Consider the following 48101-nt stretch of genomic DNA (forward strand, 5'->3'; position numbering starts at 1 on the left):
AACGTGCGTGACTATCATTTCACTAAGCATCACGATGGAATCTGGAGACCCACAAGGTGAATAAACCCAATTGGCAGCAGACTGCCGGCGTGTTGATGCTGACCGCCATGCTGGGCGGTTGCGCCAGCTTCGGCGAGGAAAACAACCCGGCCACACCGCTGACGGCCAGCCAGCTGCAGCTGGACCCTGCCCGTGCGGGCAGCCAGGTGCAGGCCGGCTGGTGGCAACAACTGGCCGACCCGCAGCTGGACCAGCTCATCCGCACCGCGTTGCAACAATCTCCCAGCCTGAAAGTGGCGGATGCCCGCCTGCGTGAGGCACGCAGTGCCATCGGCATGGCCCAAAGCAAGGACGGCCTGCAAGTGGCCGCCAATGCCAGCGTCGACCGCGAACGCTACTCGCTGTACGGCCTGCTGCCCGCCCCCATCGGCGGCAACTACTATGACGTTTACACCCTGTCGCTGGGTGCCAGCTGGGAAATCGACTTCTGGGGCAAGAACCGCGCCGCGGTACAGGCCGCCATTGGCAATCAGCAGGCGGTGGCGCTGGAAGCCCAGCAAGCGCGCCTGACCCTGACCCAGGCGGTGATTGCGCAATACACCGAGCTGCAACGCATTACGGCCCAGGCCAGGCTGCTCAAGGCCCGCCAGCAACTGGCACAAAGCCAGCTGGCGCTGACCCGAGCCCGCGTCAACGCCGGCCTGTTGCCGGGCGACAGCCTGCGTCAGGCAGAAATCCGCCTCAAGCAGCTGAGTCAGCAGGACAGCGCACTGGCCGACCAGGCCGACCACGCCCGTCATGCACTGGCAGCCTTGAGCGGCCAGCCGCCGCATGCCCTGGATGGCTTGCAGCCACCGGCATTGAAACCGGCTCCTGCCATGCCCGATGCCGCCCTGACACTGGACATGCTCAGCCAGCGGCCGGACATCGTGGCCCAGCGCGCCCGCGTGGAAGCGATGAATGCGTCGGTCAAGGCAGCCAAAGCCGAGTTCTACCCCAATGTGTCGCTGTCGGCCTTCATCGGCCAGTCGGCACTGGAAACGGGTGACCTGTTCAAGGCCGGTTCCAAGGTGGTGGGCATCACGCCGGCCATTCACCTGCCTATCTTCACTGCCGGTGCCTTGCAGGCCAATCTGGCCTCCACCCGCGCCCGTTACGACATGGCGGTGGAAAACTACAACCAGACCGTACTGTTTGCCCTGCGCGATGCCGCCGACAGCCTGTCCACCTGGCAAAAAACCGCCAGCCAGCTGTCTGACGCCCACCAGGCCACCCAGCTGAGCCGCAAGGCATCCGACAGCACCGTGCTGCGCTTCAAGGCCGGGCTGGTGGACAAGCTGGCGGTGCTGCAAGCCGAAGAGGCCGACCTGAACCAGCAAGGCGGCAAGATCGACGCCACGGCCGCCAACCGCATGGCCTGGGCCAATCTGAACACTGCACTGGGCGGGGGCTTCGCCACCAGTGAAACCACCCAACAAGCCCGCTAAGGACACCCATCATGGATAAGCAGATCGAGACGGCGAAAAGCCGCAAACGCAACCTTTTTGTTGCCACCGGCCTGATTGCCGCGCTGGCCATCGGCTACGGTGTTTATTGGGGTCTGGTGCTCAGCCATCAGGAAAGCACTGACGACGCCTATGTGGCCGGTCACATGGTGCAGCTGACCCCGGAAGTGGCAGGCACCGTGGTGAAAATCAGCGCCGAAGACACCGACCGCGTCAACAGCGGCCAGACCGTGGTGGCGTTTGACAACAGCGATGCCAAGCTGGCGTTTGAACGTGCCCGTAACGAATTTGTGCAAACCGTGCGCGAAACCCGCCAGCTGATGACCAGCACCCAGCAGCTGGCCGCCCAGGTGGCACAGCGTGAAGCCGAGCTGGGCCGCGCCCAGTCCGACCTCAAGCGCCGTGAAACCCTGGCGGGTACCGATGCCATGTCGGCCGAAGAACTGGGCCACGCCCGTGATGCGGTGAAAACCGCCCAGGCTGCGCTGGACGCCGCCCGCGAGCAGGCCAAGGCCACCAATGCACTGGTGGGCAAGGATGTGCTGGCCAAGCAACCCAATGTGCAACGCGCAGCCAGCAAGCTGAAGGAAGCCTGGCTGGCGCTGCAACGTACCGAGGTCAAGGCACCGGTAACCGGCTATGTAGCCCGCCGTAATGTGCAGGTAGGCCAGCGTGTGGCCACCGGCACACCGCTGATGGTGGTGGTGCCGCTGGACAGCGTATGGGTGGATGCCAACTTCAAGGAAGTACAGCTGGCCAAAATCCGCATTGGTCAGGACGTGGAACTGACTGCCGATGTGTACGGCAGCAAGGTGAGCTATCACGGCAAGGTGCAAGGCCTGTCGGCCGGTACTGGCAGCGCCTTCTCGCTGTTGCCGGCACAGAACGCCACCGGCAACTGGATCAAGGTGGTACAGCGTGTGCCGGTACGCATCCAGCTGGACCCGAAGCAGCTGAAGGAACACCCGCTGCGCGTCGGCCTGTCGGTGGATGCCGTGGTCGATACCAGCAAGCAGGATGGTCCGACGCTGGCGCAAAGCGCACGTGACAACCCGGTGCAGGAAACCCGTGCCCTCACCCCGGACCTGAAACAGGCAGACGATCTGGTCGCCAGCCTGCTGGCCGCCAACGCCCAGTAATTCCCGGCCAAGCAGTAGCGGTGACTGTCATGCCGCTGCTGCTGCCGTCTTGAGGACTTTCCCTGATGAATCATCCACCACTGACCGGCTCGCGCCTGGTGTGGATCACGCTGGCGCTGTCGATGTCGGTGTTCATGCAAGTGCTGGACACCACCATTGCCAACGTCGCGTTGCCCACCATTTCCGGCAATCTGGGCGCGGCCACCAGCCAGGGCACCTGGGTCATTACCTCGTTCGGCGTGGCCAACGCCATTGCCGTTCCGCTAACCGGCTGGCTGGCCAAGCAGATTGGCGAAGTGAAGTTGTTCACCATTTCCACCTTGCTGTTCGTGCTCACCTCCTGGATGTGCGGCATGGCCAACAGCCTGGAAATGCTCATCCTGTTCCGCGTGCTGCAAGGCGCGGTGGCCGGACCGATGATTCCGCTGTCACAAAGCCTGCTGATGGCCTGCTATCCACCAGCCAAGAAGGGGCTGGCGCTGGCGCTATGGGCAATGACGGTGATTGTGGCCCCGGTATTCGGCCCGATTCTGGGCGGGGTGATCAGCGACAACTGGCACTGGGGCTGGATTTTCTTCATCAACGTGCCGGTGGGGCTGGCAGCCGCCTTCATCAGCTGGAAAATCCTCAAAGAGCGCGAAAGCGACATCATCAACCTGCCCATCGACAAGCTGGGCCTGGCCTTGCTGGTGGTAGGCGTGGGTGCGCTGCAGATGATGCTGGACCGCGGCAAAGAGCTGGACTGGTTCAACTCCACCGAAATCGTGGTGCTGGCCATTGTCTCGGCCGTTTCGCTGATCTATCTGGTGATCTGGGAGCTGGGTGAACAACACCCGATTGTCGACCTCACCCTGTTTGCCAAACGCAATTTCACCGTGGGCACCGTGGCCATCAGCCTGGGCTTCATGCTGTATTTCGGTGCGGTGGTGCTGCTGCCCTTGATGCTGCAAACCCAGATGGGCTATACCGCCACCTGGGCAGGCCTCGCGGCCGCGCCCATCGGCATCCTGCCGGTATTCCTGTCGCCCATCATCGGCAAGAATGCACACCGGCTGGACATGCGCTGGCTGGTCACCATCAGCTTCAGCGTCTATGCCGCCTGCTTTTTCTGGCGCAGCACTTTCAACCCGGAAATGGACTTTGCCTACGTGGTGTGGCCGCAGTTCATCCAGGGCATCGGCGTGGCCTGCTTCTTCATGCCGCTGACCACCATCACCTTGTCCGGCCTGCGCCCGAACCAGATTGCCAGCGCCTCCAGCCTGTCCAACTTCCTGCGCATTCTGGCCGGCAGTATCGGTACCTCCATCACCACCACGCTGTGGGACCGACGCGAAGCCCTGCACCACGCCCAGCTCACCCAGCATGTGACGCTGTACGATCAGGCAAGCCTACTGTGGTTCCGCCTGCTGGAGAGCACCGGCATGTCCACCAGCCAGCAACAGGCCTACACCGCCATGCAGATTACCCGTCAGGGCTCTCTGATTGGTGTGAACGAGGTGTTCTGGCTGTTCGGCATCATGTTTGTCGCGCTGATTGCGCTGGTATGGTTTGCCCGGCCACCGTTCACCTCCAGCGGTGCGGCCGACAGCGGCGCGCATTGAAAGCCGCTAACAAACCCTGCTGCTGCGGGAGTGAGTCAATAATCTGAAGCCCGCGCCAGCGGGCTTTTTCTTGTATTCGCGGCTGACCGGCTAATCCACCCGGCAGCGCAATTTCCCCTCGGCATTGTTGGTGCACAGCCGGATATTGCCGTCCTGATCCAGCACCAGCACTTCCGGCCCCAGCCACAGGTAATCCGGCTTGGGGACAGCACGGAGCTGGAAGCTGTCGGCACGAGCATTGCCGTCCTGCGCGCCGAATGCCAGCTGGTAATGCGTGGTTTCGCTGACCGGCAATGGCGGCCAATGGCCCGAACCCTGCGTGTAACGACCATGCTGGCTGCGCCATTGCGCCATGAAATGGCTGGCCCGCAACAAAGCCACCCGGGCCTCGGCCTGCCGCACCTTCACCACATGGCCGCGCATCAGCGGGACCGCCAGCCCCAACAGTAGCGATAGCAAGGCCAGTGCCATCAATAGCTCGATCAGGCTGAAACCCCGTTTGCGCCGACTCATGGCAGTAGCCGCCACGACAGTCGCCGCCACGGACGCTCCTGCCTGCCCGCTGGCTCCAGGAGGACATGGCTTTGCAGCGTGACCACGCTGCCGGCCTGTTTTCCCCAGCCACGCGCGGTGACGCGGAATAACAGCCCGCGGCCATCCGGGGCGGGGTAATGCGGGTCAAGCAACTCGATCAGATAGTGCGGATCGGCCCAATACCATGGCCCGGGTGCCACGGCCGGGCAGTAATGGCCACTGGATACCGGTTGCAATACCACGCGCCGGGCAGCGCCACAGGGATGAAGCAGTTCCACGCCGGCGGTATCGCGCTGTTGCCACGGTGCCGGATATGCCTGACCGGCCAGCGCAGCGGACAAGCACAAACCCTGCTGCCAGGGTGGAGGATTGCGCGGCTGGCGGCAAGTCAGGGTAAAGGGAGAAGTCGGCCCATTCAGTTCCACCGCCGGCATTGCGCCCAGCCGTGCCAGCTGCGGCAGACCGGGCAAGGCCGCCTCCCCCGCTTGCAAGGCAGTTTCTGCCAGACGGAAGGCCAGCTGTGCATCATCCAGATTGCTGCCTATGCGCTGTTCATCACGCAACAAGCGCCCGACGCCGAGTGTGACAACGGTCAGCAGCATCAGCCATAACAAGGCCGTCAGCAGCACCACTCCACGCTGCTTCAGCTGGTTCCGGCTCAACATGCGGCCCCCATGCGGCTGGCCAGCTGCATCTGGTATGCGGGCAAGCTGCCACCTTGCATGGTCAGTTGCACTGTCCACCACCAGTATCGCAACCCGTCGGTACAGTCAGTTACTGGCCTCGCCTACACTGTCAGGCCGGCAAGGTCATCGCTCAGGCGCTGTGGCGGGGCATGGTCCTGCTGCCACCACAGACTGCCGGGTGATTGCCATTGATAACGCAACTGACGCAGGGGCTGTAGTTCCAGCGACAGCAGGTGATGGAATTTCAGGTTTTGCCACACCGGGTGATGTGGCGACAAACGCAGCCATACTGTCTCGCCCTCGGTTTCCAGCCAGGCTTGCTCCCCCAGCACCAGCCGGTCGATATGGTGGCAACTGCTCAGCAGCAAAACCTGTTCTGGCTCCCAAGACGGTGGCGTTTGCAACAGGCGCAGCGCTGGCCTGCCTTCCCCGGTGCTAACCGGCATGACAGCCACTCCCGCATCGGCATAGCGCAGCGCCAGGCTGCCATTCTCTGGCAGTGGCATGGCAGGCTCCTGCCCGGCAGGCCACTGGGCCGGACCGGCGCAGCCAAAACTCCCGGCCATGCGGATGTCCCGCCCCAGCTGCTGCAAGACAAAGCGGGCTTCCTGCTGGGCATCCAGCTGGTTCAGCGCAAAACGCTGGCTATGCAAGCTTTCTTGCAGCACCGGCAACAGTAAGGCGCATAACAGCAGGCCCAGCGTCATGCTTAGCAGCAGCTCCAGCAAGGAAAACCCGCGCATGACGCTCACAGGGGCTAATCCACGGGCAACTGCCAGCTAAGCCCGGAGGAAAGAGCTACATGCAGCCACAATTGCGCGGGGGCAGCACAGTCCGCAGCCGCAACGGGAAGCCCGCCGGGTTCACGGCACGTCAGATCGAACAAGGGGGTTTGATCCGGCCACATGGTTTGAACCGTGTATTGCAAGGCCTCCGTGGCAACCGCCTCCAATGGCCCGCCCTTGCCTTGCCGGACGGTTTCCAGCTGTCGTGCCTCGGCCAGATTGCTGGCAGCCAGCAGCAGACGGCTGGCGGCATCGCTGCCCCGCACCTGCTGCAGGCTGTTGGCCACCATGGCGGATAGCGGCAGCAAGGCGAAGGACAGGATGAACAAGGTCAGCAACACTTCCAGCAAGCTGAATCCAGCAGGCTTTCCGCGCAATTCAGACACAGCAGCCCTCCTCACGGCACCACTGCGCCCGTCCGCCTGCTTGCAATTGCAAGCGGTGGCACTGCCCCTGGCTGGTGCGCAATTCGAAATACGGCAGCTGGCCTGCCATCAGCCTGCCGGCCGGCGAGAATGCAAAGGCATGCTGGCTGGCACGTACCTGAATGCTGCTGGCGGAGAACAGCGCATGGTGCAAGCGCTCGCCGCTGTCGTAGCGGCCATTGGCCTGTTCCGGGCTATCGGCAAACACCAGCACGCCCTCGCTCCAGTCCTGCCAGCTGGTCTTGCGCTCCGGCTGGCAGCCCTGGATGTCCAGGTTGACCTTGCTGTTGAGCGCGCACACCCATACCGGGCGATTGGCACGAATGGCCTCGCTGCGCGCCAGTAACAGGCTGGCATGCAGTAACTGGCTGCGGGCCTGCAATTGCAGACGAGCCATCACGCCCTGCATGGCCGGTAGTCCCTGGGTCAGCAGAATCATGCTGACCACCATCACCACCAGCATTTCAAACAGGGTAAAACCAGCATGCGGGCAATCACGCGGCTTGGCTTGCAACATGGAGCGACCTCCGGGCAATGGATGGAGTAATCGCCGCGACGGCGGGATGTCACCGTCCGCACCAGTGCTGCAGGGTCGGAACATCCATGGTGACCATGGATTGCTACGGCAGGCTACCGCCTGCAACGTAGGCCTGCAGCAGTACAAATAAATGCAAACTGCATTACATCTCATTCTAATTTTTTACTATCAAAAAATTCTTTTTAAATAATATAAATGCAAAAATTAGAAAACTACCGACAAGTATAAAAAATGAGATACTACTCATAAAATCGTACACATTTACCGAATAGCGCTTACCAAAAAACAACCCCGCAAATAAACTACTGCACGCTATTATCTGTGGAAATTTTATTATGTAAAACGCACGTGCAATAGAGATCGAAAAAATCATAAAAACTTGCGAGAACCAAAACAGCAAAACAGGAATTCTCACCAGATACACTTCATTATAATTTAATGAAAATTTGTATAAAAATTTCAGTAAAGATGGCAAGAAAAAGTAAATTAAAATTAATATAAATAAAAAATAAAACAAAGCCAACCACAGGCAATTTTTAAAATCAAATCTAGCGCCTTTGCTAATAAATATCGAACCAGCATGAGCAATACCAACCATAGGCAGCATTAACATAAAGATCAAACTAGTCAAAACTGCATATACGTTGGCTGAAAAAACCCCAAACGACCCAACAGCAATTATTATCAAAGAGAATGCATATTTCTGAACAGCAACACCAACTGACAGAGAGCCTCCTTTCTTGACCATTTCTACAATATCATTACAATTAATTGCCACCTTATTAAACACAAAGGAGGCTCTACAAAAAAATCCCAACAAAGAAAAAACAACAACATCTATTACAATAAAAGTTATAGACACAGAAAATAAAACACCTACATCAAACTGAAAAATAAGCGCAAAAATTAATGGCTGAACCAAATTAACTACCAAGTATATCCGAGCAGGTATGTGATATTCCCCTATACTCTCAAGATAAAAAGTCAAAAATGCCATAACACCCAAAAATGGGAATACAAGACATGCTATAATTATAGGATAGAAAAATCTAGTATCATTGAACGTAAAAAACGCCAATAGTATTGCGATAGCACTCAAGAAAAAACCAAGCAAACTAGCTAATTGCCAACCTTTATTAAATAGCAATCCAATGACTTGAGATTCTGACTCAGCAATACAATTCTGAAAATACACCATCGACACACTTGCAATCGACGAAAAAATTGCAAAAAATGAGAGAAAAACGTTGAGATCACCTATTTCTTTCCCACTCATATATCCTAAAATACAAAATATAAGCACAACACCCATCTGCCCCGAAGCACGTGACAAAAAAATGTTTAGCGATGTTTTAATAGCTACTTTCATTGGAAGACTTGATATATGTATTCACCAAATTCTTCATGGTGCAGATATTGAGTTATCTGAAATGTATCCTTAAGATTATTCTCATCATTTATACCACGCATCCCAAAATACGGATAGTGATGGAAATAATATCCAAATATGTTTATGCAGTCTTTATGATATCGTCTCGTATCGAGTATATGATGATGCCATATTTCATCAATCTCGATTGATGGCGGAATCACTCTATACTCAGAAATATATTTCTTATTAAGTATTAAAAAATTTTTATAGTAATACACAGCCTCATTCGCTTCCTCCACACTCCAACGCCTAGCTACATTCGGATCATCTTGTGTTATTTTATTTATAATCTCCGACAAATCCATCTGCTCAATATACTCGATCGCACGATCCAGACTTACAGTGAAATGCTCTGGCGGAATATCCATACTGTGAGGCAAGGTTGACATTATAATTTGTATCTGCGCTTTTGTTATCATTAAGCAATCTCCAATATTTATAAAAAGTGACCCAGCATAGCCGGGCCACCTTAATTCATCAACAATTTACAAGTTTATGCCCAGCCCCCACCACCTTGGCAGTGGCTGCTAACGGCTAGTTTACGATCTTTCTTCGGAGCTTGCTTTTCCATTTTACTCTCCTAAATTTATATTAAAGAATGCCTAATGCAGGCACGAAAACATTAACTCTAACTGTTGATCTTTCAAAACCGTACAAAATGCATATTGACGCATGAAAATTCAACCATCTGTCAAACATTCCAATAGCACGGTGCTTTTAACTTTTAATACAATCACTCACAACCCATGCAAAACAGAAATTTATTTAAATTACAATATGCCACTTTGACAGCCAGATTATTTTTATAACCGATAAAAATGGCCCTTCCGGAACTTCCCGGAAGGGCCATCGAATTAGGTTGCGCATAACGCTTGACAATGATTATTACACTACAAGCCACCTTTCAGTGCGCGGCTTCCCAGCTATTGCCCGCGCCCACTTCCGCCAGCAGCGGCACTTTGAGTTGCGCCACACCGGCCATGATTTGCGGCAGCTGCTGTTTCACCAGTTCCAGCTCGGTATCCGGCACTTCCAGCACCAGTTCATCGTGCACCTGCATGATCAGCAGGCTAGACAGCTTTTGTGCATCCAGCCAGTTTTGTACGGCGATCATCGCCAGCTTGATCAGGTCGGCGGCGGTGCCTTGCATCGGTGCATTGATGGCGGCACGTTCGGCACCGGCACGGCGGGCCGGGTTGGACAGCTTGATTTCCGGCAGATACAGGCGACGGCCGAATACGGTTTCCACATAGCCCTGTTCGCGCGCGGTTTCGCGGGTGCGCTGCATGTAGTCGGCCACACCGGGGTAGCGCATGAAGTAGCGGTCGATGTATTGCTGGGCAGCACTGCGTTCGATGTCCAGCTGGGCCGCCAGGCCAAAGGCACTCATGCCGTAGATCAGGCCGAAGTTGATGGCCTTGGCTGCGCGGCGCTGATCGCTCGTCACCTGCTCCAGTGTCACGCCGAATACCTCGGCAGCCGTGGCCTTGTGAATGTCCTCGCCACTGGCAAAGGCGGCCAGCATGCCTTCGTCGTCGGACAGATGCGCCATGATGCGCAGCTCGATCTGCGAATAGTCGGCACTGACAATGCTGTGGCCCGGCTTGGCGATGAAGGCCTCGCGCACTCGGCGACCTTCGGCGGTACGCACCGGGATGTTTTGCAGGTTTGGGTCCGAGCTGGCCAGGCGCCCGGTAATGGCTACTGCCTGCGAATAATTGGTATGCACCCGGCCGGTGTCCGGGTTGATCAGCGTGGGCAGTTTGTCGGTATAGGTGGACTTGAGCTTGGTCAGGCTGCGGTATTGCAGGATGCATTTGGGCAGCGGGTAATCCAGCGCCAGCGCTTCCAGTACCGATTCGTCGGTGGAGAAGCCACCGGACGGGGTTTTCTTGATGCCCTTGGTGGGAATGCCCAGCTTGCCGAACAGGATTTCCTGCAACTGCTTGGGCGAATTCAGATTGAAGGGCTGGCCGGCCAGTTCATAGGCCTGGCTTTCCAGTTGCAGCATTTGCGTGCCCAGCTGATGGCTTTGCGCCGCCAGCTGGTCGCGGTCGATCAGCACGCCGTTACGCTCCATGCGGAACAGCACTTCGGCCACCGGCAATTCGATGTCGCGGTAGATTTTGCCAAGTTTGTCGGTCAGTTGCGGGGCAAAGTACTGGTTCAGCCGCAGGGTGATGTCGGCATCTTCCGCCGCGTAATTGGCGGCAATCTCGATATCCACTTCGCCAAAACCGATCTGCTTGGCCCCTTTGCCGCAGATGTCTTCATAGCTGACCGTGGTTTCGCCCAGATGGCGTGCGGCCAGGTCGTCCATATTGTGGCGCTGGTGGCTTTCCAGCACATAGGAGGCCAGCATGGAGTCGTCCACCACACCGGCCAGGATAATGCCGTGGTTGGCAAACACGTGGCGGTCGTATTTCAGGTTCTGACCGCATTTGGGCTTGCTGGCGTCCTGCAGCCAGGGTTTGAGCCTGGCCAGTACTTCATCCAGCGCCAGTTGCTGCGGCGCACCGGCATAGTGATGACCCAGCGGCAGGTAGGCGGCCTCACCAGCTTGCAGGGCGAAGCTGATGCCGACAATGCGCGCCTGCATCTGGTCGAGGCTGGTGGTTTCGGTGTCCAGCGACACCAGCGCACCGCTACCCAGCTTGTCCAGCCAGCCTTGCAGCGCGGCCTCGTCCAGAATGGTGTGGTAATGGCGGGAGATGGCGCTGGCAGGCGAGGCAACCGGTGCCGGTGCGGCATCGGCCATGGCAAACATATCGTCAGTCTGGCCAACACTGGCCGCAGGCGCATCGACCGAGGCCGGGCTGCTGACCGGCGCATCTTCGCCTTCGGTCACTTCGCGGTAGAAGGTACGGAAACCGTGGTCCTTGAACAACTCGGCCAGGCGCGGACGGTCTTTCACACCGTGTTGCAGGCTGTTGAGGCCGTAGGGCATGTCCTGCTGCAAATCCACATCACACTTGATGGTGATCAGCTCATGGCCGCGCGGCAGCCAGTCCAGCGCAGCGCGCAGGTTTTCGCCCACCTTGCCGCCCACCTTGTCGGCATTGGCGATGATGTTGTCCAGCGTGCCGTATTCTTCCAGCCACTTGACCGCAGTTTTGGGGCCGCACTTGTCCACGCCGGGGACGTTGTCCACCTTGTCGCCTATCAGGGTGAGGTAGTCGATGATGCGTTCCGGCGGCACGCCGAACTTCTCTTTCACCCCGGCCTGGTCCAGGTTTTCATTGGTCATGGTGTTCACCAGCGACACCATGGGCGTCACCAGCTGGGCCATGTCCTTGTCGCCGGTGGAGATGATCACCTTGAAGCCGGCTGCCTCGCCCATCTTTGCCAGCGTACCGATGACATCGTCGGCTTCCACCCCCTCCACCATCAGCATCGGCCAGCCCGAAGCTTGCACCACCTCGTGCACCGGCTTAATCTGTGCGGCCAGCTCTTCCGGCATGGAAGGCCGGTTGGCCTTGTATTCCGGATACAGCTCATCGCGGAAAGTCTTGCCTTTAGCGTCGAAAACGCAGGCGCTATAATCGAACTGCACCTCTTTCTCCAGGCGGCGCAGCATGTTGACCATGCCGTATACCGCACCGGTGGGCCGGCCATCCGGAGAACGCAAATCGGGCATCGCATGGAAGGCGCGATACAGGTAAGAAGAGCCGTCGATCAATAACAATGTTTTCATAGAAAAGGGGGCAAATGATGAGCTTGTCCGATAAATTGCCGCAGACCAGTGATCGTTACGACAAGATGCAGCGCTTCCGCTCGCGCGAGGCGTGGCATGTGATGAAGATCATGTCGGAGTTTGTCGACTCCGCCGAAGAACTGCAAGGTATCACCCCGGCAGTCAGCATCTTCGGCAGCGCCCGTACCCCGCGTGACCACCGCTATTATAAGCTGACCGAAGAGGTTGCCCGTCTTCTTTCTGATTCCGGCTTTTCTGTCATTTCCGGCGGTGGCCCCGGCATCATGGAAGCCGCCAACAAGGGCGCGTTTTATGGCAAAAGCCCGTCGGTGGCGCTGAATATCGTACTGCCGCACGAACAGAAGCCCAACGAATACCAGGACCTGTCCGTCAAGTTCAATCACTTCTTCAGCCGCAAGGTAATGTTCGTCAAACACGCCATTGCCTATGTGGTGATGCCGGGCGGCTTTGGCACGCTGGACGAGATGTTCGAGGCGCTGACGCTGATCCAGACCGGCAAGAGCCGCAAGATCCCCATCATCCTGTGCTGCAGCGATTTCTGGATCGGTCTGATCGACTGGGTGAAAAATCATCTGGTAAAAGAAGGTATGATCAACCCGGAGGACGTGGACCTGATCCAGCTGATCGACGAACCCGGCCAGATTGTGGAAACCATCTTCAAGCACTACGAAACCCGCGGCTTCGAGGCCTTGCCGGAAGAACGCGAAAAACTGCTCAACCTATAACACCTTCACCAAGGACCCATCCACATGCGCCGCTCTCTCGCCCTGCTGGCCTTGCTGCCCCTGTCCGCAGCCTGGGCCGAAACACCGCCGGCACCCGCCACGGTACCGCCCCCGCCCACCATCTCGCAGGATGCTGCCGGGGTGGCAGAGCCGGAAGTGCGCATCATCCAGCGTGGTGATGAAAAGATCGAGGAATACCGCCTCAACGGCCAGCTCTACATGGTGAAGGTGACGCCGTCCATCGGCTTCCCCTATTACCTGATGGATGAAGAGGGCAACGGCAACATGAAGCAGGTGGACCCGAATCGCCGCATCAATATCCCGCAATGGGTTCTCAAGCGCTTCTGAGGAACAGGAATGTCGGTTTACACCACCGTCAGCGATGACATGATGCAAGGCTGGCTGAGCCGCTATGCGCTCGGCCAGCTGGTCGAACTCAAAGGCATTGCCGCTGGCGTCACCAATACCAATTACTTTGTCACCACCACCCATGGCCGTTACGTTCTCACCATCTTTGAAACCCTGAAGCTGGAAGAACTGCCCTACTACCTGACCCTGATGAGCCACCTGGCCCGTCACGGCGTGGCCTGTCCGGCCCCGGTGGCAGACAATACCGACCAGTTTGCCTCGCTGCTGGCCGGCAAGCCGGCCTGTCTGGTGAGCTGCCTGTCCGGTGCCGACATCAGCCAGCCCAATGCAGCACAGTGTCACGCCGTGGGCGAGATGCTGGCGCAAATGCATGTGGCCAGTGCCACCTTCCCGCGCAAGATGCGCAACCCGCGCGGCCCGCGCTGGTGGAGCGACACCGCTGCGTCCATGTATCCCTACATGGACGCAGCCGATGCGGCCAGCCTGCGCGAAGAAGTGCAATTCCAGGACAGCCACCGCTTTGATCACCTGCCCAGCGGCGTGATTCACGCCGATCTGTTCAAGGACAATGTGCTGATGGACGGCGACAAGATCGCCGGTTTCATCGACTTCTACTACGCCTGCAACGACATCCTGCTGTACGACGTGGCAATTGCACTGAATGACTGGACCCGTCTGGAAGACGGCAGCATAGATGCACAACTGGCAGCCGCCTTCCTGGCAGGCTACCAGTCGGTCCGCACCCTGACGGCGGAAGAAAAACAGGCCTGGCCGGTGATGCTGCGTGCCGCAGCACTGCGTTTCTGGACTTCGCGCCTGCTGGACCTGTACCAGCCGATGGATGGCGAACTGACCTACACCAAGGACCCCAAGGTGTTCCAGCGTCTGGTGGAAGCCCATCGCCAGCGCAGCGATTTCTGGCTGTAAGCCGGCACTGCCACACCCATCACAGGCTGCCTTGTGCAGCCTGTTTTTGATTCAGCCCTGATTGAATACCGTCATGCCGCGCGTCTGCCCCTTGTCCTTGTGGGTGATGCGGTACAAGGTGCGATGCAAGGTGGGCAGCGGTGCCAGCACCGCGACAATCTGCCCGCTGTCCAGCAACTCCTGCACCACGTGCAAGGACAGGCAGCTCACCCCCAGCCCGGCGGCCACCGCCCGTTTGATGGCTTCCGAGTGCCCCATGTCCATTACCTCGCCAAAGCTGCCCACATGCGGCAACAGCAAGCGCTCCACTTCTTCGCGGGTACCGGAGCCGCGTTCGCGCAATACCCACTGTGTTTCTGCCAGTTGCGCCAGGCTGACCGCACCCTGCGCCAGCGGGTGATTGGTGGCGGCAAACACCAGCAGGGTGTCGTCCTGCCAGGGTTCCACCACGATATCCGGGTGATGACACGGCCCTTCGATAAAGCCCATATCCACCTTGAACCCGGCCACAGCATCGACAATATCCGCAGTATTGGCCACCATCAGCTCGACCCGGGCTTCAGGATGCTGCTGGCGGAAACGGGCGATCTGCTGCGGCAGCAGATAATTCCCAATGGTGGTACTGGCCCCCAGCCGCAGATGCATGGCAGCATGGTCATCAAACAGGTGCTGCATGTCCTGCGCTGCATCCAGCATGGTACGGGCGCGTGGCAGCAGCAGCCGGCCATGCTCGTTCAGCAGCAGCCTGCGACCGATGCGGTCGAACAGGGCCACGCCCAGGCCCGCCTCCAGCGCCGCCAGCGCCTGACTGGCGGCGGATTGCGTCAGCGCAATTGCCGCCGCCGCCGCCGTGACCGTACCTGCTTCGGCAATGGCGACAAACACTTCCAGTTCACGCAGGCTCAAACGTAATGCCATGGCAGCTTTCCTTGCCGGGCCAGCAGGCACAAGGTGCCGTTGGCCGTTATATATTAATAATTCTAATTATTTTCAGAAATTTTATCCGTTTTTCAACTTCATTGCTGGCGCGTATGGTGAGGACATCAGGGCAAGTGCCCCTCACCGGAACACCATCATGACTTCCCTTGCACAAAAACTACCCGGCCTGTCGCTGGTGCTGCTGCTGGCCTTGCTGGCCCAGTTTGCCGCGGGCTTGCCGCTGTTCAGTCAACTGGGACTGTCCGCCCTCACCATCGCCATTGTCGGCGGCATGCTGCTGGGCAATACGCTGTATCCGCGCCTGGCCACACATGGCCACCATGGCGTCACCTTTGCCAAGGGGCAGATCCTGCGGCTGGGCATCATCCTGTTCGGCTTCAAGCTGACGTTTCAGGACATTGCCGCCGTCGGCATCAGTGGCATCCTGATTGATGCCTGTGTGTTGAGTTCCACCTTTGCGCTGGCTTACTGGCTGGGGCGGCGCAAGCTGGGGCTGGATGAGCAAAGCGTCATCCTGATTGGCGCGGGCAGTTCGATTTGCGGTGCTGCCGCCATTCTGGCCACCGAGCCGGTGGTGAAAGCCCATGCCGAAAAAGTGGCAGTGGCAGTGGCTACCGTGGTGGTGTTCGGTACGCTAGCCATGTTTCTCTACCCGCTGCTGTTTTCGCTGACCCAGGCTTTGGGTGTGTCCGAATTTGCCTACGGTGTGTTTACCGGCTCCACCGTGCACGAGGTAGCCCAGGCGGTAGCGGCCGGGCGGGCTGTGAGCGAGCAGGCAGCCAATAGTGCCGTGATTACCAAGATGATCCGGGTGATGATGCTGGCTCCCTTCCTGTTGTTGCTGTCGGCCTGGCTGGGCCGCCGTCATCAGTCCGGCAGCACCGAGGCACGGCGCATCACCATTCCGTGGTTTGCGCTGGGTTTTCTCGCCATGGCCGGTTTCAACTCGCTGCACTGGCTGCCACAAGCCTGGGTAGCGCGGTTGATTGCGCTGGATAATCTGCTGCTGGCCATGGCCATGGGCGCGCTGGGTCTCACCACCCACTTTTCCGCCATCCGCCGCGCCGGAACCAAACCCATGCTGCTGGCCAGCGCGCTGTTTGGCTGGCTACTGTTTGGTGGCACGCTGATCAACAGTGGCATCAGCTATCTGCTACACCAGCTGTGAAACACGGCATGCAATAAAAAACCGCCCGGAACCGGGCGGTTTTTCTATGGCTGACGGGTAATCAGCACGGGCACTTTTTCATCGACTTGCCGCCGTAACGCTCGGACTGGCAGTGGGCGAAAAAGTCCTCGCGGCTCATCACCGGCGCGTTGGGGCTGAATCGGCGGCGACTGGCAACGTATTTATCGTAGTCCTTCACCCCCACCATCAGCCGCGCCGCTTCGGTCAGCTGACGCAACCACTCAGACATTGGCTTCTCCCTGACGGTAAGCCGCCGGCACTTCCTTGGTGGTGACCCACTTCACGGCCAGCGCCTTGCGGATGACATTGACGGAGAACACCAGCATGGCCACCACCACGGCAATGAACATGGCGGTCAGCGTGGCATCCACATAATCATTGAAGATGATCTGGTGCATCTGTGCCAGGTTTTTCGCCGGAGCCAGCGACTCCCCCTTGGCCGCAGCCGCGGAGAACTTGTCGGCATGGGCGAGGAAGCTGATCTTGGGGCTGCTGTGGAACAGCTTCTGCCAGCCGGCAACCAGGGTGACAATCAGCAGCCACAGGGTAGGCACGGCAGTCACCCACACATAGCGCAGCTTCTGCATCTTGATCAGCACCACGGTGGCCAGGATCAGCGCAATGCCGGCCAGCATCTGGTTGGCAATGCCGAACAGCGGCCACAAGGTGTTGATGCCGCCCAGCGGATCCACCACGCCCTGATACAGGAAGTAGCCCCAGCCGGCCACGGCCAGGCCGGTGGCCACCAGGTTGGCACCCCAGGATTCGGTATTGGCCATCGGCTTGATGAAGATGCCCAGCAAATCCTGGATCATGAAGCGCAGCACGCGGGTACCGGCGTCGATGGTGGTGAGGATGAACAGCGCTTCAAACAGGATGGCAAAGTGATACCAGAAGGCCATCATGGTCTTGCCGCCGATCACGCCGGACAGGATGTGCGCCATGCCCACCGCCAGGGTGGGAGCGCCACCGGCACGGGACAGGATGGTGGCTTCGCCCACGTCCTTGGCCATTTGCGTCAGCACATCCGGGGTGATGACAAAGCCCCAGCCGGAAATCACCTGCGCCGCATCCACCGCCGTCTTGCCGATAACGGCGGCCGGGCTGTTCATGGCGAAGTACACGCCCGGGTCCAGCACGCAGGCGGCAATCAGCGCCATGATGGCGACAAAGCTTTCCATCAGCATGGCACCGTAGCCGATGGCGCGGGCGTGGGTTTCGTTCTCGATCAGCTTGGGCGTAGTGCCGGAAGCCACCAGCGCATGGAAGCCGGAAACCGCACCGCAAGCGATGGTGATGAACAGGAAGGGGAACAGGTTGCCGGCGAATACCGGGCCAGTGCCGTCAATGAACTTGGTGAGCGCCGGCATGTGCAGGTTGGGTGCCACCACCAGGATGCCGATGGCCAGGCCAACAATGGTGCCGATCTTGAGGAAGGTGGACAGGTAGTCACGCGGTGCCAGCAGCAGCCATACCGGAAGTACCGAGGCAATGAAGCCGTAGCCGATCAGGATCCACGCCAGCGTGGTGCCCTGGAAGGTGAACAGCGGTGCCAGCGTCGGGCTGTGTGCCACATCGCCACCGTAGACAATGGCCAGCATCAGCAGGATGAAGCCGATGACTGAAATCTCACCGATCTTGCCCGGACGGATGAAGCGGGTATACACCCCCATGAACAGGGCAATCGGAATGGTGCAGGCAATGGTGAAGGTGCCCCACGGGCTGCCGGCCAGGGCCTTGACCACCACCAGCGCCAGTACCGCCAGCAGGATGATCATGATCATCAGGATGCCGATGGAGGCAATCACGCCGGGAATGGGGCCCAGCTCCAGGCGGATGATTTCACCCAGCGACTTGCCGTCACGGCGCATGGACAGGAACAGCACCAGGAAGTCCTGTACCGCACCGGCCAGCATCACGCCAACCAGAATCCACAAAGTCCCCGGCAGATAACCCATCTGCGCGGCCAGCACCGGGCCCACCAGCGGACCGGCACCGGCAATGGCAGCAAAGTGGTGGCCGAACACCACCCATTTGTTGGTCGGCACGTAGTCCAGGCCGTCATTATGCTTCTCGGCCGGGGTCAGACGGCGCGGGTCCAGCTCCAGCACCTTGTCGGCAATGAAACGGCTGTAGAAACGATAAGCGATGGAGTACACCGACACGGCAGCCACCACCAGCCAGATGGCATTGACCGGCTCTCCCCGGTTCAATGCCACCACGGCAAAGGCGATGGCGCCCGCCAGGGCGACGGCAATCCAGATTGCCCATTCCTTTAAGCGTTGCATGTGATTTTCTCTGTCCTTGAATTAATCTTGGGCATGCCCGCAGGCCTGCCTGAATGCGCAGAAAACGCGTGTTTCATTCTGTTCGCATGGAATCGGAATTACAAGCCATCTGCCAGTGCGGGGATACATAGTGATACTATTTGTGGATTGTTTATTGCAGATCGCGCATGGCACCGCACATTCTCATCATTGAAGATGACATCCACCTGTCACAACTGATCGCCGCCTACCTGACCAAGCATGGTTATCAGGTGAGCCAGCACGGTCGTGGCGATACCGCCGCCGATGTCATCCTGGACACCCGCCCCGACCTGGTCATTCTGGACGTCATGCTGCCCGGCAAGGAAGGCTTTGATGTCTGCCGCGAAGTGCGGCTGCGCTATCACGGCCGGATTCTCATCATGACCGCGCGCGATGAAGACGTGGACGAAATCCTGGGGCTGGAACTGGGCGCCGACGACTACCTGGCCAAGCCGGTAGAGCCGCGCCGCCTGCTGGCACGGGTACGCGCGCTGCTGCGCCGTGGTGTGGCAGAAGAAGACAACGTGGAAACCGGCGACAACGACGAACTGGTTTTCGGCCAGTTCAACATCAGCCAGGGCACCCGTGCCGCCTATCTGAGCGGCGAGGAAATGGAGCTGACCACGGCGGAATTCGACCTGCTGTGGCTGCTGGCCAGCCATGCCGGACAGGTATTGTCGCGCGACGACATCATGAATGAATTGCGCGGCATCGGTTTTGACGGGCTGGACCGCTCCATTGACGCCCGCATATCCCGGCTACGCAAAAAACTGGGCGACAGCCCGGATTCGCCCACCCGCATCAAGACCGTACGCGGCAAGGGCTATCTGTTCTCGCGCAGCGACTGGGAATGATCCACCTCCCCCGCCTGCGGCCCGACCGCAAGAACCGCAGCGCCAAACCGTCGCTGGCCACCCTGTTTGCCCGCTATTTCATCATTGCCATGGCGGCAGAGCTGGCCATCATCATCGGTTTTGCCTTCATGCTGGGCAAGCTGTACCAGAATAGCGACAGTGAAAACGCCCGGCGCATGCTGGACGGCCCGGCATCGCTGCTGGTGCAGGAACTGCAACGCGTGCCGGTGGCGGCGCGCGAACATGCGCTGCCGCAACTCACCCGCCACTTCAGTTATCCGGTCAAGCTGATCAGCAGCCTGCCTGCCGACCTGGACCCGGAAAGCAAACAGAACTTTGCCACCGGCAAAACCTATCTGGATTTCGACAACAACCTGCTCTACATCCCGCTGCCGGACGACAAGCGCATGTTGCTGCTAGGCCCGCTGGATGCCACCCCCAACAGCAACGACAGTGGCTGGATTACCGAGGACATCGAGGTATTGCTGCTGTGGATCGTGTTCACCGGCAGCACGCTGGGCCTGTTGATGTACTTCTATCTGCGGCCGATGTGGCGCGACCTGGTATCGGTACGCGATGCCGCCGAGCTGTTTGCCAATGGCGACTTTCACGTGCGCACCCCGCAAGCCCATAGTCGCCTGTTTGCCCCGCTGTCCACCGCCCTCAACAGCATGGCCGCCCGGCTGGAACGGCTACTGGAAATGCATCAGGCCATGAGCCACGCCGTGGCGCATGAAATCCGCACCCCCATTGCCCGCTTGCGCTTTGGCCTGACCATGCTGGAAGAAGAGGACGACGAAGACGAGCGTCGCCGCTACAGCGACGGCATGGAACGCGACATGCAGGAACTGGAAGAGCTGATTACCGCCAGCATGGAATACGCCAAGCTCAACCGGGGCGAAGCCATACTGCAACGCGAGCAGGTGGATCTGTACGAATGGTTTGACGACCTGATTGACCTGGTCCAGCCGCTCAAGCCGGCGGGCATCCGCCTCACCATGGACTGCGCACGCGGCGAGGCGGCCTTTGACCGCAAGCTGATTTACGTCGCCAGCCGCAACCTGCTGCTGAACGCCTTCAAATATGCCCAGCACCAGGTGCACCTGATCGTGGAACGTCAGGGCACCATGCTGGAAATCCAGGTGGATGATGACGGTCATGGCATTCCAGAAGCCGACCGGGAACGCATTTTCGAACCCTTCCGCCGCCTGGACCGCAGCCGCGACCGCGCCACCGGCGGTTATGGCCTGGGCCTGTCCTATGTCCGTCTGATTGCCGAACACCATGGCGGTAGCGCCTTTGCCGGCACCAGCCCCCTGGGCGGTGCCCGTCTCACCCTGCGCATTGCCCTGAGCTAGGCCACACAGGTCACAGCTTGTCACAAAGCCGTGACACGAAGGCGACAGACCCGCGCTCTGCCCTCCTGCATACTCCAGACTGTTAATTTTTGTGTATGTGGAATTGCCATGCGCTCTACCCGACCTGCGGCCCTGCTGATCCACGGCCTTGGTGGCACTGTTTATGATCTGGGCTCGCTGGGCCGTACCCTGGAAGACGTCGGCATCGTCACCCATGCCCCGCTGTTGCCCGGCCACGGCACTGAACCGGAAGAGCTGCTGGATATCCGCTGGACCGACTGGATAGAAAGCATGCGCGCCGAATACCGCGCGCTGAAGCAACGCCATGGCGTGGTGCATCTGGCTGGCGTATGCCTGGGTGCACTGGTGGCACTGGAAGTGGCGCGGCTGGAAAACCATCAGGACAAACTGGCACTGTATGCGCCACCGCTGTTTCTGGATGGCTGGAGCCTGCCACGACTGACCTGGCTGCGTCCCCTGGGTTACATCCTGCCCGGCATGGCACGCCGCATGCGCATTCCGGAAGCCGAACCGTTCGGCATCAAGAACCCGCGCATCCGCAAGCTGATCCAGCAGCGTTTTGAGCGTGGCGAGCGTTTTCACTACCCCTATGTGCCATTGGCCTGCATCCGCGAAGTGGACAAGCTGCGCCGGCAACTGCTGCCGCGCCTGGGACAGATCACCTGCCCGACACTGATTGTGCATGCCGACGAAGACGACATCACCAGCCCGCGCTCGGCACACCATCTGCAAAAACATCTGGGTGGGCCGGTCGACTTCATGCCGCTGTCCGACAGCTATCACATGATTCTGGTGGATAACGAACGTATGGCCGTGCTGGCGCGCAGCGTGGACTTCTTCCAGTCCAGGCCTGCCAGCCGTCCTGCGGTCAGCAGCAGCCCGCAAGAAAACTGGCAAGGCAGCCCTGTCACGGCCTGATTGCCACATCTTTAGTGCGGGCCGCCACGTCAATGCGTGGCGGCCCGTTTTGCATTTCCGGGCGGCAAAGTTCCCTTGCTTCATGTTTTGCAACACACTCGGCCGCATTGTCATTCACCGTCACCAAGCAGGCACAACCCGGGCACACAGCCAAGACGCTAGCCGCACAGTGCCCATGCGGGCTTCTGTCACACTGTCGTCCATGCTTCAGCCTTGCCACGGACACCCCCGAGCCCGTGACGCGCTTTTGCTTTGTATCTGTAAGGCCTGGCAACAGGCCTGTACTCCTCTGTCCTTTGTGTGACGATGTGCGACCCGCCCTTACCGGCGGGTTCTTTTTTTGTCCGTCTCCCGGCCCCAGGCCGCTGCAGCCGCAGGAATCCCCCTGCTACAATGCCAGCCACACCACCATCCAGGATATTGCAATGAGTCATCCCCACGCCAACGAGGTGAAAGCCTTTTTGCTGCAACTGCAAGACCATATCTGTGCCGCGCTGGAACAGGCCGATGGTCAGGGCCGTTTTGTCGAGGACGCCTGGCAGCGTCCGGCGGGTGGTGGCGGGCGCAGCCGGGTGCTGAGCAAAGGCGCGGTATTCGAGCAGGCCGGGGTGAATTTTTCGCATGTCAGCGGCGATGCACTACCGGCGTCGGCAACCGCCCATCGCCCGGAACTGGCTGGCCGCCGCTTTGAAGCCATGGGCGTGTCGCTGGTCATCCACCCGGAAAACCCGCACGTGCCCACCAGCCATGCCAATGTGCGCTTTTTCATTGCCGAAAAGGACGGCGCCGAGCCGGTATGGTGGTTTGGTGGTGGCTTTGACCTCACACCCTTCTATCCGGTGGAAGAAGACGTGATCCACTGGCACACCGTGGCGCGCGATCTGTGCCAGCCCTTTGGTGCCAATGTGTATGCCGATTACAAGAAATGGTGCGACGAATACTTTTTCCTCAAGCACCGCAACGAAGCCCGTGGCGTGGGCGGGCTGTTTTTTGACGACCTGAACGCCTGGGGCTTCGAACGCAGCTTTGCCTTCATGCAGGCGGTAGGTCAGGGCTTTGTCGAGGCTTATGTCCCCATCGTGGACAAGCGCAAGGCCTCCCCATGGACCGATGCACAGCGCCAGTTCCAGCTGTATCGCCGTGGCCGCTATGTGGAATTCAACCTGGTATGGGACCGTGGCACGCTGTTTGGCCTGCAAACCGGAGGCCGCACCGAATCCATCCTGATGTCCATGCCGCCACTGGTGCGCTGGGAATACGGTTACCAGCCGGAACCCGGCAGTGCAGAAGCCGCACTGTACGAGCGCTTCCTGCCCGCCCGCGACTGGGTGTAGTTCAGTTGCCTGACGCCGCCGGGCCTTGCCAGTGCAGGCAGACCCGGTTGCGCCCTTCCTGTTTGGCCCGGTACATGGCGTCGTCGGCGCGCTTGAGTACATCATTGGCATGGCGGTCATCCGGCAACACCACGGCACAGCCCATGCTGGCGGTGACCGGCTCCGGCAGGCCCAGCTTGCCCCAGTGCAAGCGTTCCAGCTGCAAGCGCAAGCGCACCGCCGCCTTCATCGCGTCCGGCAGGTCTGTAGCCGGCAACACCAGCACAAACTCCTCGCCACCCAGCCGGGCCACGCGGTCTTCATTACGCAGCAGCCGCAGCGCCAGCCTTACCAGCACCTTCAGTACCGTATCGCCCACGGCGTGGCCGTGACTGTCGTTAACCTTCTTGAAGTGGTCCAGATCCACCATCACCAGCGCAAACACCGTGCCTTGCGTCTGGTAGTCCTGATACAGCTGTGCCAGCAAGGACTGGAATGCACGATGGTTGAGCGCCCCGGTCAGGGCATCATGTTCGGACAGGCGGCGTAATTCACGATTGAACTGCCAGGTACGTGTCAGCAACAGCAAGGCCAGCCACAACAGCACGGCCGCCACCACACCCGGTGCGCAGCCACGGGCCACTTCCAGTGCCAGCCAGTAATTGGGCAGGTACTGCAGCACCCGCATGCCGGAGTCGCCCAGCGCATACACCCGCACATGGGCGGTCGGGCTGGCGGCGTACGTTGGCATCACCGGCAGCAACTGCAGGTTTTCCTGTGGCAGAGGGTGATCATCGCTGGTGGCCACCACCTGGTTCTGCCGATTTAGCAGGTACAGGCTGCCTGCCGGGGCATCCAGCTTGCGCAGCAACTGGTTGAGGGTATTGAGCCCCACATCCATGCACAGCACACCCCGGAACTGCCCCGCCACCCATAGCGGCTGGCTGATGGTCAGCATCGGGCCCTTGCCGGCCTGGTCGATATACACCGGGGTGATCACCCGCTGGCCGCGCGGGTTGACTGCCGGTTCTGCCAGCCGCCAGAACTGGCCCTGCGGGGTGTTGGCGCTGTAGTGATAGGACGTTGCCGGGGTGAAGGGATAGAGATAAATGAACTGGCGGGCGGAGACATAGTAAACCCAGTCCACACCGTGTTCGCCCAGATGCTGATAAGCCATCTGCATCATCGGTGTCAGGCCCAGCACCACGGCCATTTCATGCCGGGCAGCCGCATCCAGCGCAGCTGCCTGTCCCAGGCCGGTGAGATTTCCCGGCTGCAGGCCGGACGCCAGGGTGGGCCGGGCATCCAGCGCATAAAAGCCCTGCCCCGGTGCATTGCGCAGCCAGAACAGCACGGCCTGCTGATCCTGCCCGCCATCGCTTTGCTTCAATTCGCTGACGGCATCGGCGTGGATGATGTCGATGAACCCATCAATGCCGTCAAAATGTTGCTCCAGGCTGCTGACCGCCCGATGGGCATACTGGTTGGCAAGACTGAGCGCGCGGCTGTAGGCAAACCAGCCATTGGAGAGCAGTAACAGCACAATCAGCAGCAACAAGCCGCTACGAAATGCTGACTGATGATCCAGTACCGTCTCGCCCAACCACATCCTGCGCATCTTGCCCACCCGCCCGCTTTGCCTCTGCCTGCATCACACCGTACTTTCGATATGTTGACAAGTAATTGCGGTTAATGGGTACGCGGGCGCAACAGGCTGTGCCGTCTGGTTGGGTTCCACATGCAAAACGGGCCAGCAAGGCCCGTTTCATCGGCTGCTGACAAAGTGATTTGGTGCGATTGCACCGGACCTGGCAAAGCCGGGCCTTTCGATGAAGTGGCTGATTCCGCAGCCTCCCATCGACTCCCTATCCCCCCGCCCTTTCCCGGAAAGGGAGCCTCGCTTTCTTTGCAGAACGCGAGACAGGTATGGCCAATAATCAGAAAACGGGCCATCAAGGCCCGTTTTTTCATATCCGTACAGGGAAAATCAGATGGCCAATTTGGCAATCGCTTCCTTGGCGGCATGGATGGCGGTAGCACGCTTGTCTTCACCCATATTCACGGCTTCGGCGCGGATGAAGGCAATGTCGGTAATACCCAGGAAACCCAGTACGGTACGCAGGTAGTCTTCCTGGAAGTCCATCAGCTGGCCTTGCTCGGTGGAGTACACACCACCACGGCTGGATACGATCACCACTTTCTTGCCACCTGCCAGGCCTTCAGGGCCATTGGCACCGTACTTGAAGGTACGGCCGGCTGCGGCTACACGGTCGATCCAGCTCTTCAGCTGGGACGGGATGGAGAAGTTGTACATCGGCGCGCCAATCACCAGTACGTCGGTAGCCAGGAATTCTTCAATCAGCGCATTGCTCAGCGCGCTTTCGCTACGCTGGGTTTCCGTCCAGTCGGCTTCGGCGGTGAAGTTTGCACCAATGATTTCACCGGACAGGTGAGCAATGGGCTGGGCAGCCAGGTCGCGGTAGCTGGTTTGAACATCGGCGTGCTTGGCACGGACGGCTTCCACCACGGCAGCAGTCAGCTGACGGGAAACGGAGTTCTGACCGAGGATGCTGGAATCGAGATGCAACAGTTTCATGGCGGGTTTCCTTGTAAGCAGAGTTGGTGACGGAATAGTAGTTTTTGCTACCAATCATGACTAGACTGCTCAAATCGGAAACATTGTTCCACCCATAGGACAATAAAATGCAAGACCTGAACGACCTGCTGTACTTTGCCAAGGTGGTGGAGCACGGTGGATTCATGGCTGCCAGCCGCATGCTGGGGATTCCCAAGTCGCGGCTGTCACGCCGGGTGGCCGAACTGGAAGAGCGGCTGGGCGTACGGCTTTTGCAACGCACCACACGGCGCCTGGCGCTTACCGAGGTGGGCAGCAGCTATTACCAGCACTGCCAGGCCATGCTGGCCGAGGCCGAGGCCGCCGATGAAGCCATTGCCCGCATCAGCGCCGAACCGCGCGGCCTGGTGCGGGTGAGCTGCCCTGAACTGCTGGCCAAGACCTTGCTGGCACCGTCACTGCCGCGTTTCATGCAGCGTTATCCACAGGTGCGCATTGCACTGGAAGCCACCAACCGGCGGGTGGACCTGATAGAAGACAATATCGACGTGGCACTACGCGTGCGTAACAGCATCGATAACAGCGCCAACCTGGTGGTGCGGCAACTGGCGGTCAGCCAGGTGATTCTGGTGGCCAGCCCCGACTTCATGCGCGCCCACCCCATGCCACGCACCCCGGCAGATCTGGCCGGCCTGCCCGCCCTCACCATGAGCCGTGCCGATGGCCGCGGGCAGTGGCAGTTGCTGGATCAGGCCGGTCACAGCTACAGCCTGCAAATTGATCAGCCCAGGCTGATGACCGATGATTTGCTGGTTTTGCTGGAAGCGGCGATAGCCGGGCTGGGCGTGGCCGCCTTGCCGGTGATGGTATGCGACGAGGCCATCCAGCAGGGCCGCCTGCTGCGCCTGCTGCCGGAATTCGACAGCCCCTGGGGCATTCTGCATGCCGCATTCACTACCCGGCGCGGCCTGTCACCGGCCATCCGGGCCTTTATCGACTTTCTGGTAGCCGAACTGATTCCGCCCGGCCATCCGTCCTACTTGCCGCCCGGCTGACTGGCCACCTGCTGACGCAGGAAGTCCTGTAACTGGGCGGCGGTTTGCGGGCGGGCAAAATGGTAGCCCTGTGCCTGCTCGCAGCCCATGGCTTGCAGCATGTCGGCGATCTGGGCGGTTTCCACGCCTTCGGCCAGGGTATGCAACTGCAGCTTGTGCGCCATGTCGATGATGGCGCACACAATGTTGGCATCGTCCGGGTCGTCCGGCAGATTACGGACAAAGGATTGGTCAATCTTCAGGGTATTGACCGCCAGGCGCTTCAGATAGGCCAGGCTGGAATACCCGGTGCCGAAATCGTCGATGGCCAGCCGCACGCCCAGTTGCCCCAGGCGATGCAAGGTGGTTACCACCGACTCGGTCTGCTGCAGCAGCGAGGTTTCGGTCAGCTCCAGCTCCAGCAAATGCGCAGGCAGGCCGCTGTCGCGCAAGGCAGCGGCCACCGCCTGCTCCAGATTGCCACGCTTGAACTGCACTGCGGACAGATTCACCGCCACGCCCACCGGGCTGGGATAGCAGTGCTGCCATTGCACCGCTTGCCGACAGGCTTCCTGCAGCACCCACTCGCCCAAAGGCACGATCAGCCCGCTGCTTTCCGCCATGGGAATGAAGCGCCCCGGCGGAATCAGCTGCTCGCCATCCTGCCAGCGCACCAGCGCCTCCACACCAATGATGCGCCCGTCCACCAGGCTGACCTGTGGCTGGTAATGCAGCACGAACTGGCCGGTTTCCAGCGCCCGCATGAATCGGCCGCGCAGACGCAAGGCCTCTTCCGCCTCCACCTGCATGTCGGCATCAAACAAGCGACAGGTATTCCGCCCCGCATCCTTGGCGTGATACATGGCGGTGTCGGCCTTCTTCATCAGGGTGGTGAAGTCCTGCCCATCCACCGGATAGAGCGACACGCCAATCGATGCCGAGCTGGACAGCTGATGCCCGGTCAGCAGGTATGGCTGCTCCAGCGCCCGCAGCAAGCGGCTGATCATCGGTAACAGCTTGTCGATGCTGTCGATGTCAGGCAGCAGGAGCAGGAATTCGTCGCCACCCAGCCGGCAGGCGGTATCGTGTTCGCGCAGCAAGGTACGCAAACGCTGCGCCACCGCTTGCAGCATTTCATCCCCGACATCATGCCCCAGTGAATCGTTGATGGTCTTGAAGCCGTCCAGGTCCATGAACAACATGGCCAGCATGGTGCCGTGGCGTTCGGTCAGACTGAGCAGTTGCCGGAAGCGGTCCTCCGCCAGAATGCGGTTGGGCAGGCCGGTCAGCGCATCGTGATGGGCCAGAAAGGCAATCTGCTCCTGTTGCCGCTTATGGGCGCCAATATCCTGAAACAGCAAGACCGTCCCGATATCACGCCCGTCCTTGACCAGCGGATAGGCATCGTAGCGCACCGGCAGCAGGCTCTGGTCGGCCCGGGTGAAGAGTGCATCGTCGGCATGGGCGCTGCGCCCCTGACGCAAGGCCTGGTGAATGGTACTCGCCCCATCAGGCAAAGGCTGGCGGTCCGGGCCATGGGTATGCACCAGCGGCAACAACTGCTGCCCCAGCAAGGCAGCTTCAGTTGCATGACCCAGCAACCGGCAAGCCGCCGGGTTGGCAAACATGCAGCGTCCGTCCTGATCCAGCCCGCAAATGCCATCGCCCACAGCATTGAGCAATAACTGGAAGCGATCCTCGCTGGCCTGCAGATTGGCCGAGGTATCCTGCTGCCGCACTTCGGACTGCTGCAGGCGGTACAGCAGCACGCCCAGTACCAGCAACACCAGCAAACTGACCACCACCGTACCCAGCAAGGTGGCATGCCATTGCGCCAGAAAATCCATGCTGGCAATGCCTGCACCCAGATAGAAAGGAAACTCCCCTACCCGCTTGAAAGCATAGACCCGGTCCACCTCGTCGATGCTGGAGGAATAGCGCAGCAAGCCGCTTTGCTCACCACTGGCAACGTGCTGGAACATCTGGTTGGTTTGCAGGCTCTGGTTGACGCTGTCCTTCACCGCAGGCATGCGCAGCACCAGTCGGCCGTCATCGCTGCGACGGAAGGTAAGCACCCCGTGCGGGCCAAGGTTGATGGCGGCAAACAGCTTCTGGAAATAGGCAATGTCCAGCGGTGCCATGGCAATGCCGGCAAATTCACCCTGTGGACTGCGCATGGGCACAGCCATGTACAACTGGCGGGTACGATTGAGGCGTCCGATTGTCACTTCGGAAAAAAACAGCGGTATCTGGGGATTCTGGCGCAAGGCAAGGTAGTAACTGCGGTCCCGCACCGAGGCATTGGGCAAGGCATAGTCGGAGGCATACAACACATTGCCCTGGGCGTCGATCAGGCGCAGCCCGACAATTTCGGGAAAGTGGCTGGCACGCAAGGCCAGCTCTCTTTGCATGGCAGTGGCGTGTTCATTGCGCACTGCCAATGACATGACGGCCGGGTTGGTGGTACGCGCCAGTTCTTCCAGCGTGGCCTGGCTGCGACGCAAGGTGGCCTCCAGCCGGGCTTCCAGCGCTTCCACCACATTGCGCGCATTCACCTCGGCCTGACGCTGCTTTTCCTGGTAGGCCACCCCCAACAGGAAAGCAATCAGGGCCGCCGTGCCCAGAAACAGCAGCAGGAAGAACACAATGAACATGCGTTGCGCGCGCTGCTTCATGGGAGAAATGCTTGTTTGTAAGCGACAGCTACCATGGTAGCAAAGCTGGCCTTATTGACATAATTTTCTGCCAATTTGATCGAAGCCAACCAAACGGTACTGCGCATTTTCTGCGCATCACTATTGAAAAAGCCATGCCTGCTACGACATAGCCAAGATCATGCAGGGCAGGCCTGGCCGAACATGTCACGCCAACTGCGTCACCATGCCCTGCCCCTTTCATGCCTGCGGGCTGCCAGCCCGATGGCCATTCCGATGCACTCTCGCACAAAGGAGTTTCCCGTGAACGCAAGCTGGATCGACATTCCCACCAAGGACGGCAAGCAATTTGGCGGTTATCTGTCACTCCCCCCCACCGGCACCGGGCCGGGTATCGTGCTGGTGCAGGAAATCTGGGGCGTCAACGAGCATATCCGCGCCGTGGCCGACCTGTACGCGCTGGCAGGTTACGTGGTGCTGGCCCCCGATGTGTTCTGGCGGCTGAAACCGCGCGTGGATCTGGACTACGATGCCGCCGGTACCCAGCAGGCGTTTGGCTACTACCAGCAAGTGGACACCGCCCAGGCTGCAGCCGATGTGGCCGCTGCGGTTGGCCTGCTGCGCCAGCGTCCGGAAGTGACTGGCAAAGTGGCGACGCTGGGCTTCTGCCTGGGTGGCCAACTGGCCTTCCGCGCCGCCGCACTCAGCCAGGCGGATGCCGCAGTGTGCTTCTACGGTGGTGGCATTGACCAGCATCTGGAACTGGCCGGCCAAATCACCCAGCCCATCCTGTTCCATTACGCCGGCAACGACGAACACATTGCACAAACCGCCGTCAGCGCCGTGAAGACTGCGTTTGCCGGCAAGGACAATGCGGTGTTCTTTGACTACCCGGGTGTGGGCCATGGCTTCAACTGCTGGGGCCGCAGTGCCGTGTTCAACCAATCTGCCGCCGCGCTGGCCACTGGCCGCAGCCTGCAATTCCTGGCCGAGCATCTGTAATTCCTTCCGCTTTGAGCAGGTCACCGTCGTGACCTGCCCTGCCCCAAGTCGGGTAGTTCAGTCCAGCCAGGGATGGGCCGCCAGCCAGCGGCCCAATTCGTTATCGTTGGCGCATTGCAGCTTGCTGAAGATATTGGCGCGATGGGTTTCCACCGAGCGATGTCCGCAGGGCGGCACCAGCACCCGGGCAATTTCCTTGTTGGGCTGTCCCAGCCCCACCAGACGCGCCACCTCGCGCTCACGCGGGGTCAACTCGGCCCATTGTCGCAGCGCTTGGGCGCGGGCGCGGGCCAGGGCGATGGCGGCGGGCAGCTTGTCCAGCAATTGCTGGGTATCCGGCTTTTCCACCCAGTCAAACGCACCACGCCGGACGGCTTCCAGTGCGGTGGGTATATCGCCGTGGGCCGACAGAAAAAGTGTCACCAGCGGGCTGTGCGCAGCCAGCAGACTATCAAACACCGACAGGCCGCTGATACCGCCCAGCCGCAAATCCAGAATCACGCAGCCTGGCTGACGCAGGTTGACGGCACTGAGAAAGGCTTCGCCGGAATCAAAAGCCTGTACCGCCAGCCCCTGTGACAGCAACAGCAGCAACAGGGAACGACGCAGGGCTTCGTCATCATCGACAACAAACAGGGTGAGCGGCATTTCTTTCATGATGCAAGCGGTAGGGTAAAGGTAAAGGCGGCCCCGCCGGTGGGGCTGTTTTCCACGCTGATGCGGCCACCGTGGGCTTCGATGATGGTACGGCAAATATTCAGGCCCAGGCCCAGGCCGTCGGGTTTGGAAGTAAAAAACGGGGCAAAAATCTGCTCGATCTGATCTGCCGGAATACCCGGTCCGCTATCGGCCACGGTGACGCTGACTCCTTGCTCCTGCTGCCAGCAAAGCAGCTTGATGCGACGGCTGCCCGGCGGCTGCGCCTGCATGGCGTGCAGTGCATTGTGGATCAGATTCATCAGCACCTGCTCCAGCAGCACGCTGTCCCCGCGCACCGGCGGCAGGCCGTCTTCCAGTTGCAGCTGTAGTTGCACATGATGGCGCTGCAATTCGGGCTTGAGCAGGTTGACCGCATGGTGGATGACATCCGCCGGGGCGAGGTTTTCATACTGGGCGCGTTGCGGGTTGATGAACACCCGCACTCGCTTGACGATTTCACTGGCCCGTTGCGACTGGGCAATGATGTCGTTCAGCGTTTCGGCCAGCAGGCTGCCCTCCCCCCTATCGGCCAGCGCCCGGGCGGCCAGGGCGAAATTGGACAGTGCCATCAGCGGCTGATTCAGCTCGTGCGCCAGCGTGGAAGCCATTTCGCCCACACTGGCCAGCCGCGCGCTGCGCTCCAGTTGCAATTCCTGATCGCGCTGGCGCGCCTCCGCCTGTTTCTGCGCGGTGATATCCACCACCGAACTCATCCAGCCCCGGTGCACGCCACGGGCATCCACCAGCGCGGCGGTGTAAATCATGGTGATCACGTCATGTCCATCCTTGTGCCGGATGCGCGACTCATAGCCATGCGGCACCACCCGGCCCTGCAGCACGTCCTGGCTCACCCTTGCCTGTTTTTCCAGATCATCCGGATGCCAGTACGGATAGGGCGGCAGGCAGCCCAGCAATTCTTGCGCGCTATAGCCCACCATGGCGCAGAACGCCGGATTGACGTAAATGATGCGGCCTTGCGGGTCGCGCGCACGCATGCCCACCAGCAGCGAATCTTCCATGGCCTTGCGAAAGGTATGGGCTTCTTCCAGGTCTCGGGTGCGTTCTTCCACCCGGCGTTCCAGTTCCAGCCGGGCGCTGCGCTGCTCGACAAAGCGTTTTTCCCGCAAGCGCCAGTACAGGCTGGCCAGCAATAGCAGCGCCAGCAGCAAGGTGCTCAAGGCCAGCGCCAGTTGCCGTGCCTGGGTGACTTCCTTCATGTCGGAGGTAACGGTCAGCGTCCAGCCCAGTTCCGGCAACGGCGTATCCAGTGCCAGCAAGGAACGATGCAGCCCCTGCACCGTGGTTTGCAGGCCGTAGGCGGCCGAATCCGGCAGGGGCTTTACCTGCCAGGGCAGCACGGCAAACTGGCTGCGGCTGCCGTACTGGCGATGGCTGCTGATCCAGGCGGCATCGGCAGCACTCAGCTGCTGGCGGGCCTGGAACAGCCATTCGGGCTGCGAGCTGAGAAACACCACGCCACGGCTGTCGCGCAGCAGGACCGGGTCGATGCCACGTCGCCATGCCGCCTGCAAAGGCTCCAGGCTGATCTTGACCACCGCCACCCCCATGATGCCTGCCGGGCCGCGCACCGGCTCGGCAATGAACAGGCCGGACTGCCCGGTGGTCAGCCCCAGCCCGTAAAACAGGCCGCGCTGCCCCTGCAGGGCGGTTTCAAAATACGGGCGCTGGCGGTAGGACTCGCCGACAAAGCTGGAGGGCTGGTTCCAGTTGCTGGACGACAAGGTGAGGCCATTGCGGTCCACCAGAAACAAGGCCGCGGCACCAGTGGTGGACTGCAAGTCGGCAAAGTAATGGTTCACCCGCAAACGCAACGCGGTGTCCTGCGGTGTTTGCAACAGGGCCAGTACATCCGGATGGCGTGCAGCGGCATAGGGTAGGAAATCGTGTTTTTCCACCAGCCCGCGCAAACCCAGTACATGAGCAGCCGCGGCCTGGCGCAAGGCGGCGGTGCGGGTGGCCAGCTCGTGGCGTTCCGCCCAGTTGGCGCTCAGCACAATCAGGCCGATGGCAGCCATGGTCAGCCCCAGCCAGCGCCAATAGCGGGCGTGAGTTGTGCTGGAGCGGGGACTGGGCATGGCATCTCCTTGGCCGGGGAAGCTCCGACCATAGCAGCCTAGCTGCCGGACGGAAACACTCCTCCGTAGTTTTACGGAGACGATCAGGGCAAAGTTGCGGATGCCGACTACCGCCCTGCTGCGCATAGTAGACGGCGACAAGCGGGAAACCCATTCATAACCCGTCACACCAGAGGAGACAGTCACCATGTCCAGCGCCACAGCCACTGCGGCTACTCACGAACGGATATCCGGCAAGCGCCTGCATGCCATCATTGTCGGCTCGGCCGGCAACCTGGTGGAATGGTTCGATTTCTATTGCTATTCCGCCTTTGCCCTGTATTTTGCCAATGCCTTCTTCCCCGCCCAGGACCCCACCGCCCAGCTGATGTCCACCGCCGGCATTTTCGCCCTCGGCTTTTTCATCCGCCCCATCGGCGGCATGCTGTTCGGCCACATCGGCGACCGGCTGGGACGCAAGACCGCGCTGATGGCGTCGGTGCTGCTGATGTGCTTTGGCTCGCTGCTGATTGCCTGTGCCCCCACCTATGCCACCGCCGGTATCCTGTCGCCCTGCATCCTGCTGCTGGCGCGCCTGCTGCAAGGCCTGAGCCTGGGTGGTGAATACGGTGCCAGCGCCACCTATCTGTCGGAAATGGCTGACTCCAAGCACCGCGGCTTCTACAGCAGCTTCCAGTACGTCACCCTGATTGGCGGCCAACTGCTGGCCCTGATCCTGCTGCTGGTCTTGCAGAAATTCCTGCTCAGCGCCGAAGAACTGCGTGCCTGGGGCTGGCGCATTCCGTTTTTTGTCGGCGCGGCGCTGGCAGTGCTGGCCCTGCGCATGCGCCACAATCTGCCGGAAACCCAGTCGTTTGAAGCGGCACGCAAATCCGCCAAGGCCATGGGCGGCCTCAGGCAACTGGCGCAGCACCCCAGAGAAGTGCTGCTGGTAGTAGGCCTCACCATGGGTGGCACGCTGGCCTTCTATGTGTACACCACCTATATGCAGAAATTCCTGCGCCTCTCGGTAGGCCTGACCGACATGCAAACCACTGCAGTTTCTGCCGCATCGCTGCTGTTTGCCATGTGCTTGCAACCGATTTACGGCGCGCTGTCCGACCGCATTGGCCGCAAACCCTTGCTGATCGGCTTTGCCCTGCTGGGCACCCTGTTCACCGTGCCGCTGCTCACCGCCATCCGTCACGCCAGTGGTCCGTGGGAAGCGTTTGGCCTGATTGCCTGCGCCTGGATCATCGTCTCCGGCTATACCTCGATCAACGCCCTGGTAAAGGCCGAGCTGTTCCCGGCCAGCATCCGCGCCACCGGCGTGGGCGTGCCTTACGCCTTTGCCGTGTCGGTTTTTGGCGGCACGGCGGAATACCTGGCCTTGTGGTTCAAGTCCATCCAGCTGGAAAGCGGCTTTTACTGGTACACCACTGCGGTGATTGCCTGCACCCTGCTGGTTTGCTGGTTCATGCGTGACACCCGCAAAGGTTCGCTGATTGATGCCGAGGCAAGGCACTGAACTGGATATCTTTCCTGCATGAAAAAAGCCCTACTGCCTGAATGCAGTACGGCTTTTTTTGTTCTGGCCAAAAATCAAACCATGCCCGACAGCCAACCCTTACACGGACAGGCTGCAAGCTGCTGTCATTGAGACGACGGTGCAATCACCCCGGACAAGCGTAATCGTCGGCGCATGCCAGCCATCCATACAAATCAGTTATGCTGTCGGTCTATGAATCATCACGGGGAACGCCATGCCAGATACCGCTTTACTGATCGTCGACATGCAATGCGGTGTGGTGGCCGCAGAACCAGCTGCCGTTCGGCTGGAGCAGGTGCTTGGTAGTCTGAAACTGGCCATTGCCAAAGCGCGGGAGCGTGGTTTCCCGGTGATTTTTGTCCAGCATGAAGAAGCCGGGCTGGAACGTGACAGCGCTGCCTGGCAGCTGCACCCTGCCCTGCCCGCCACGGCCGCCGACCATTTCATCTACAAACGGCATGGCGACAGCTTTTGTGATACCCCGCTGGCCGCCCTGCTGGAGAACCTGGGCGTCAGCAAACTGTGGCTGGGCGGCTGTGCCACCGACTTCTGCGTGGATAGCACCTTGCGCAATGCTGTTTCGCGTGGCTTTCAGGTAACGATGATTGCGGATGCGCATACCACGCTGAGTGCCTTTGCATTGAGCGGTGAACAGGTGATCGACCACTTCAATGCAGTGTGGAATGCCACCAACGCCACCCCGCAGCCCTTGCTGGTTCAGCCTGCTGCCGCACTATAGCCCGGCACTACCGTAGCCTTAAGCTGACAGCGCTGCAAACGGACATTCAAGCTGCCCTGCTCCGTGCTGCAGTGCCAGAAGGGCCTGCGGCTTCACCGGTGCGTATATGGCCATCAGCATCAATCATCAGGATGGATTTTGCCGGTAGCGGATTGGCCGAAAACAGCCGGGAATATTTGGCGATCACCTTGTCCAGCTCACCCTGGCTGCCCGCTGCGGCATATTCCTGCTGGAATGCCTGACTGTCATCCAGCAGGTTCTTGAATTCGCCCAAGGCGTAAACCGTGCTCAGCTCGCGCCCGATACCCGGGTTATCAGTCAAGGCTTGCTTAAGCTGGGCCGCATAGGGGTAATCGGCAGGAAACTGTGGCTGGCCGTTACTATCGTACTGGATGCTGGCTGGTGCAGCCGGAATGCCGTTGGCGGAGAGAAACGCCGGGAATTTCTGGTTGATGTCCTGAGTCAGGGCATCGATATTTCGCTGTGATGGCAGCATCAAAGGGGGAAGTTCGCCGTTCCCCCCTTGCGGTTTTGGCGAAAAATACGATTCCAGATTCAGTGCCACCTCCCCCTTGTCGGTATCCATTTTGATGCCGGCACCTGAAGCTGCGCTCGCCTCCGCGGCCAGACGCTCACGTGCCGCAGATGAAATGCTGATGACATCGGCAAGATTTGCCGTCCGGGCGGCAGTATTGTCAGCTTGGTTCTGCGTGGCGGCAATGGACTTGTATACCCCGGAAACATTGCCAGCACGTGGCAGGCTTGGGATGAGCATGGTGTGCCCCCTGGAATGAAGTGGCAACAACCATGCAAACAGCATGCCAATGCGATCTGCTGGCCAAATGTCATCAACAGCTTCAGAAGGGTCTGATCCACACCCGGCTTGCCTGCATGTCAATGTTTTCAAGCCTTGTTTACCCCGGCACAGACACACGTGATGTCACATGACATGTTTCGTCAGGCGACAACGCTGCAGTGCGGGAGCCACCCACGCCACGCCACAGCCACTACGGGTACAAGCTGCCGCCGCGCTCTGGGTCTATGGGCAGACGCAGCAAACAGCCAGGTGGGCAAGCTGGCCTGTGCACTATTCCCAACAAAGAACAATTATCAGCCTCTTTAAACACTAAGTCAGGATAATTCTATACATAAAGGGTCTATTATAAACAAATCATAAATTATGGCCGATAATTACTCTGCCAACCCAATGTATGCGACTTCCATGCTGGCTGCTGATGCTGCTGATATTCCAGGTTTGTCATGCCACCCCGCTACGGCTGGTGACCTTCGACTATCCACCCTATGTCACAGAGGGTGATCTGGGCCCCGAAGGCCTGGCCACCAGCATAGTGAGCGAAGTCTTTGCCCGGATCGGCAAACATGCACAGATCAAACTCTATCCGATGAACCGTGCGCTCAATCTGGTCAGCCACCGCCAGGTGGATGGTTTGTTCCCGCTAAAAAAGACCCCGGAGCGGGAATTGACCATGGTTTATCCCCATCAACCCCTGCTTATCCAGGACTATGTATTTTTCGTCCGCAAAAACTCGCCATGGAAGTTCAACGGCCAACTGGCATCCATTGCTGGCGCACGCATTGGCATCACCCGCAATGTGTTCTATAGCCCTCGTCTGGACCAGGCATTAAAAGCAGGGCTATTTGCTGCAGTGGATAGCACGGATAGCCATGAATCGAATTTGCGCAAGTTACTGGCCGGCCGGGTGGACATCGTGCCTTGCAGCCGCACAGTAGCACTGCAACTGCTACAAACAATGCCCGGTGGAAGTAATGCAGTACAAACCGGACCTAGCATTGAAAAGGTAGCCAGCTACCTGGTGTTCACTCCCGGCCCAGATGCCACCAAGCTAGCCGCCCTCTTCGACCAGACCATGACCCGCATGACCAAGGACGGAAGCCTGAACCGACTGATTACGAATGATCTGCGCAGACAACAGCAAGCACCCATGCGCATTCACTAGCAAGACATGCGGGGCTTTACTGCAGGTCAACTCCGGGTGTGCCTGCGTGGACTCCAACGTTTCGTACTACTGAATAGCATGTAACACCGCGCCGCTTCGGCCGAAAAGCACTTACTCCACATCAACTCACCCCCAGTGACTCAGCACACCCGTTAACCGGAAAAGTAAAAGGGGCCAACGGCCTCTTTTACTTGATCAGACTGCGACGAACTTTATTCGGTTTAGTGATCGGACAGAATAAAGTCTGTCATGACAATAAATCGTAAGACCATGATTTTATTACATTAAAACAGCGTAACTGAACCGTCCCTAGCTTGTCAGATACCTAGATGGCTGCTTCCTAACGCTTGCCCCAGCGCTGATCCGATATCGACCAGACAAAAAAAGCCAACCGGTGACGGTTGGCTTTTTCTTTTGCAGATCAAGGATCTACGGGAATCCGGTGTGGAGCGGGCGATGGGAGTCAAACACGTAGGCCAGCTTCTACATCAATGGAAGTGCTTTGACATCAAATACCAGAGCACACAATAAGCTTCTTCGCGCAGCAAGATGAGCAACTCTTTGTTTATATCAATTCGATAGTTACTTAAAAGAAGAGTGCTGCCGAAGTCACTACCGAAATAGTACTTACGCTGATCCTCTCAACAACCTCGCTTCAGCCAGAGTGACATAGAGGATAAGTTGCCCTCCATCCTGCATACAGGAGTAAACAAATGTTCATCATTGCAGCCCCACTGGCTTATCTTGTGTTCGCATTCATGTCAGTTGGTATTGGCCATGATCTTGCCGTGCCTGCAGATCAATCCAGCCAGCAAGCCAATGCCTCTATCAAAAACAGCAACTTGCTTGCCATCCAGGCTGATGGAAGCCAATGAGCCGGGCTGAAAGCTGAATCATCCCTGCACTGGCAGCCTTTACATTCACAGAGCTGTCAGCGCTAATCCGGTACTACGACTCGCATTGGACGCGTTCCGATCTTGGCTCCGGTCACTTCATCCACCGCAATTGCTTGAATTTCAGTCCCCGTTTCTGCATCAAAGAACTGCGTCAGCTTGCCACCACCCCGGTATTTGCGTCCCCACGCCCCGATCATGAACAACACCGGTAAAAAATCCCGACCTGCATCGGTCAACAGGTATTCCTCACGCGGCGGGTGCTCCGAGTAGCGCCGTTTTTCCAGCAGTCCTTCCTCAGTCAGTGTCGCCAAACGGCGGGTCAGCATGGTGGGCGCAATACCCATGCTCTTACGGAATTGGTCGAAACGGGTCAGCCCTGCATGAGCATCACGCAGGATCAAAATGCTCCAGGCATCGCCGGCAACGCTCAGGCTGCGGGAGATCGGACAAGGGTTCGCACAACTATTTTCTGTGTCCATACTATTTTGATAGTGACTTATCGGGAAATTGGTAGTATTGTTCGTATCAGTTTGATACTAACACTTCATGGACTGGCAATCCACCCGTCAGGAGAACTCTTTGATGAGCACGAACAATACAGGCACTTCATCGGCCTCCAAGACCGTTGCGCAGCAACATGCTATGCAGCCGGTACGCAAAGCGAAATGGCAGGACGTCGCAACCCGTACCATTAACGTTGGCGCGGTGTCTTTTGCCTATCGCGATCTGGGCCCCGATTCCGGTGTGCCGGTTATTTTTCTGCATCACCTGATGGCAGTACTGGACGATTGGGACCCACGTGTTATCGATGGCATCGCCACCAAGCGTCGCGTCATCGCATTTGACAACCGCGGGGTGGGTGCCTCTACGGGGCGTGTACCCGAGACGGTGGAAGCAATGGGGCGTGATGCCATTGCCTTTATCCGTGCCATGGGGTTCACACAGGTGGATTTACTCGGCTTCTCCTTGGGCGGTGGCGTTGCCCAAATGGTGGCATTGCAAGCACCGGATCTGGTGCGGCGGATCGTGCTGGCTGGTACCGGGCCGCGTGGTGGTGGCGGTATTGAAAAAGTGACCAAAGTGGCCGTTCTGGCCTACATCAAGGCGGCGTTGACCTGGAGCGATGCCAGACATTTTCTGTTCTTTCCCCGTACCACTGAAGGAAAGCGTGCTGCGCGGGATTACTTCACCGCCCTGAAAATGCGGACGACCAACCGCGACAAGGGCATTTCCCTGCAAGCCAGACTTGCCCAATTGAAAGCCATCAAGACTGCCGGGCTGAGTGCGCCAGACGATCTCTCCGTGATCACACAGCCGGTTTTTGTCGCCAATGGTGATCGAGACCTGATGGTGGACAGCAGCCATTCCGCAGACATGGCGCGCCGCTTGCCCAATGCACAACTGACGATTTATCCCGACTCAGGTCACGGCGGCGTGTTCCAGCACTACCGGACGTTTGTGCCCGCCGTGTTGGACTTTCTTGCGGATTGAACTGAGCCGGTTGAGCAGACAAGACAAAAATGAAGAACCAAGGATGGAAGTTGAAAACCATGAAAGCACTCACCTTCAAGCGTTATGGCAAGTCGCCAGAAATCGGCATTACCGAAGTGCCCCGGCCAGCACTCAAACCGGATGAACTGCTGGTGCAGGTTCACGCCGCCGGGCTTAACCCGATCGACAATATGATTCCGACCGGGATGTTCAAGCCGGTCCTGCATTTCAAGCTACCCGGCGTAATGGGGAGTGACCTGGCCGGTGTCGTGACCGAAGTGGGTAGCAATGTGACGCGCTTCAAACCGGGCGATGCCGTGTTTGCCAGCATTTTCGACCTGGGCACCGGGGCGATTGCTGAATATGCCGTCGTGCCGGAGCGTGCAGCTGCACTGAAACCTGAAAATCTGGACTTTGTGCAAGCCGCTTCCATTCCGATGGTGGCGCTCACCTCGTGGCAAGCGCTGAAAGAGCGGGCCAATCTGCAGGCGGGCCAGAAGGTCTTCATCCCGGCCGGGTCCGGCGGGATAGGCACGTTTGCCATCCAGCTGGCCAAGCACCTGGGCGCAAAGGTTGGCACCACAACCAGTACGGGCAATGTTGACCTGGTGCGCAGCCTGGGGGCTGATGAGGTTGTCGACTACAAAAAGCAGGAATTTGAAACCGTGCTGCGTGACTACGATGCCGTGCTGGGCACAACGCGCGGTGATTCCATTGAAAAGTCGCTTTCCATTCTCAAACCGGGAAGTCGTATCGTCTCGCTCGTTGGCCCGCTGGACGCGGCATTTGCCCGCAGCAAACGCTTGAATTTTGTGCTGCGCTTCGTGTTCGGCTTGATGAGCCGCAAGATCATGCGCCTGGCCAAGCAGCGGGACGTCTCTTATTCCTTTCTGTTCGTCCATCCGGATGGCAATCAACTCGCCGCCATCAGCAAGCTACTGGAAACAGAGCAGATCAAGCCGGTAATCGACAAGGTATTTCCGTTCAATCAAGCCAAAAATGCACTTGAATACCTGGCCCTGGGGCGATCCAAGGGCAAGGTCGTGGTCAAGATGTAAGGCGCGCGGTACTTCCCCTTTCCACCAAATCAACTGATCCAGAGCAAACCCATGACTACACTGCCGACCGTTTTCATTACCGGTGCCTCCAGCGGCATTGGTGCCACCTATGCCGAGCGCTTTGCACGTCGCGGCCACAATCTCATTATTGTTGCGCGTGACAAATCGCGCCTGGAGGCCTTGGCCACGCGCCTGCGCGCCGAGCACCAGGTATCTGTCGAGGTACTGCAAGCCGACCTGACCAACACGGCAGAACTGTCCGCACTGGAAACGCGGCTGCGTGACGACGCAGATATTGGCATCTTGATCAATAACGCAGGCATGCCGCAAGCCGGTGGATTCCTGCAGCAGTCCGCCGAGGCGATTGATCGTCAGATCACGCTCAATACCACCGCATTGACACGGCTTGCTGCCGCGATTGCGCCGCGCCTCGCGCAATCCGGCACCGGTGCCATCGTCAATATTGGCTCGGTGGTGGGTTTCGCGCCGGAATTCGGCATGTCGATTTATGGCGCGACCAAAGCTTTCGTTCTGTATTTGTCGCAGGGCTTGAGTCTGGAGCTGTCACCCAAGGGCGTTTACGTACAAGCGGTACTGCCAGCCGCCACCCGCACCGAAATCTGGCAGCACGCCGGCATTGACGTCAACACCTTCCCGGAGGTGATGGAGGTAGGTGAACTGGTTGATGCCGCGCTGGTTGGCTTCGACCGTCGCGAGCTGGTGACGATTCCCCCCTTGCATGTTGCCGAGCGCTGGGATGCGCTGGATGGGGCGCGTCAAGCGCTGATGTCAGACATTCGGCAAGCCCATGCCGCTGAACGCTATCAGCAACAGCACTGAGCCATTTACCGCATCCATCGGAATGTGAATCCAACACCAAGGTCATTGAAATGTCGAATATCTTGTTTAGTCCTACCCAGCTTGGCAGCCTGCCGCTGAAAAATCGCATCGTGATGGCACCGCTGACCCGAAGCCGCGCCATCGCAAATCTGCCCAATGACTTGATGGCGGAATATTACAGCCAACGGGCGGGCGCAGGACTGATCATTACCGAGGGGACATCCCCATCGCCAAATGGCCTGGGTTATCCGCGCATTCCCGGACTGTTCAATGCAGAGCAAGTACAGGGCTGGCAACGGGTGACTGAGCGCGTGCATCAGGCCGGGAGCAGGATTTTTGTGCAATTGATGCATACCGGCCGTGTTAGCCATCCTGCCAACATGCCGGATGGTGCCCGCGTCCTGGCACCGTCACCGATTGCTGTTCCTGGCGAAACGTGGACGGATACGGCTGGTATGCAACCGCATCCGGTGCCGCATGAAATGAATGAAGCGGACATTGCCCAGAGCATTGCCGAATATGCCGAGTCGGCCAAACTGGCCTTGCAGGCTGGTTTCGATGGGGTCGAGCTGCATGCCGCCAATGGCTATCTGATCGACCAGTTTCTTAATACCGCCTCCAATCAGCGCCATGATCGCTGGGGTGGTTCGGTTGAAAACCGCATCCGCTTTGCGGTGGAAGTGGCCAGAGTCACCGTTTCTGCCATTGGTTCCAAACGTGTGGGCATGCGCATCTCGCCGTATGGTGTTTTCAATGCCCAAGTACCGGATACAGAAATGGATACGCTGTATCTGCGCTTGATTGATGAGTTGAATACCCTTGGCCTGCTGTATATCCATGTGGTCGATCACAGCGCAATGGGCGCTCCAGAAGTCAGCCCCGAATTGAAAGCCAGAATACGTAGCGCATTTAACGGGCAGTACATTCTTTCTGGTGGCTACGATGCCGCACGTGCCGCGACCGATCTCAATGCAAACCGTGGCGACCTTGTCGCATTTGGTCGTCCGTTCATCTCGAACCCTGACCTCGTAAGCAAGCTGCAGACCGGGCAGCCATTGGCAGAGCCGGATTTCGCTACCTTCTACACGCCTGGTGAAAAGGGCTACACCGACTATTGACCTAAGCCTCAGCCCGCTTGTGCTTGCGGTCACACCCTGATGGCCTGCGCAACCCGGGCAGATGCTCAAGCAAATTCAAGGAGGGAAACATGCCACTGGTGCGTATCGACATCAAAAAGAACCCTGATGCGACCTTTGCCCAAAAACTGGGCCAGGTGGTTTACGCGTCGATGAAGCAGGCGATCAATGTTCCAGACAAGGACAACTTTCAGGTCCTGACAGAGCACGACGACAATCATTTTGTCTACGACCCCGACTATCTCGGAATCCAGCGGACTGATGGCGTGGTGTTTATCCAGATCACGCTGAATGAAGGACGCTCGACAGAACAGAAAAAGCTGCTCTATCAGACGATTGCGGAGGGGCTCAATGAAGAAGCCGGTGTCCGGCTGGAGGATGTCTTCATCAGTCTGGTCGAGGTCAAAAAAGAAAACTGGTCATTCGGCAGTGGCCTTGCCCAGTACGCAAACTGATGCGCTCGGCACCATCCGCTGATTCAGCACACGAATACTTCCATTAACGGAGCAAAGCATGAAATACACCATTTTTGGCAACACTGGCTTGCGGGTATCGCAAGTGGCTTTGGGTACCGGCAACTTTGGCACTGGCTGGGGCTATGGCGCCGACCCGGACGTTGCCGCAGACATATTTAACGCCTATGCCGAGGCGGGTGGTAATTTTATTGATGCCGCAGACATTTATCAGTTCGGCCAGGCGGAAGCGCTGCTCGGAGACCTCTTGAAAGGACGACGTGAAGATTTTGTTCTGGCAACGAAGTTTACCAACGGCGCGGAACCTGATGCCAACCGGCTTGTAACCGGTAATAGCCGCAAGGCAATGATTGCTTCGGTAGAAGCCAGCCTTAAACGGCTCAAGACGGATCGAATCGACATCTACTGGGCACACCATCCTGACGGCATCACACCCATTGAAGAAATCGTTCGCGGTTTTGAAGATCTGGCACGTGCCGGCAAGATTCTGTACGCAGGTCTGTCGAATTTTCCAGCCTGGCGGCTTTCCCGAGCAGTCACCTACGCAGAATTAACGCATGCAGTTCCCATTGCCGCAGCCCAGTTTGAACACAGCCTGGTACACCGCGAGCCAGAAGCTGATCTGTTCCCTGCATCACTTGCCTTAGGCCTGGGTATCGTCACCTGGTCACCACTGGGGGGCGGCATGCTCACCGGCAAGTATCGACAGGGGGAAAAGGGACGGGCTGAAGGTTTTGGCGGGCGTGTTTTTCAAGCAGAAAACTCAAGCCAGCGCACGCAGATTCTTGACACGGTCCTGGCGATTGCCGCTGAGCTGGGGGTGAGTGCCAGTCAGGTTGCCATTGCCTGGGCAGGGACACACGGTTCCGTACCCATTATCGGGCCGCGTTCGCAAACCCAGCTCAAGGACAACCTTGAAGCGCTGTCTCTGACGCTTTCGGCAGAACAGATTCAACGTCTTGATACCGTTAGTAGTCTGGGTGCATCCATGGCTAGCCGAAAATCGATTGCCTGGCATGATGATCACCAAACTACCCCGGTAGCGTAAGCAGTACGATCTCCCTGCTTTGAGCGCCGTGCTTAAGCGGCATGACCCCTCCATTGCTTGCTACATTGACGGCTGCTTTCATATGAAAAGCAGCTATTTTTTCTATGGACAATCAAAGTCCGCTTTGGCCGACAAACAGTCTCATCGATCCTTGCCCTTGCACATCTTCAAAACCAGCAATCTCAAACGGAAAGAGGCCCTAGCGGGCCTCTTTGTTTAGCACTACCGGCAAAATCGTTCATGCCATCGTCGTGACAGACTTTATTCTTTTAGATCAGTTTAGTCAGAAGCCTGCCCGGTGATTACTCCACCGTGACGGATTTTGCCAGGTTGCGCGGCTTGTCCACGTCGGTGCCGCGGGCCAGGGCTACATGGTAAGCCAGCATTTGTACCGGGATGGTGTGCACAATGGCGGACAGCACGCCGACATGGCGCGGTGTGCGGATGACATGCACGCCGTCCGACTCGCTGAAATGGCTGTCCAGATCGGCAAACACGAACAGCTCGCCACCACGGGCGCGCACTTCCTGCATATTGGATTTCACCTTTTCCAGCAGTGCGTCGTTAGGAGCAATCACCACCACCGGCATGCTTTCATCCACCAGCGCCAGCGGACCGTGTTTCAGCTCGCCAGCCGGGTAGGCTTCGGCGTGGATGTAGGAGATTTCCTTGAGCTTGAGCGCACCTTCCAGCGCAATCGGGTAGTGCAGGCCACGGCCGAGGAACAGGGCGTTTTGCTTGGCAGCAAACTTGTCGGACCAGGCCTTGATCTGCGGCTCCAGATTGAGCGCATGCTGTACCGAACCCGGCAGCTGGCGCAGTGCTTCCTGATAATCGTGCTCGGCTTGTGCATCCACGCGGCCGCGCAGCTTGCCCAGCGTTACCGCCAGGGCAAACAGGCCAACCAGCTGGGTGGTGAAGGCCTTGGTGGAGGCCACGCCGATTTCGGCACCGGCGCGGGTGTAGAACACCAGCTCGCTGGCGCGCGGAATGGCGGATTCACGCACATTGCAGATGGACAGGGCCATGCTGTGGCCCAGTTCCTTGGCGTATTTCAGCGCTTCCATGGTGTCCAGGGTTTCGCCGGACTGGGAGATAGTCACCACAAGGTGTTTGGGGTTGGCAAAGGCGTCGCGGTAGCGGTATTCGCTGGCGATTTCCACATCGCAGCTGATGCCGGCAATGCTTTCGATCCAGTATTTGGCGGTCAGACCGGCGTAGTAGCTGGTGCCGCAGGCCAGAATCTTCACGCCTTCCACTTGCGGCAGCAGTTCGGCCGCGCGGGCACCGAACAGCCCGGCTGCAAAGCCGTTTTCCAGCACCGCTTCGATGGTGTCGGACAGGGCCTTGGGTTGTTCGTGGATTTCCTTTTGCATGAAGTGGCTGTACGGGCCCAGTTCCAGCGAAGCCAGCGATACGTCGGACACATGCACGGCGCGTTCGATCACCTGATCGTTCTTGTCATGCAGTACCACGCTGTCACGGGTGAGCAGGCCGATATCGCCCTCTTCCAGGAAGATGACACGACGGGTGGCGGACAGGATGGCAGACACGTCGGAGGCGATGAAGTGTTCGCCTTCACCCAAGCCTACCAGCAGCGGGCAACCCATGCGGGCGCACACCAGTTCGTCCGGGCGGTCCAGCGCGATGACGCCGATGGCGTAAGCACCGGTCAGTTGGCGGGTGGCTTGCTTCACCGCATCAAACAGGCTGACACCGCCTTGATAGTAGTGATGCACCAGATGGGCGATCACTTCGGTATCGGTCTGCGAGGTGAATTCATAGCCCAGCGCTTTCAGCTGCTGACGCTGTTCTTCGTGATTTTCGATGATGCCGTTATGCACCACGGCAATCTTGTCGAAGGAGATGTGCGGGTGGGCGTTGTGCTCGGTCACACCGCCATGGGTGGCCCAGCGGGTGTGGCCAATGCCAAGCTGGCCTTGCAGGCCTTCTGCCGCTGCAGCGGCTTCCATTTCGGCCACACGACCGACACGGCGCACGCGGCTGATGGCATTACCGGTATGCACGGCGATACCAGCGGAATCATAACCGCGGTATTCCAGGCGCTTGAGGCCATCTACCAGAACCGGTACCACATTACGCGCCGCAATGGCGCCGACGATGCCACACATTATTTTCTCCTTGCACTATCGTTGCCAGCGGGCGCGCAGATCAGCGTGATGCCCTTGGCCTGAATGATTTCCCTGGATTCCGCCGGCAGAGCCTCATCGGTGATCAGGGTGTGAATGGTGTGCCACGGCAATTCCAGATTGGGAATGCGGCGGCCTATCTTGTCCGACTCCACCATGACGATGACTTCACGCGCCACTTCCGCCATCACGCGGGACAGGCCCACCAGTTCGTTGAAGGTGGTGGTGCCACGTTCCAGGTCGATGCCATCTGCACCGACAAACAGCTGGTCGAAGTCGTAAGAGCGCAATACCTGCTCGGCTACCTGGCCCTGGAAGGATTCGGAGTGCGGGTCCCAGGTACCACCGGTCATCAGCAGGGTGGGTTCGTTTTCCAGTTCGCGCAGTGCGGCTGCCACATTGAGCGAATTGGTCATCACCACCAGGCCGCGCTTGCTGCCCAGCAGCGGAATCATGCCGCTGGTGGTGGTACCGCTGTCGATGATGATGCGGTTGTGGTCGCGTATGCGCTCCGCGGCGGCGCGGGCGATATCCAGCTTGCGGTCGGATACCTGGCCCACTTCCGGCTCCACTGCCATTTCACTGGGCAAGGCAACCGCTCCGCCGTAACGGCGCAGCAACAGGCCGCCGGTTTCCAGCAGGGCAAGGTCTTTGCGTATGGTGACTTCTGAAGTGGCAAAACGCCGGGTCAGCTCATCGACACTGACTTCACCACGCTCTTGCACCAGGGTGGCGATGGCATGGCGGCGTTGCTGGGTATTTCGTTTGGTCATTGAAACGTTTCGTTTCGAAAGTTTCGTCATGATATCGACTCGATATGCCGATATCAATCATCAGAACCGTAAAATTTGTTATTTTTCTTTTGCAACTGTATAGACCGGAAACATGGTGGACGGGTGTGCGAACACATGGTGGACACATTCAGCTTTGCTGTTTCACTTCCCTCATGTCAATTTCCAGGCAATGCCGGAAGGCGTAATACACATCAAATATTCCGTCACATCCTTCTCGTGGCCTTATCGCTACGGGCTGACGGTGCAAGGCACTGGATACCTTGAAACGCCTGCCGCGAAATTTCAGCTCACCATTCCAGCCCACGTGCACAACCTCTTCGCTCACGTCATAACTCACCTCCGGCAGAACCTCCGGAAAGGCAATCACGCTAGGGCGATACCGACTGATCGGCGTTTCCATCTTCAATGCTTCATGTGGCCGCTCATGGTTGTAAATCGCTCGCCAAGTATCGAAAGCGCATTGCGTGTGAGCCAAAGAATCAAATGCACGCCCATTCAGAACCTCCGCCTTCAACGTACGGTGAAACCGTTCATCCTTGCCATTGGTTTGCGGATGATAGGGCCGACTATGGCTGGTCCTGATGCCAAGCCGAATCAACCACAACTCCAAAGTCGTCAGTTGCCCCG

General features: G+C 58.8%; 44 protein-coding genes. 23 read left to right on the forward strand and 21 right to left on the reverse strand.

The genetic code is table 11. The features are described from left to right. Positions 1-56: 56 nt before the first annotated feature. The 3 genes from JHD62_RS03745 to JHD62_RS03755 all read left to right on the forward strand — a co-directional run bounded on the left by JHD62_RS03745 (position 57) and on the right by JHD62_RS03755 (position 4245). A complete protein-coding gene (locus JHD62_RS03745; RefSeq protein ID WP_370541023.1) occupies positions 57-1487 on the forward strand; it encodes an efflux transporter outer membrane subunit in 1431 nt (476 codons plus the stop codon). A gap of 11 nt (positions 1488-1498) precedes the next feature. After that, complete coding sequence (locus tag JHD62_RS03750; RefSeq protein ID WP_199101818.1) at positions 1499-2644, forward strand: HlyD family efflux transporter periplasmic adaptor subunit; 1146 nt, start codon at positions 1499-1501, stop codon at positions 2642-2644. A gap of 65 nt (positions 2645-2709) precedes the next feature. Then, positions 2710-4245: a DHA2 family efflux MFS transporter permease subunit gene (locus tag JHD62_RS03755; RefSeq protein ID WP_199101819.1), complete on the forward strand. Its 1536-nt coding sequence runs from the start codon at positions 2710-2712 to the stop codon at positions 4243-4245. 90 nt (positions 4246-4335) lie between these two features. On the opposite strand, the gene JHD62_RS03760 is transcribed toward JHD62_RS03755, so the two are convergent. From JHD62_RS03760 to polA, 8 genes are all read right to left on the reverse strand, one after another. Then, entirely contained in the window at positions 4336-4788 is a 453-nt protein-coding gene (locus tag JHD62_RS03760; RefSeq protein WP_199101820.1) for a type IV pilin protein, read from the reverse strand. Further along, the gene (locus tag JHD62_RS03765; RefSeq protein WP_199101821.1) at positions 4755-5444 is read right to left on the reverse strand and encodes a PilX N-terminal domain-containing pilus assembly protein; all 690 of its coding nucleotides are present in this window, start codon (positions 5442-5444) and stop codon (positions 4755-4757) included. The genes JHD62_RS03760 and JHD62_RS03765 overlap by 34 nt, the downstream gene beginning before the upstream one ends. Positions 5445-5566: 122 nt before the next feature. Beyond that, positions 5567-6217, reverse strand: a complete 651-nt coding sequence (locus tag JHD62_RS03770; RefSeq protein WP_199101822.1) for a PilW family protein — start codon at positions 6215-6217, stop codon at positions 5567-5569. A 5-nt stretch (positions 6218-6222) separates the two neighbouring features. After that, a complete protein-coding gene (locus JHD62_RS03775) occupies positions 6223-6636 on the reverse strand; it encodes a prepilin-type N-terminal cleavage/methylation domain-containing protein (protein WP_199101823.1) in 414 nt (137 codons plus the stop codon). Next, positions 6629-7192, reverse strand: a complete 564-nt coding sequence (locus tag JHD62_RS03780; protein WP_199101856.1) for a GspH/FimT family pseudopilin — start codon at positions 7190-7192, stop codon at positions 6629-6631. Before JHD62_RS03780 ends, JHD62_RS03775 begins: the two co-directional genes overlap by 8 nt. Before the next feature lie 175 nt (positions 7193-7367). After that, the gene (locus tag JHD62_RS03785; protein WP_199101824.1) at positions 7368-8582 is read right to left on the reverse strand and encodes a hypothetical protein; all 1215 of its coding nucleotides are present in this window, start codon (positions 8580-8582) and stop codon (positions 7368-7370) included. Further along, positions 8579-9064 carry a glycine-rich domain-containing protein-like gene (locus JHD62_RS03790; RefSeq protein WP_199101825.1) on the reverse strand — a complete coding sequence of 162 codons (486 nt, stop codon included), beginning with the start codon at positions 9062-9064 and terminating at the stop codon, positions 8579-8581. Before JHD62_RS03790 ends, JHD62_RS03785 begins: the two co-directional genes overlap by 4 nt. 485 nt (positions 9065-9549) lie before the next feature. Beyond that, a complete protein-coding gene (gene polA, locus JHD62_RS03795) occupies positions 9550-12339 on the reverse strand; it encodes a DNA polymerase I (protein ID WP_199101826.1) in 2790 nt (929 codons plus the stop codon). Positions 12340-12356: 17 nt separating this feature from the next. Here polA and JHD62_RS03800 point away from each other — a divergent pair, with 17 nt between their 5' ends. The 3 genes from JHD62_RS03800 to thrB are packed head-to-tail and all read left to right on the forward strand — an operon-like array spanning position 12357 to position 14381. After that, a complete protein-coding gene (locus JHD62_RS03800) occupies positions 12357-13085 on the forward strand; it encodes a TIGR00730 family Rossman fold protein (RefSeq protein ID WP_045847807.1) in 729 nt (242 codons plus the stop codon). Positions 13086-13109: 24 nt separating this feature from the next. Continuing rightward, entirely contained in the window at positions 13110-13433 is a 324-nt protein-coding gene (locus tag JHD62_RS03805; RefSeq protein ID WP_045847732.1) for a DUF2782 domain-containing protein, read from the forward strand. A gap of 9 nt (positions 13434-13442) precedes the next feature. After that, positions 13443-14381 carry a homoserine kinase gene (thrB, locus tag JHD62_RS03810; protein ID WP_199101827.1) on the forward strand — a complete coding sequence of 313 codons (939 nt, stop codon included), beginning with the start codon at positions 13443-13445 and terminating at the stop codon, positions 14379-14381. Between the two features lie 51 nt (positions 14382-14432). Here the strand turns inward: thrB and JHD62_RS03815 are convergent, their stop codons facing one another. Beyond that, the gene (locus JHD62_RS03815; protein ID WP_199101828.1) at positions 14433-15299 is read right to left on the reverse strand and encodes a LysR family transcriptional regulator; all 867 of its coding nucleotides are present in this window, start codon (positions 15297-15299) and stop codon (positions 14433-14435) included. Between the two features lie 157 nt (positions 15300-15456). Between JHD62_RS03815 and JHD62_RS03820 the strand changes: the two genes are divergently transcribed. Further along, positions 15457-16488, forward strand: a complete 1032-nt coding sequence (locus tag JHD62_RS03820) for a YeiH family protein (RefSeq protein WP_199101829.1) — start codon at positions 15457-15459, stop codon at positions 16486-16488. A 61-nt stretch (positions 16489-16549) separates the two neighbouring features. Here the strand turns inward: JHD62_RS03820 and JHD62_RS03825 are convergent, their stop codons facing one another. Further along, positions 16550-16738: a YbdD/YjiX family protein gene (locus JHD62_RS03825; RefSeq protein ID WP_045847728.1), complete on the reverse strand. Its 189-nt coding sequence runs from the start codon at positions 16736-16738 to the stop codon at positions 16550-16552. Further along, entirely contained in the window at positions 16731-18797 is a 2067-nt protein-coding gene (locus tag JHD62_RS03830; protein ID WP_045847727.1) for a carbon starvation CstA family protein, read from the reverse strand. The genes JHD62_RS03825 and JHD62_RS03830 overlap by 8 nt, the downstream gene beginning before the upstream one ends. Positions 18798-18964: 167 nt before the next feature. Here JHD62_RS03830 and JHD62_RS03835 point away from each other — a divergent pair, with 167 nt between their 5' ends. The 4 genes from JHD62_RS03835 (at position 18965) to hemF (ending at position 23303) form a co-directional block, all read left to right on the forward strand. Then, positions 18965-19672 carry a winged helix-turn-helix domain-containing protein gene (locus tag JHD62_RS03835; RefSeq protein ID WP_199101830.1) on the forward strand — a complete coding sequence of 236 codons (708 nt, stop codon included), beginning with the start codon at positions 18965-18967 and terminating at the stop codon, positions 19670-19672. Further along, positions 19669-21030, forward strand: coding sequence for an ATP-binding protein (locus tag JHD62_RS03840; RefSeq protein WP_199101831.1), 1362 nt, complete (start codon positions 19669-19671; stop codon positions 21028-21030). The genes JHD62_RS03835 and JHD62_RS03840 overlap by 4 nt, the downstream gene beginning before the upstream one ends. A gap of 108 nt (positions 21031-21138) precedes the next feature. Then, positions 21139-21969: a carboxylesterase gene (locus JHD62_RS03845; RefSeq protein ID WP_199101832.1), complete on the forward strand. Its 831-nt coding sequence runs from the start codon at positions 21139-21141 to the stop codon at positions 21967-21969. 425 nt (positions 21970-22394) lie between these two features. Continuing rightward, positions 22395-23303 (forward strand): oxygen-dependent coproporphyrinogen oxidase, encoded by a 909-nt coding sequence (gene hemF / locus JHD62_RS03850; RefSeq protein ID WP_199101833.1) that lies wholly within the window; start codon positions 22395-22397, stop codon positions 23301-23303. A 1-nt stretch (position 23304) separates the two neighbouring features. Here the strand turns inward: hemF and JHD62_RS03855 are convergent, their stop codons facing one another. After that, complete coding sequence (locus tag JHD62_RS03855) at positions 23305-24891, reverse strand: sensor domain-containing diguanylate cyclase (RefSeq protein ID WP_199101834.1); 1587 nt, start codon at positions 24889-24891, stop codon at positions 23305-23307. A 378-nt stretch (positions 24892-25269) separates the two neighbouring features. Beyond that, a complete protein-coding gene (locus JHD62_RS03860; protein ID WP_045847722.1) occupies positions 25270-25878 on the reverse strand; it encodes an FMN-dependent NADH-azoreductase in 609 nt (202 codons plus the stop codon). A gap of 107 nt (positions 25879-25985) precedes the next feature. On the opposite strand from JHD62_RS03860, the gene JHD62_RS03865 reads away from it, so the two are divergent. Next, entirely contained in the window at positions 25986-26912 is a 927-nt protein-coding gene (locus JHD62_RS03865) for a LysR family transcriptional regulator (RefSeq protein ID WP_062787352.1), read from the forward strand. Here JHD62_RS03865 and JHD62_RS03870 read toward each other — a convergent pair. Next, positions 26894-29566, reverse strand: coding sequence for an EAL domain-containing protein (locus JHD62_RS03870; protein WP_199101835.1), 2673 nt, complete (start codon positions 29564-29566; stop codon positions 26894-26896). The genes JHD62_RS03865 and JHD62_RS03870 overlap by 19 nt on opposite strands. Before the next feature lie 282 nt (positions 29567-29848). Here JHD62_RS03870 and JHD62_RS03875 point away from each other — a divergent pair, with 282 nt between their 5' ends. After that, the gene (locus JHD62_RS03875) at positions 29849-30547 is read left to right on the forward strand and encodes a dienelactone hydrolase family protein (protein ID WP_199101836.1); all 699 of its coding nucleotides are present in this window, start codon (positions 29849-29851) and stop codon (positions 30545-30547) included. A 57-nt stretch (positions 30548-30604) separates the two neighbouring features. Here the strand turns inward: JHD62_RS03875 and JHD62_RS03880 are convergent, their stop codons facing one another. Then, entirely contained in the window at positions 30605-31204 is a 600-nt protein-coding gene (locus JHD62_RS03880; protein ID WP_131357353.1) for a response regulator transcription factor, read from the reverse strand. Further along, on the reverse strand, positions 31201-33342 hold the full coding sequence (locus JHD62_RS03885; RefSeq protein ID WP_199101837.1) for an ATP-binding protein: 2142 nt from the start codon (positions 33340-33342) through the stop codon (positions 31201-31203). Before JHD62_RS03885 ends, JHD62_RS03880 begins: the two co-directional genes overlap by 4 nt. Positions 33343-33529: 187 nt before the next feature. On the opposite strand from JHD62_RS03885, the gene JHD62_RS03890 reads away from it, so the two are divergent. Together JHD62_RS03890 and JHD62_RS03895 are read left to right on the forward strand one after the other, a co-directional pair. Then, the gene (locus tag JHD62_RS03890) at positions 33530-34849 is read left to right on the forward strand and encodes an MFS transporter (RefSeq protein WP_199101838.1); all 1320 of its coding nucleotides are present in this window, start codon (positions 33530-33532) and stop codon (positions 34847-34849) included. Between the two features lie 235 nt (positions 34850-35084). Continuing rightward, complete coding sequence (locus tag JHD62_RS03895; protein WP_199101839.1) at positions 35085-35609, forward strand: isochorismatase family protein; 525 nt, start codon at positions 35085-35087, stop codon at positions 35607-35609. Between the two features lie 46 nt (positions 35610-35655). Here JHD62_RS03895 and JHD62_RS03900 read toward each other — a convergent pair whose 3' ends face one another. Next, positions 35656-36429 (reverse strand): hypothetical protein, encoded by a 774-nt coding sequence (locus tag JHD62_RS03900; protein ID WP_199101840.1) that lies wholly within the window; start codon positions 36427-36429, stop codon positions 35656-35658. Positions 36430-36844: 415 nt separating this feature from the next. Between JHD62_RS03900 and JHD62_RS03905 the strand changes: the two genes are divergently transcribed. After that, positions 36845-37588, forward strand: coding sequence for an ABC transporter substrate-binding protein (locus tag JHD62_RS03905; RefSeq protein ID WP_199101841.1), 744 nt, complete (start codon positions 36845-36847; stop codon positions 37586-37588). Positions 37589-38301: 713 nt separating this feature from the next. Beyond that, positions 38302-38463 carry a hypothetical protein gene (locus JHD62_RS03910; RefSeq protein WP_199101842.1) on the forward strand — a complete coding sequence of 54 codons (162 nt, stop codon included), beginning with the start codon at positions 38302-38304 and terminating at the stop codon, positions 38461-38463. Between the two features lie 62 nt (positions 38464-38525). On the opposite strand, the gene JHD62_RS03915 is transcribed toward JHD62_RS03910, so the two are convergent. Then, entirely contained in the window at positions 38526-38963 is a 438-nt protein-coding gene (locus tag JHD62_RS03915) for a helix-turn-helix domain-containing protein (protein ID WP_199101843.1), read from the reverse strand. Positions 38964-39066: 103 nt separating this feature from the next. Here JHD62_RS03915 and JHD62_RS03920 point away from each other — a divergent pair, with 103 nt between their 5' ends. From JHD62_RS03920 to JHD62_RS03945, 6 genes are all read left to right on the forward strand, one after another. Next, a complete protein-coding gene (locus tag JHD62_RS03920; protein WP_233160609.1) occupies positions 39067-39975 on the forward strand; it encodes an alpha/beta fold hydrolase in 909 nt (302 codons plus the stop codon). A gap of 59 nt (positions 39976-40034) precedes the next feature. After that, entirely contained in the window at positions 40035-41033 is a 999-nt protein-coding gene (locus tag JHD62_RS03925; protein ID WP_199101844.1) for an NADP-dependent oxidoreductase, read from the forward strand. Between the two features lie 51 nt (positions 41034-41084). Next, the gene (locus JHD62_RS03930) at positions 41085-41873 is read left to right on the forward strand and encodes an SDR family oxidoreductase (protein WP_199101845.1); all 789 of its coding nucleotides are present in this window, start codon (positions 41085-41087) and stop codon (positions 41871-41873) included. Positions 41874-41923: 50 nt separating this feature from the next. Next, a complete protein-coding gene (locus JHD62_RS03935) occupies positions 41924-42991 on the forward strand; it encodes an alkene reductase (protein WP_199101846.1) in 1068 nt (355 codons plus the stop codon). A gap of 89 nt (positions 42992-43080) precedes the next feature. Continuing rightward, positions 43081-43464 carry a tautomerase family protein gene (locus JHD62_RS03940; protein ID WP_199101847.1) on the forward strand — a complete coding sequence of 128 codons (384 nt, stop codon included), beginning with the start codon at positions 43081-43083 and terminating at the stop codon, positions 43462-43464. Positions 43465-43522: 58 nt separating this feature from the next. Then, on the forward strand, positions 43523-44530 hold the full coding sequence (locus JHD62_RS03945; protein ID WP_199101848.1) for an aldo/keto reductase: 1008 nt from the start codon (positions 43523-43525) through the stop codon (positions 44528-44530). A 302-nt stretch (positions 44531-44832) separates the two neighbouring features. Here JHD62_RS03945 and glmS read toward each other — a convergent pair whose 3' ends face one another. The 3 genes from glmS to JHD62_RS03960 all read right to left on the reverse strand — a co-directional run. Next, positions 44833-46662: a glutamine--fructose-6-phosphate transaminase (isomerizing) gene (gene glmS / locus JHD62_RS03950; protein ID WP_199101849.1), complete on the reverse strand. Its 1830-nt coding sequence runs from the start codon at positions 46660-46662 to the stop codon at positions 44833-44835. Next, the gene (locus JHD62_RS03955; RefSeq protein ID WP_199101850.1) at positions 46662-47453 is read right to left on the reverse strand and encodes a DeoR/GlpR family DNA-binding transcription regulator; all 792 of its coding nucleotides are present in this window, start codon (positions 47451-47453) and stop codon (positions 46662-46664) included. The genes glmS and JHD62_RS03955 overlap by 1 nt, the downstream gene beginning before the upstream one ends. Positions 47454-47601: 148 nt before the next feature. Further along, the coding region (locus JHD62_RS03960; RefSeq protein ID WP_199101851.1) for an integrase core domain-containing protein at positions 47602-48101 on the reverse strand (500 nt) is incomplete at its 5' end.

This window comes from Aquitalea sp. ASV11 (assembly GCF_016429185.1).
Lineage (GTDB): Bacteria > Pseudomonadota > Gammaproteobacteria > Burkholderiales > Chromobacteriaceae > Aquitalea > Aquitalea pelogenes.

What these genes read in the sequence shown, in the direction of transcription:
- glmS (WP_199101849.1), bottom strand. Translation starts at nt 46,662, where the DNA reads ATGTGTGGCATCGTCGGCGCCATTGCGGCGCGTAATGTGGTACCGGTT.
- JHD62_RS03920 (WP_233160609.1), top strand. Translation starts at nt 39,067, where the DNA reads ATGAGCACGAACAATACAGGCACTTCATCGGCCTCCAAGACCGTTGCG.
- JHD62_RS03780 (WP_199101856.1), bottom strand. Translation starts at nt 7,192, where the DNA reads ATGTTGCAAGCCAAGCCGCGTGATTGCCCGCATGCTGGTTTTACCCTG.
- JHD62_RS03865 (WP_062787352.1), top strand. Translation starts at nt 25,986, where the DNA reads ATGCAAGACCTGAACGACCTGCTGTACTTTGCCAAGGTGGTGGAGCAC.
- JHD62_RS03900 (WP_199101840.1), bottom strand. Translation starts at nt 36,429, where the DNA reads ATGCTGTTTGCATGGTTGTTGCCACTTCATTCCAGGGGGCACACCATG.
- JHD62_RS03910 (WP_199101842.1), top strand. Translation starts at nt 38,302, where the DNA reads ATGTTCATCATTGCAGCCCCACTGGCTTATCTTGTGTTCGCATTCATG.
- JHD62_RS03940 (WP_199101847.1), top strand. Translation starts at nt 43,081, where the DNA reads ATGCCACTGGTGCGTATCGACATCAAAAAGAACCCTGATGCGACCTTT.
- JHD62_RS03820 (WP_199101829.1), top strand. Translation starts at nt 15,457, where the DNA reads ATGACTTCCCTTGCACAAAAACTACCCGGCCTGTCGCTGGTGCTGCTG.
- JHD62_RS03885 (WP_199101837.1), bottom strand. Translation starts at nt 33,342, where the DNA reads ATGCCCAGTCCCCGCTCCAGCACAACTCACGCCCGCTATTGGCGCTGG.
- JHD62_RS03890 (WP_199101838.1), top strand. Translation starts at nt 33,530, where the DNA reads ATGTCCAGCGCCACAGCCACTGCGGCTACTCACGAACGGATATCCGGC.
- JHD62_RS03835 (WP_199101830.1), top strand. Translation starts at nt 18,965, where the DNA reads ATGGCACCGCACATTCTCATCATTGAAGATGACATCCACCTGTCACAA.
- JHD62_RS03905 (WP_199101841.1), top strand. Translation starts at nt 36,845, where the DNA reads ATGCTGCTGATATTCCAGGTTTGTCATGCCACCCCGCTACGGCTGGTG.
- JHD62_RS03870 (WP_199101835.1), bottom strand. Translation starts at nt 29,566, where the DNA reads ATGAAGCAGCGCGCGCAACGCATGTTCATTGTGTTCTTCCTGCTGCTG.
- JHD62_RS03815 (WP_199101828.1), bottom strand. Translation starts at nt 15,299, where the DNA reads ATGGCATTACGTTTGAGCCTGCGTGAACTGGAAGTGTTTGTCGCCATT.
- JHD62_RS03930 (WP_199101845.1), top strand. Translation starts at nt 41,085, where the DNA reads ATGACTACACTGCCGACCGTTTTCATTACCGGTGCCTCCAGCGGCATT.
- JHD62_RS03750 (WP_199101818.1), top strand. Translation starts at nt 1,499, where the DNA reads ATGGATAAGCAGATCGAGACGGCGAAAAGCCGCAAACGCAACCTTTTT.
- thrB (WP_199101827.1), top strand. Translation starts at nt 13,443, where the DNA reads ATGTCGGTTTACACCACCGTCAGCGATGACATGATGCAAGGCTGGCTG.
- JHD62_RS03840 (WP_199101831.1), top strand. Translation starts at nt 19,669, where the DNA reads ATGATCCACCTCCCCCGCCTGCGGCCCGACCGCAAGAACCGCAGCGCC.
- JHD62_RS03935 (WP_199101846.1), top strand. Translation starts at nt 41,924, where the DNA reads ATGTCGAATATCTTGTTTAGTCCTACCCAGCTTGGCAGCCTGCCGCTG.
- JHD62_RS03845 (WP_199101832.1), top strand. Translation starts at nt 21,139, where the DNA reads ATGCGCTCTACCCGACCTGCGGCCCTGCTGATCCACGGCCTTGGTGGC.
- JHD62_RS03790 (WP_199101825.1), bottom strand. Translation starts at nt 9,064, where the DNA reads ATGATAACAAAAGCGCAGATACAAATTATAATGTCAACCTTGCCTCAC.
- JHD62_RS03800 (WP_045847807.1), top strand. Translation starts at nt 12,357, where the DNA reads ATGAGCTTGTCCGATAAATTGCCGCAGACCAGTGATCGTTACGACAAG.
- JHD62_RS03860 (WP_045847722.1), bottom strand. Translation starts at nt 25,878, where the DNA reads ATGAAACTGTTGCATCTCGATTCCAGCATCCTCGGTCAGAACTCCGTT.
- JHD62_RS03895 (WP_199101839.1), top strand. Translation starts at nt 35,085, where the DNA reads ATGCCAGATACCGCTTTACTGATCGTCGACATGCAATGCGGTGTGGTG.
- JHD62_RS03945 (WP_199101848.1), top strand. Translation starts at nt 43,523, where the DNA reads ATGAAATACACCATTTTTGGCAACACTGGCTTGCGGGTATCGCAAGTG.
- JHD62_RS03765 (WP_199101821.1), bottom strand. Translation starts at nt 5,444, where the DNA reads ATGTTGAGCCGGAACCAGCTGAAGCAGCGTGGAGTGGTGCTGCTGACG.
- JHD62_RS03825 (WP_045847728.1), bottom strand. Translation starts at nt 16,738, where the DNA reads ATGTCTGAGTGGTTGCGTCAGCTGACCGAAGCGGCGCGGCTGATGGTG.
- JHD62_RS03925 (WP_199101844.1), top strand. Translation starts at nt 40,035, where the DNA reads ATGAAAGCACTCACCTTCAAGCGTTATGGCAAGTCGCCAGAAATCGGC.
- JHD62_RS03915 (WP_199101843.1), bottom strand. Translation starts at nt 38,963, where the DNA reads ATGGACACAGAAAATAGTTGTGCGAACCCTTGTCCGATCTCCCGCAGC.
- JHD62_RS03955 (WP_199101850.1), bottom strand. Translation starts at nt 47,453, where the DNA reads ATGACCAAACGAAATACCCAGCAACGCCGCCATGCCATCGCCACCCTG.
- JHD62_RS03785 (WP_199101824.1), bottom strand. Translation starts at nt 8,582, where the DNA reads ATGAAAGTAGCTATTAAAACATCGCTAAACATTTTTTTGTCACGTGCT.
- JHD62_RS03855 (WP_199101834.1), bottom strand. Translation starts at nt 24,891, where the DNA reads ATGTGGTTGGGCGAGACGGTACTGGATCATCAGTCAGCATTTCGTAGC.
- hemF (WP_199101833.1), top strand. Translation starts at nt 22,395, where the DNA reads ATGAGTCATCCCCACGCCAACGAGGTGAAAGCCTTTTTGCTGCAACTG.
- JHD62_RS03880 (WP_131357353.1), bottom strand. Translation starts at nt 31,204, where the DNA reads ATGAAAGAAATGCCGCTCACCCTGTTTGTTGTCGATGATGACGAAGCC.
- JHD62_RS03755 (WP_199101819.1), top strand. Translation starts at nt 2,710, where the DNA reads ATGAATCATCCACCACTGACCGGCTCGCGCCTGGTGTGGATCACGCTG.
- polA (WP_199101826.1), bottom strand. Translation starts at nt 12,339, where the DNA reads ATGAAAACATTGTTATTGATCGACGGCTCTTCTTACCTGTATCGCGCC.
- JHD62_RS03830 (WP_045847727.1), bottom strand. Translation starts at nt 18,797, where the DNA reads ATGCAACGCTTAAAGGAATGGGCAATCTGGATTGCCGTCGCCCTGGCG.
- JHD62_RS03805 (WP_045847732.1), top strand. Translation starts at nt 13,110, where the DNA reads ATGCGCCGCTCTCTCGCCCTGCTGGCCTTGCTGCCCCTGTCCGCAGCC.